Here is a 53,623-nt window from a genome sequence, read left to right on the forward strand (position 1 = left end):
CTGAGCGTCATTGCGTGCGGCAATCGGCGAGGTGTCGCGACTGTCGCGCGCCATGCCAATTGCTTCCACGCCACCACTCATTTGCACAAGCGAGGTGACCGATTCTTCTTCACGTTGTTTGTGGCTGCGTGAGTCACGTCTCAGCACACGTTTTGCTTCGCGATGAGCTTTGATCACTGCTTTTTGTCTTCCCATGGATAGCACCTTGAGTTGTAGGTTTACATCACACGCGCTGATATCAGCACGATTATGCGCACGAACGTCTGAGGTTTGGCTTCCTTGTAAGCCATAGCAACTGCCTGTCGAAATGACGAATACGCACGGCTACGCGCACCGCGCAATACGTCGGGAACAACGGGTTGAATTCGAATGGGGTGAAAAATTGGGGTGACGAAATCGCTGCCGGAGAGAGGGCCTCCGCGCTGGATGGTGCGGGTTAAGGTTCTGCTTAGTCCAGTCAAGGACGCTACCATTCGCGATCTCCATAGTGAAACGGAAACTACCGCTATATTTATTATTACATCTAAACCAATAAAAGATGCAACATAATTTTTACATAAACATAACGATAGCTTACAGAGATAGCATCTGACACTTATGTGACAGTTTTATATCAATCAGGGGGGGAAATGAAAAAAAAGGACTGATTTTTGGCGATATTCTGAAGTTTGGGGGAAATCCCGGGGTCGCTTGCGCTCGCCCGGGCTACAAATGGTCGCTGCCGGATGGCGGCGTAAACGCCTTATCCGGCCTACAAATGTGCACAGTACAATGTAGCCCTGCCAGGCAAAGCGCCGCCGGGACTGCACTCAGGCCTGCAACAGCGTGCTGCCCAAATAACTCTTATCCGATGCTACACCCGGCAGAACAAAGAAATACCCGCCGCCAATCGGCTTCACGTACTCCTCCAGCGCTTCCCCGTTCAGGCGCTTTTGCACCGTCAGGAACCCTTTTTCCAGGTCGTGCTGGTAGCAGACAAACAGCAGGCCCATATCCAGTTGGCCGGAGTTGGAAATGCCCAGCGAGTAGCTGTATCCCCGCCGCATCATCAGGCTCGACTCGGTCTCTTTAGTCCGCGGGTTGGCCAGACGAATATGGCTGTCCAGCGCAATCACGTCGCCGTTCGGGTCGCGGGTGTAGTCCGGCGCATCGTGCTCGTTCTTCATACCCAGCGGCGCACCGCTGTGCTTGTCACGCCCGAAAATCGTTTGCTGCTCCTTAAGCGGCGTACGGTCCCAGGACTCAACGTGGAACTGAATAATGCGCACGGCCTGATACGAACCGCCCTTCGCCCACGCAGGTTCTCCCTGATCGCCGGTCACCCACACCACCTCGTCCATCAGCGGTTTATCGCTGCCGTCCGGGTTGGCGGTGCCGTCTTTAAAGCCGAGCAGGTTGATTGGCGTCTCTTTGCCTTTGCTGCGCGCCGCGTGGTCAGAGATAAACCCTTCCCGCTTCCAGCGCACGCTGAGCAAGTCCGGCGTGTGCTTGATAATATCGCGCAGCGCGTGGATCACCGTATCCTGCGTGTTGGCGCAAATCTGCAGCAGCAGGTCGCCGTGGCACAGGGCCGCGTCCAGCGCATCGTTCGGGAAGCGCGTCATCTTCTGTAGCTTCTTCGGCGCTTTATCCGCAAGATCAAAGCGACTGTCGAACAGCGACTGGCCAACGGAGACCGTCATGGTCAGGTTATCCGGGGCGATAAACGCCCCCAGAATGCCGGAGTCCATCGGCGGCAGGCGGGGATTCGGCGTATCCGGTGCAGGGCCACCTTTAGTCAGAAAGGCGATACGGTCGGTCAGTAGACGGAACAGACGCTCAAGGTCTGATTTATCCGCCGCCAGCACGTCAAACGCCACCAGCATCATCGCGGCCTGCTGCGGTGTCAGTACGCCAGCCTGATGCTCGCCGTAAAACGGCTGGGTTTCCATCCGACTGTTCGCCGTCGGCGTCTCGCTGGCTTTCGCCGCGTGCGCCACCGGGCAACCGCCGGAAATTGCCAGCGCGCCTCCCAGCGCGCCGATCCCTTTTAATAAACGACGACGTGACGGTTCGTTCAGGTCGTCAGAGTGCTGCTTTGCCATCTTGCTTAGTCCAGACCCAGGATCCCACGAAGCTGCGCCAGATCTTCCGCCAGAGTGGTGATCGGCCCTTTCAACGCATTACGGTCCGCATCGGTCAGCTTGTCATAGGTTTCAAAGCCGTCTTTGGTGCGGTATTTGCTGAGAATGGTGTCCACTTTCTTGAAGTTAGCGTCAACCTTCGCCAGCAGCGCGCTGTTCTCTTTCTGTAACTGAGGACGCAGCAGGTCAACAATCTTCTGCGCGCCGTCGATGTTAGCCTGGAAGTCCCACAGGTCAGTGTGGCTGTAACGATCTTCTTCGCCGCTGATTTTGCTCGCCGCCACTTCTTCAATCAGACCCGCCGCGCCGCCTACCACTTTAGACGGTGGGAAGGCCAGCTCGGAGATACGTTTTTGCAGTTCCAGCACGTCGGTATTCAGCTGGTCAGCATAGTGCTCCATGCCTTTGACGCTGTTGTCGCCAAACAGCGCTTTTTCCAGACGGTGGAAGCCGGTGAATTTCGGGTCCGCCGCTTTTTGTTCGTAGTCGTCTTCACGAGCATCAATGCTACCGTCGAGGTCAGAGAACAGCTCGGCAATCGGTTCGATACGCTCGTAGTGCTGACGGGTAGAGGCGTACAGGGATTTCGCCTTAGCGATATCGCCCGCTTTCACCGCGTCGGTAAAGGCTTTGGTGCCTTTCACCAGCTCTGCCGTTTCGGCGGTGACGTAGGCTTTATAGGCGGTAATCGCGTCGTTCAGGCTCAGCACAGCGTTGGCTTTCGCCGCGTCTTTGGTCGCTTCGCCTGTCACAATCAGCTTGCCTTTCGGGTTGGTCAGCAGGCCGCAGGTCATGTCGTATTCGCCCGGCTGCAGGTTAGCGGTCATCTTCTGGGTGAAGCCCGGCGCGATGTTTTCACGCTCTTCCACCACCATCACCCCTTTGAGGATCTCCCACTCCAGCGCCTTCTGGCTGTGGTTCTGAATGATAAACTGGGTTTTACCGGCTTTCACCGTGATGGACATCGGTTCACACTGTTTGTCGTTTACCGTCACTTTAACCTGCGGAATATCGGCAGCCTGTGCCATAAACGCCGTAGAGAAGAGTGCTGCGATGCCCGTCTGCAACGCGCTGCGGCGGAAGTTCTTGGTCATGGTCCATCCCTTTCAATAAGTAGTTGTCACTAAACAGCCGTTATCTGCCTTATGGGGCGATACGTGATGTTGATGTAGCAGCGCGCGGCGGCCAGAAGAACAGCGCCAGTGCGGGAATCAGATACAGGAAATAGACCGCCACTTCGCTCACGCTCGGCGCTTCCTGATAACCAAAGATGCCTTCCAGCAGCGTGCCGAAAAGCGAGTGCGTGGTCAGCGTACCGCTGAGGTCGAAGGCCACGTCCTGGAATGCGTTCCACAGACCCGCTTCGTGGAAGGCGCGAATCGCCCCAGCCGCAAGGCCAGCCGCCACCAGCAGAATAAACAGGCTCGTCCAGCGGAAGAACACGCCGAGGTTGAGGCGAATACCGCCCCAATAAAGCAGGAAGCCCAGCACGATAGCCGTTGCCAGACCCAGCATCGCACCCAGCGGAGGCCAGATACCGAGATCTTGCTGGAATGCCGCCAGCAGGAAGAAGACCGACTCCAGCCCTTCACGCGCCACGGCGAAAAAGACCATCATAATGAGCGCCCAGCCGTGGTTATTGCCCTTTTGCAGCGCGTTATCCACCGCCTGCTCCAGCTGCTGTTTGACGTTGCGGGATACTTTACGCATCCAGAACACCATCCACGTCAGGATAACCACCGCCACCACGGCCACCAGCCCTTCAAACAGCTCCTGCTCTTTTTGCGGGAACTCACCGGTGGTTTCATTGATAAAGATGCCTAAACCTAAGCACAGCGCGGCGGCCAGAATTACGCCAATCCACATCACTCCAATCCAGCGACCGCGCTGCGTGCGCTTCAGATAGCTGGCAATCAGGCTGACAATCAGCGCTGCTTCCAGCCCTTCGCGCAGCATAATGAGAAAAGGAACAAACATGCGGACATCCTTAAATGTGTAACGCCGTCAACTTTTGCAAAGACAGGTAAATGTGAGTGATAGTGATTATCATTAAGCAAAAAATAAACACAAGTGAAATGTGAGGGAAATAATGACGAGATGTAAAAGAATAGCGACGATATAGTTGCGTTGATTATCACTAACGCGCGATGGCAATGCGCATAAAAAAACCCGCGAAGCCGCGGGTTTACGTAGGCCTGATAAGCATAGCGCCATCAGGCAGTTCGGCGCCTATTGCCGGATGGCGGCATAAACGCCTTATCCGGCCTACCGCGCCTCGTCCGGGCCACTTAAGCGGGACGGCGGTGCAGAGTGATAATGCGCGTCCGCTTTGGCAAAGCGTTCCTGCATGCTGGCCGACGGCGCTTTATCCAACAGGCTGAACAGGACGATACCCGCGCTGCCAAAGATAAAGCCTGGGATGATTTCGTATAGCCCCAGCCAGCCAAACTGTTTCCAGACGATCACGGTGACCGCACCGATAATCATCCCCGCCAGCGCGCCGTTACGAGTCATACGTGACCACATCACCGAGAACAGCACCACCGGGCCAAACGCCGCGCCAAAGCCAGCCCACGCGTAGCTCACCAGACCCAGCACACGGTTTTCCGGGTTTGCCGCCAGCGCGATAGCCACCAGCGCCACCACCAGCACCATAAAGCGCCCTACCCACACCAACTCTTTCTGGCTGGCGTTTTTGCGCAGAAACGCTTTGTAGAGGTCTTCAGTAATCGCACTTGAACACACCAGCAGCTGACAGCTCAGCGTTGACATCACCGCCGCCAGAATCGCCGACAGCAGAATCCCGGCAATCCATGGGTTAAACAGAATCTGCGCCAGTTCGATAAACACACGCTCGGCGTTCTGGCTCACCGGCCCGGCCACCGACGGGTTGTTCTGGAAGTAGGCAATCCCGAAGAAGCCCACGGCAACCGCGCCTGCCAGACACAGGATCATCCAGGTCATGCTGATACGGCGAGCGTGCACAATGCTGTGGTGGGAGTCTGCGGCCATAAAGCGCGCCAGAATGTGCGGCTGACCGAAGTAGCCCAGGCCCCAGCCCATCAGCGATACGATAGCAACGAAGTTCAGCCCTTTGAGCATATCAACGTTCTCAATGCTCTTCTGTTTGATAACTTCCAGCGAATCACCGAGGCCACCCACCGCGAAAATCACGATAACCGGCGTGAGGATCAGCGCGAAGATCATCAGGCTGGCCTGCACGGTATCGGTCCAGCTGACCGCAAGGAAACCACCGATAAAGGTGTAGAGGATGGTCGCCGCCGCCCCCGCCCACAGAGCGGTTTCGTAGCTCATGCCGAAAGTGCTTTCGAACAGACGCGCACCGGCAACAATCCCGGACGCACAGTAGATGGTGAAGAACAGCAGGATAACCAGCGCGGAGATAATACGCAGCACGCGGCTATTATCTTCAAAGCGCCCGGTAAAGTAGTCCGGCAGCGTTAAAGCGTTGTTGTTGGCTTCGGTGTGCACGCGCAGACGCCCGGCCACCAGCTTCCAGTTGATCCACGCGCCAACGGTCAGACCGATGGCGATCCAGCTTTCTGAAATGCCGGCGATGAATATCGCGCCCGGCAGACCCATCAGCAACCAGCCGCTCATATCCGACGCACCGGCAGAAAGCGCGGTCACGAAGGGCCCAAGGCTACGGCCACCAAGAATATAGTCATCGAAATTTTTGGTGTTGCGCCATGCAATAAAGCCAATGAGGATCATGCCAAAAATATAGATAAGAAAGGTCACCAGCATCGGTGTACTTATAGTCATTAGAATCTCCAGAATTATGCGTCGGCAACATCCCCATTTGCCGTTTTTATCATTGCCGGAACGAGGCAATTTTTTTGAAGCGACCGTATCCTGACGGAAGCGGAATTTTTTCACAAACGATTTAACACTGCATTTACATCGATTGCATTACCCCGGTGATAGCATTTTTCTATAGGTTGCACTCCCTCACGCTTTTTACGGTTGCACCCTGAATAACTGTTAAGTAGCGCATAAAATCAGCTCGCAATACCCATTTACCAGGCTGCTTGCCATAAGTTTTACCATTAACAATTAATTCATTTTTAAGCCTGCAACGGACATCACATTTAACACGGTTGCACAAAGTTGCAACATGATGGATATTCCTGTTACGCAATAATGACGATAACCAAGCAACAGGAGTAATTGGCATGGGCACCACCACCATGGGGGTTAAGCTGGATGACGCAACCCGTGAGCGCATTAAGAGTGCAGCGACACGTATCGACCGCACCCCTCACTGGCTCATAAAGCAGGCGATTTTTAACTATCTGGAAAAGCTGGAAAACGATGAAGTCCTGCCTGAGCTGCCTGCGCTGCTGGCGGGTGCCGCTAACGAGAGCGATGAATCAGCCCAGCCGACGGAAGAAATCCACCAGCCGTTCCTCGAGTTCGCCGAGCAGATCCTGCCGCAGTCGGTGACCCGTGCGGCGATTACCGCCGCCTGGCGCCGCAGCGAAACCGACGCCGTGCCGATGCTGATGGAGCAGGCCCGTCTGCCGCAGCCGATTGCCGAACAGGCGCACCAATTGGCCTGGAAACTGGCGGAAAAGCTGCGTAACCAGAAAACCGCCAGCGGCCGTGCCGGTATGGTGCAGAGCCTGTTACAAGAGTTCTCCCTCTCTTCTCAGGAAGGCGTGGCGCTGATGTGCCTCGCAGAAGCGCTGCTGCGTATCCCTGATAAAGCCACCCGCGATGCCCTTATCCGCGACAAAATCAGCAACGGTAACTGGCAGTCGCACATTGGCCGTAGCCCGTCGCTGTTCGTCAACGCCGCCACCTGGGGGCTGCTGTTTACCGGCAAACTGGTCTCTACCCACAACGAAACCAGCCTGTCGCGCTCGCTGAACCGCATTATCGGCAAGAGCGGCGAGCCGCTGGTGCGTAAAGGCGTAGACATGGCGATGCGCCTGATGGGCGAGCAGTTCGTCACCGGCGAAACCATCGCCGAAGCGCTGGCAAACGCCCGTAAGCTCGAAGAAAAAGGCTTCCGCTACTCCTACGACATGCTCGGCGAAGCCGCGCTGACCGCCGCCGATGCGCAGGCCTATATGGTCTCCTACCAGCAGGCGATCCACGCCATTGGTAAAGCCTCCAACGGCCGTGGCATTTATGAAGGCCCGGGGATCTCCATCAAGCTCTCCGCCCTGCACCCGCGCTATAGCCGTGCGCAGTACGACCGCGTGATGGATGAACTTTACCCGCGCCTGAAATCGCTGACCCTGCTGGCGCGTCAGTACGACATCGGCATTAACATCGACGCCGAAGAGGCCGATCGTTTAGAGATCTCCCTCGATCTGCTGGAAAAACTGTGCTTCGAGCCAGAGCTGGCGGGCTGGAACGGCATTGGCTTCGTGATTCAGGCCTATCAGAAACGCTGCCCGTTCGTGATTGACTACCTGATTGACCTCGCCACCCGCAGCCGTCGCCGCCTGATGATCCGTCTGGTGAAAGGTGCCTACTGGGATAGCGAAATCAAACGCGCACAGATGGACGGTCTCGAGGGCTATCCGGTCTACACCCGCAAGGTGTATACCGACGTCTCTTACCTCGCCTGCGCGAAAAAACTGCTCGGCGTGCCGAACCTGATTTATCCGCAGTTTGCCACCCACAACGCCCACACCCTGGCGGCGATTTATCAGTTGGCGGGCAATAACTACTACCCGGGTCAGTATGAGTTCCAGTGCCTGCACGGCATGGGCGAACCGCTGTATGAGCAGGTGGTCGGCAAAGTGGCGGAAGGCAAACTGAACCGTCCTTGCCGTATTTATGCGCCGGTGGGCACCCACGAAACGCTGCTGGCCTATCTGGTGCGTCGTCTGCTGGAAAACGGTGCCAACACCTCGTTCGTTAACCGTATTGCCGACAACAGCCTGCCGCTGGACGAGCTGGTTGCCGATCCGGTGCTGGCGGTTGAGAAGATGGCGCTGCAGGAAGGCGCGTCCGGCCTGCCGCATCCGAAGATCCCGCTGCCGCGTGACCTCTACGGTAAAGGCCGCGTCAACTCCGCGGGTCTGGATATCGCCAACGAACACCGTCTGGCCTCCCTCTCCTCATCGCTGCTCAACAGCGCACTGCACAAGTGGACGGCGACGCCGATGCTGGAGCATCCGGTTGCCGACGGCGATATGGTGTCGGTGATTAACCCGGCTGAACCAAAAGACGTCGTGGGCTATGTCCGCGAGGCGACCACCAGCGAAGTGGAACAGGCGCTGGAAAGCGCGGTGAATAACGCGCCAATCTGGTTCGCCACCCCGCCACAGGAGCGTGCCGCGATTCTGGAACGCGCCGCGGTGCTGATGGAAGATCAGATGCAGTCGTTGATGGGTATTCTGGTGCGCGAAGCCGGGAAAACCTTCAGCAACGCCATTGCCGAAGTGCGTGAAGCAGTCGACTTCCTGCACTACTACGCCGGTCAGGTTCGCGACGACTTTGATAATGAAACCCACCGCCCGCTGGGCCCGGTGGTCTGTATCAGCCCGTGGAACTTCCCGCTGGCTATCTTTATGGGTCAGGTTGCCGCCGCCCTTGCCGCCGGTAACAGCGTGCTGGCCAAACCGGCCGAGCAAACCCCGCTGATTGCCGCACAGGGTATCGCCCTGCTGCTGGAAGCGGGCGTACCGGCAGGCGTGGTGCAGTTGCTGCCGGGCCGTGGTGAAACCGTCGGCGCACAGTTGACCGGTGATGCCCGCGTGCGCGGCGTGATGTTTACCGGTTCTACCGATGTTGCCACCCTGCTGCAACGCAATATCGCCACCCGTCTCGATGCTCAGGGCCGCCCAACGCCGCTGGTCGCGGAAACCGGTGGCATGAACGCAATGATCGTCGACTCCTCCGCGCTCACCGAGCAGGTGGTGGTCGATGTGGTGGCTTCGGCCTTCGATAGCGCGGGCCAGCGCTGCTCGGCGCTGCGTGTGCTCTGCCTGCAGGACGATATCGCCGACCACACGCTGACCATGCTGCGCGGTGCGATGGCGGAGTGCCGGATGGGCAACCCGGGCCGTCTGACTACCGATATCGGGCCGGTGATCGATGCTGAAGCGAAAGCCGGTATCGAGCAGCATATCCAGACGATGCGCGCCAAAGGCCGCACCGTGTTCCAGGCCGCACGGGAAAACGCCGAAGACAGCCGTGAATGGCAGAGTGGGACCTTTATTCCGCCAACCCTGATTGAGCTCGACAGCTTTGACGAGCTGAAAAAAGAGGTCTTCGGCCCGGTGCTGCACGTGGTGCGCTACAGCCGTAATCAACTGGATTCACTGGTTGAACAGATCAACGCCTCCGGCTACGGTCTGACCCTCGGCGTGCACACCCGTATTGATGAAACCATCGCTCAGGTGACCGGTAGTGCGAAGGTCGGCAACCTGTACGTCAACCGTAATATGGTCGGCGCAGTGGTCGGCGTACAGCCGTTCGGCGGTGAAGGTCTTTCCGGCACCGGCCCGAAAGCAGGCGGCCCGATGTATCTGTACCGCCTGCTGGCAAGCCGCCCGGAAACGGCGCTGGCGAAAACGCTGGCGCGTCAGGATGCGGGTCAGGTGGTTGATACTCAGTTGAAAACGCTGCTGGAAAAACCGCTCACCGAACTGCAAAGCTGGATGGCCGGTCGTCCTGAACAGCTGGCGCAGAGCAAGCTGTTCAGCGAACTGGCGCAGGCCGGTACCCAGCGCGTGCTGCCGGGGCCAACCGGCGAGCGCAACACCTGGACGCTGGTGCCGCGTGAACGCGTGCTGTGCGTGGCAGATAACGAGTCGGATCTGCTGACGCAACTGTCGGCGGTGATGGCGGTCGGCAGCGAAGTGCTGTGGCAGGATGCGCCGCTGCAGCGCGAGCTGGTGAAATCGCTGCCAAAAGCAGTGAGCGAGCGTATCCACTTCGCGAAAGCGGAAACGCTGATGAACGCCTTCTTCGATGCGGTGATTTACCACGGTGATTCCGACCAGCTGCGCGAGCTCTGCGAGCAGGTGGCGGCGCGCGACGGGGCGATTGTTTCGGTGCAGGGCTTTGCCCGCGGCGAAACCAATCTGCTGCTGGAGCGTTTGTACCATGAGCGCTCGCTCAGCGTGAACACCGCCGCGGCGGGCGGAAACGCTAGCCTGATGACGATTGGTTAAGAGATTCAAACCCGGCGATTGCCGGGTTTTTTATTGGTAGGCCGGATAAGGCGTTTATGCCGCAATCCGGCAATGTACGCACATTTCGCCTGATGGCGCTTCGCTTATCAGGCCTACCCGTCCTGCGTGACCATTAAAAAACAGATTTCGTCGTCCACACCCGACTGCGCCAGCGCCGGTACATCAACAGCGCCCGCAGCCCTTCATCAATAATGTAGGCTATCCACACCCCCACCAGCCCCCAGCCGATATACACGCCCAGCAGGTACGAAAATGGCAGGCTGACAATCCACATCACGATAATCCCGCAGATAAACGGGAAGCGAACATCGCCGGTCGCGTTCAGGCTGCTGATAACGATGATATTGGTCGCGCGCCCCAGTTCGAGCAAAATCGACAGCATAAACAGCTTTTTGGTCAGGGCGATGATTTCCTGGTTCGGAGTAAAGAGCTGCATAATCGGCTCGGCAAGCAGGTAGATAATCACGCTGATGGAAAAGGCCACCATCAGCCCCAGCCGCCAGCTTTTAATCCCCTGCCGGTACGCCGTGTCTATCTCCCGCGCCCCCACCGCTCGCCCGATAATAATCTGCGAAGCCTGGCCGATAGACATGGCAAACAGCGCGACAAACTGGCTGATCGTTGAGGCGTAGACCTTAGTGGTCAGCGCCTCGGTGCCGAGAAAGGCGATAATTGCCGTCACCACCAGCTGCGACCCCGCATAGGAGAGGTTCTCCCCCGCTGACGGCAGGCCGTAGCGTAAAATGGCCCCCAGCATTTTTCGCGAGCACTGCTGCAGCTTTTGCCAGCGGAACACGTAGCCGATGTATTTTTTCAGCATCCACGCCGACATCAGCATGCCGATAACGTTGGCAATACACACCGCAATCCCCACGCCGGTGACCCCAAGGCCGAGAAAGCTCAGCTTGCCGTAGAGGAAGAGATAGTTGAACACCACGTTAATCACGCTAACCGTGATCGGCACCAGCATCGCCTGGCGGACATAACCGTGGGTGCGTAAAATCGGCAAAATAGATGAATAGAGGGCGATAACCACCGAAATACCGCCAATAATGCGGATAAACGGCGACCCAACCACCACCAGCGCCTCGCTGAGCCCCAGCATGCGCAGAAACGCATCGCCGAACAGAATAAAGATAAGGCTCATTGCCACGCCAATGAGAAAAGCCACCACCAGCCCGTTGGTGATCACCCGTTCAACGCGCTTAAACCGCTTCGCGCCAATCAATTGCGCCACCACAATCTGCACACCGACGGTCAAAAACCCGTAAAAGATGACCGAAATTGCCAGTATCTGGTTGGCAACACCGGTAGCGGCGACGGCTTCATCGGAATAGTGCCCCAGCATAAAAACGCTGACGTACCCGAGCATCAGTCGCAGCAGTTGCTCCACAAAAATCGGCCACGCCAGCGTGAAAAGCTTTAATTGAGGCTGAACGTTAGTGCCGGACATCACTGTCATCTCTCTTCCCTCTCCCATGTGAGTGCGCGATCATCAACCTTCTATACCAAAGGCGTCCAGACGAACGTTGCGCCACCTGTCAAATTCGGAAAATCGCACGGTGGTTGGAGGAGATTCGAGGTTAAAATCGTGTTATATCCTGAGCCTAAGCGCCGTATGAATATTCTGGAGTGTCAACCGATGAAACGTCTCTTACCCGCCTTCGCCCTGCTGCTGACCAGCGGTTATGCCCTGGCGGACGAATGTGCCGATGCCACCACGCAGGCGGATTTGAATACCTGCTCCGCCGCGCAGTATCAGGCGGCCGATAAAAAGCTCAATCAAACCTGGCAGGATGTACTAAAGCGCGCGGAGCCCGCGCAGCGAGATTTATTGAAGAAAGCCCAGTCAGCGTGGATTGCGCTGCGGGACGCAGACTGCGCGTTTATCAGCTCAAGCAGCCACGGCGGCACCGCGCAACCGATGGTGAACAGCCAGTGCCTGGCCGACAAAACCAACGAGCGCGAAGCATTTCTCTCATCGCTGCTACAGTGTGAAGAGGGCGACCTGAGCTGCCCTCTGCCGCCTGCCAGTTAACGTACGCGAATACCGTCGATGATGATCCGCTGGACGTTATCGACGGTCTGCTGAAAGAAGGTTTCATCACGCAGGTTTTTTCCGGTCACCGCTTCCACCTGGGTGGCGAAATCGGCGTAGTGCTGGGTCGTCGCCCAGATCATAAAGATCAGATGGTGCGGGTCGATAGCTGCAAGCTTTCCAGCCTGAACCCAGGCGGCAATAATCGCCGACTTATCCGCGACCAGCGCTTTCAGGTCACCGGTCAACTCATCCATCACCAACGGCGCACCCTGCAGCATCTCCAGACAGAACAGCTTAGAGGCCTGCGGGTAGTCGCGCGAGACTTCAAGCTTGAGGCGGATGTACTCTTTAATCGCCACTAGCGGTGCCAGATCTTCACGAAATGCCTTCAGCGGTGCCAGCCAGATATCGAGGATCTGCTGCATCACGGCCACGTAGAGCGCCTCTTTTGACGGGAAGTAATAGAGCAAATTGGTTTTCGACACCCCGGCCAGTTCCGCCACCTGTTCAAGGCGCGTGCCGTGGATCCCGTATTGTGAAAAGGTATTCAGCGCGGCGGTAAGGATGGCCTGCTTTTTCGCACTCACGGCCTGCGAACGTTTGCCACCTTTTTTTACTGCATCCTGAGCCATGCGCCCTCTCCTTGTTATTTACGGCATCAATACCTATTTTGCGGGTTATGGCCAGAAAAAGAAACCGCCGGGTTATCCGGCGGTTAGGAGAGAGGCAGACAATTCACGCACCGCTAGCTGTTGCGGTGGCTGCCATGGCTGTTTTTCCCGCCTTTTTTGCCCGCTTCCGAGGCGCGTTGGGGATCGTTCTTGAAGTTCCCGCCGCTGTGTTGGCCGCCCTTACGACCTGCTTCTGATGCTCTTTCACGGTCTTCGGCAAAATTGCCGGAACCGCCACGATGGTTTGCCATTACTGACCTCCAGTTGAGAGAACGACATAGTGCATTACGTAATTCAAAGCGCGTTCACCCGCCGTACTGCACGGGTAGTAATAAGGTTAGTCGTCGCAGCGGCAGCACAGGCGAATTGGTCACATTTTGTCATATCTGCCCGCCGTTTTTGCCGTACGAGAGTCTGACAGGTGCGTAATTGACTCTTATGGTGGAGGAAAGCGGGTCAGATAAAAGTGTGTCAGCGTACGTCAAAGCGCGCAGCGGCGGCAAAAAATCATGCCACAACGTCGTGGATAAATTGCCGAATCGTTGCAGCGAATCCGTCATTAGCGACTATGCTTAAACATGCTTGTTAGAAACCGACGAATTTGACACAGGAGAGTTAAGATGAGTGGAAATGCAAGTGTTCTGGTGCTCTATTATTCTATGTACGGACACATCGAAACGATGGCTAAAGCGGTAGCCGAAGGCGCTAATAAGGTCGACGGCGTTGACGTCACCATCAAGCGCGTACCAGAAACCATGCAAGCAGAAGCCTTTGCCAAAGCAGGCGGCAAAGCGCAGGCGGTTCCCGTCGCCACCCCACAAGAACTGGCTGATTACGACGCCATTATCTTCGGTACCCCTACCCGATTCGGCAATATGGCCGGGCAAATGCGCACCTTCCTCGACCAGACCGGCGGCCTGTGGGCGTCCGGCGCGCTGTACGGCAAACTGGCCAGCGTCTTTAGCTCAACCGGCACCGGCGGCGGGCAAGAGCAGACCATTACCTCAACGTGGACGACCCTCGCCCACCACGGCATGGTTATTGTGCCTATTGGTTACGCAGCCCAGGAGCTGTTTGATGTTTCTCAGGTTCGCGGCGGCACGCCATACGGCGCGACCACAATCGCTGGCGGAGACGGTTCACGCCAGCCAAGCCAGGAAGAGCTGTCCATCGCCCGCTATCAGGGTGAATACGTGGCAGGCCTGGCCGTCAAAATGAAAGGCTAATGATTTAAGGGAGAAGCGATATGCCGACACAAGAAGGCAAGGCTCATCATATTGGTGAATGGGCCAGTCTGCGCAACACGTCGCCCGAAATCGCCGAAGCGATTTTTGAGCTGGCGAAATATGATGAAAAGACGGCAGAAAAAATCTGGGAAGAAGGCAGCGATGCCGTTCTCGAACTGGCCTTCAGCAAAACCGACAAAGACGCGCTCTTCTGGGGCGAGCAAACCATCGAACGTAAAAACGTGTGATGGGCAAAACCCGGCGTTGGCGTAAACGCCTCGGCCGGGTTTGTTTTTTGTAGGCCGAATAAGGCAACGCCGCCATCAGGCAATCTGCATCAGATTGCCTGATGGCGCTACGCTTATCAGGCCTACACCGCCACCCGCCGCTGCCAGCGTTTCGCCACCCTTTCCAGCCCAAAGCACAGCAGATAATAGACCACGCCGATAAAGACAAAGATCGCCGTCGGGTAGATCTGCACGCGGTTGTTCACCTGCCCCGCCACCGTGGTCAATTCCGGTACATTGACGATAAACGCCAGCGAGGTGTCCTTCAGCAGGCTGATAAAAATCCCCACCAGCGAAGGTAGCACGTTGCGCAGCGTCTGCGGCAGCAGAATCAATCGCAGACTCTGTCCAGCGCTAAAGCCCTGGGTCAGCGCCGCTTCATACTGCCCGGTAGGCAGTGCGCGCAGCCCCGCCAGCACCGAATGCATCACCGAGGCGGCGGTAAACCACGCCAGCGCCAGCGTCACCGTTACCGCGCCCGGTAGGTCGCTCCCGGTCAGCATCGGCAGCAGATACCACAGCCAGAAGATAACGAAGATCAGCGGAATACCGCGTATCACCTCCGCCCACAGGTACAGCAAGCGCCGGGTTAAACCGGAGAATCGCCACGCCGCGCAGGCCAGCAGAATTCCGCCCGGCAGCGCCAATGCTCCAGCGCCTATCGCCATCATCAGCGTCAACGCTACGCCACCCGGCTCACCGTCGGCCAGCCGCCCCCACAGCAGGTAGTCGAGGTTGTCGTAAATTACCGCCAGATTAGCGTTCATTTGCTACCCCTCTCGCCACGCTCGCCGCCGCTTTTCGTACACGCTTCGGTTGCCCTACCGGTTTTGGCCCCAGGCGGCTCAACAGTAGCCCCAGCGCCACGCCGGTCAGCAGATAGAGCACGGTGCCCACCGCAAAAGCCTCCAGCGCATGAGCGTTATAGCTTTCGATTTGCCGCACCTGGTAGGTCAGCTCGGCAAAGCCAATACCGCTCGCCAGCGACGAGAGTTTCATCAGATTCAGATACTGCCCCACCACCGGTTGCCAGGCGTTAGCCAGCCCCTGCGGCAATAAAATATGCCGCAACAGCCCATAGGTCGAAAACCCCTGCGCCAGCGCAGCTTCCCGCTGGCCGTTCGGTACGCTTTGCAGCCCCGCCGCCACTTCCTCAATCAAAAACGCCGAGGTAAAGACGCCAAGGCCCCAGGCAGAGCACAGAAACTCCGGCGTTAGCCACCAGACGTTGCCGGGCAAAATCGACCAGTCGTGCGGGTCATTAACAAAATCCCGCAGCCCTTGCGGCAAGAAGTTCCACGCCGCAAAGTACCAGAACAATAGCTGGACCAGCAGCGGCGTATTGCGAAACAGCGACACCCAGCAGGCGGTGATGCCCTGCCCCAACCGCCCACCAGCAAGACGCAGCAATAAGAACAGCGCCGCCAGCGCGCTTGCCAGCGCAATCCCGGCAAGCGAGACCCACAGCGTGGTGAGAAAACCCGAGATAATCCATTGCAGAGGCTGCCCGCTGAGCACCCCCTGCCAGTCGAAATTGACCATCACGCCGTCTGCTCCTGGTGCAGCGGGTCCAGCACCTTTTGCAGAAAACGCCGCGCGCGCGGATGCTGTGGATTGGCGAAGAACGCCGCCGGAGGCGCGACCTCCAGCACATCGCCGCCGTCGATAAACACCACCCGATCGGCAATTTCCCGCGCAAACTGCATTTCGTGGGTCACCACAATCATGGTGATCCCGCTGTGGGCCAGCGACTGCATCACGTGCAGCACTTCGCCGATCATTTCCGGGTCCAGCGCCGAGGTGGGTTCGTCAAACAGGATGATTTGTGGCGAGGAGGCCAGCGCTCGGGCAATCGCCACGCGCTGCTGCTGGCCGCCGGAGAGCTGCGACGGCATCGCATCGGCCTTTTCCGCAAGCCCGACCTTTTTCAGCAGCTCCCGCGCACGCTGCTCGGCATCGCTGCGCTTCCAGCCGTGAACCGACTCCAGCGCCAGCATGATGTTCTGCGCCGCGGTTAAATGGGCATAGAGGTTGAACTGCTGGAAGACGAAGCCGATTCGGCTGCGCAGCTGGCGCAGCGCCCGGCCACTCAGCTGGCTGGTTGGCTTGTCGTCAATCAGGATTTCACCGCCGCTAAGGCTTTCAAGCTGGTTTATCAGGCGAATCAGCGTCGATTTCCCTGACCCAGAAGGCCCGAGGATCGCCACCACTTCGCCGGGATTAATTGTCAAATCGATGCCGTTAAGCACCCGATGACTGCCATATTCTTTCACTGCCTGTCGGAACGTCACGCTGGCATTGCGCAGATGTGAAAAATCCGCGGACTTCGCCGCGGAACGAGAAAGTAAAGCCGACAACATATTATTTTGCTTCTATGGTGAAGGAACGCGGCTGCGGCGCTTTGGTTGTAGGGCCAAACCAGGTGTCGTAGATTTTTGCCGCGTCGCCTGATTTCTCCAGCGCCACCAGCTCATCGTTCACCGCTTTCAGCAGCGCCGGTTCACCTTTTTTCACACCCACGCCGATCTCTTCTTTACTGAGCAAGTCCGGCAGAATTTTGAATTTGGCTTTATCCGGCGCTTCGCCCAGCAGGCCTGCCAGAATGGTGCTGTCCTGGGTAATCGCCTGCACGTTGCCGTTACGCAATGCGGTCAGCGCCAGCGGGATGTCGTCATAGGAGAGCACGCGCGCCTGCGGGAAGCGCTGATGCAGCGTCTGCTCACCGGTGGTGCCCTTCACAGCGCCAATGCGCGCTTTGCTGTAATCGTCGAGTTTATCGCCGCCGGTCGCCGGCACCAGGAACTGCTGGCCGGTCACGAAGTACGGGGTGGAGAAGTCGATAACCTGCGCGCGTTCTGGGGTAATGGTGATGTCGGCGACAATCAGATCCGCCTTGCCGGATTGCAGCAGCGGGATACGGTTAGCCGGATTGGTCGCCACCAGTTCCAGCTTCACGCCCAGCGATTTTGCCAGCGCTTTGGCGAAATCAACGTCGTAGCCCACCAGTTCATGAGTTTTCGCGTCCACGGAACCAAACGGCGGGTTGGCATCAAAGGTGGCCACTTTGACCACGCCTTTCGCTTTGATATCCGCTAGCTGATCGGCCTGCGCGGCGAAGGTGGTCAGGCCGGTAGCAACCAGGCCAGTGATAAGTGCGAGCTGTGCAACGGTCTGTTTTGTCTTTGCCATAATCTTTCTGGATACCCCTGTTTTTGTATTGTCTTTTTACGCTCCCACACCGCCCTCAGCGGAACAAATAACGATTCGCTATGCTTTATAACCAAATATCATTTGGCGAAAGTAATTGTTATCTAAAGGTAAAATTTCATGAGCAACGCCAGATATCGCAAATGCTTTGCACAATTTCGTCTTTCCATTGGCGTGGACTTACTGCTGAAATGGTCGAAAAGAAAACCGTAACATTAAGAAGGTCTTAATACGTAAAAAGTTATGATTTCGTGAGGTCATTGTTTCCCATCGTTACCAACAGACACAACAATCCGCGAGCATCAAGACTGACCGGCAACCTATCATTACACCGACAAAAATCAGGGGTTATTTCCTCTGTTGCCTGACGCTTCGGCGTCTATTTGAATGCTTTATGGATGACTACAATGAAAAAATTTACCCGCGCCGCTTTACTGGTTGCCACCCTTGCTGGTGCGACTTTCGCCGCTCAGGCTGCTGATACCACCGCTGCCCCAGCGCCGGCTCAGGACCCTATCGTTCAGCATCTGAAGCTGACCGATGCTCAGGTGTCCAAAATGAAAACCCTGCACCAGCAGCTGGAAAAAAACGTTCAGGCTATCTCCATGAAGGATGTTAAAGACGGCATGATCATCGACATGATCCAGTCCGGCAAATGGGATGAAGCGGGCGTGAACAAACAGCTGGCGGCGTTTAGCAAAGTTGACCAACAGGTTCGCTACTACAAAGTGAAATACTACTTTGACTTAAGCCAGGTGCTGACCGCTGAACAGCGTAAGCAGGTACAGAACGATCTGGCTCAGGCTGCGGCGGAATAATTAACATGAAAAAAATCGCGATGATGTTAGGCGCTTGCGCGCTGCTGGCAATGGGTGCGGCGAATGCGGCCAACGGTCAGGCTGTAGCGAACGCGAAAACCGCCTGCCAGAATAATCCAAGCCAGTGCGCTCAGGCGAAGAGCACGGCAAAAGCGAACGCGCAGAAAGAAGCTAAAGCCGCAAAAGACGCCTGTGCGAAAAACCAGACGGCCTGTGATAACGCGAAAGCGAAAGCCAAAAGCGCTGTGCAGAAGTAAGTTACGGTCGTGAAGTAAAAAACGCGGAGGGGCGGCTCACCGCGTTTTTTTACGCTCCTCATCGGAAAACCACGTGATAAAAGTCTGATTTATACGACAAATTGTGAGCTCTCACGCATTACCCATAATCTCTATACGGACTTCCCCCTCGCTTTGATCGCTGTCAAAAATAATCATACCGTCTGGTCGGTATGATTCGGGCCATGAACACGGAAACCCAACACCGCAAAAAAGATCCGGTCCGTTTATATCAGCTGCTGCTGGAGTCGGCGGCAATGATTGCCGGACGAGACGGCATCGCCGCGCTGTCGCTGAACGCTGTCGCTCGTGAAGCAGGCGTTAGTAAAGGCGGGCTGATTCACCACTTTCCCAATAAACAGGCGCTGATTTACGCGCTGTTTACCCGCCTGCTGGCGATTATGGAAGACGCGATCGTCGCGTTGATGCAGCAGGATGGCGTCAGCTATGGCCGCTTTACCCGCGCCTATCTGAACTACCTTGCCGACCTGACGGATACGCACGAAAGCCGCCAGTTGATGGTGCTGTCGCTGGCCATGCCGGATGAACCGGTGCTGCGAAAATGTTGGCGCGACTGGATGCTGGATCACCTGGCGCGTGGCGACGCGCTGGATAATAGCTCCACCGGTACGCTGGTGCGCTATGCGGCAGACGGCATCTGGTTATCTGAACTCACGGAAGGGATCACCATGTCCGCCGAGCACCGACGAACGTTGGTCGAATCTCTTAATAAGATGACGCTTCCCGCGTGAAGCACATAGGCTGAGGCCGCGATGCGCTACAACATCAATGCCCGTTTTATTTATGACGCAACGGATGGCACGATAACGCTGCCGCAAAGCGATGAGCCGGACAGCCAGCTGTCTATCACCGCCAGCGCCCTGCTGTTCTTCTTTTTGCATAACACCGGAATCGTCAGCCGGGAAGAGGTGCTCAAAAAGGTCTGGGATGACAACGGGTTAACCTCGTCGAACAGCAACCTGAATCAGTATCTGAGCATGCTGCGCAAAACCTTCCGCCACTATGGTGTCGATAACATTATCGTCACCGTGTCGCGCGGCTACTTGCAGCTTAACCCGGACGTGGTGATTGAGGCGCTGGACGCCCCCCCACAGCCCGCACCGATGCAGGAACCGCCGATCATAGTCGACGAAACCGAGCCAGAGACGCCGCTGGAAACCCCACCCGCTACGGCGCATGCGCGCGGTACCTGCTGGTATATCGCTGGTGCCTGCCTGCTGACCATTGCGCTGCTGCTACTTATTCTGAGCCTGGTAGGCGTGCGAGAGTCGCGTCCCATCACCCTGAGCCAAATCACCCACAGCCAGTGCGAACTGCTGGCCAGCGATGAGATGCTGCGCTCGGTCAGCCCCAGCGGTTACGTGAAAAATTTCGATGAGGTGCGTGAGCGGCTGAAGGTCGAGTGCAAACCCGGCGAGCGCTTCCTCTTTTTCTACGGCGACAGGCTGGAGACCAACGGCCTGGGGCGCGTATTTCTCGCCCACTGCGCGATGCATGAAGATAACCCGTTTAGCTACTGCGACAACTACTTTTACTACTCCTGGAAGCCGTAATGAAACTCGCGCCGCGTACGTTCTTTGCCCTTTCTCTGCTCATCTTTATCGTGGTCGCCGGGTTTAGCGCCTGGCGCCTGCTGCCCGATGAAAACGCCGGGGTGATGAGCTGCTCCACCAAAGGGATCATGCGTTTTGAAAATATGGATAAAGAGAACGTGAACGGCAACATTCACTTCAACTTTGGCAGCCACGGCAAAGGCTCAATGGTGGTCGAGGGCTATACCGATTCGGCCGCCGGCTGGCTCTACCTGCAGCGCTACGTCAAATTCAGCTACAGCAGCAAACGCATTTCCGCAACAGAACGCCACTATCGTATCAACCAGTGGGAGTCGAGCGCCTCGTCCATCGATGAATCCCCGGACGTGATTTTCGCCTACTTTATGCGCGAAATGTCCGACAGCCACGACGGGCTGTTTCTCAACGCCCAGAAGCTTAACGACAAGGCCATTCTGCTGAGTTCCATCAACTCACCGCTGTGGATCTGTACGCTGAAATCCGGTAGCGCGCTGAACTAGCGCGCCCCGGGAATTATTCGCCCATTAAGCCGTACCAGAAGTCATTTATACAGATTTCAATATCTGTTGAACGCGCACTTCCAGACTGACGGACAATAGCATCGATCAGCTTCTCATGATCCAGTTGCTGTAAGGCGGCAAGGCTTTGCGCCGTAGCCATATTTGCCACATCCTTTCCTGCTAACCGAGCACCAATACGTTCCGGCACCCAATCAACGCTCTCAGCTAATACATCATCGTCATACAGGCGAGAGTCTTCAATAGCATCGTATTCAAGTAGAATTTTATAAATATCAATGGCGTCTTTACTATTTCTGTCACCGCGGTCACGCCAGGCAAATAATTTTAGTAACAATAAACCAGGCAATGAACAAAACCGAATATCGCCGCAATTTGGGATCGTGACGAGAACAGCGTGTTTCCAGGCATCGGCAAAGCCATCAACGGACATAATGATGTCGCGATCCGGTGGCCATGCCACCTGATTATCAGCGGCGATAGAGCCAAAAGGAATAATGTCTAACTCTACACCGCCCCAATATAGCCGATGAGCATTATCCTTTGCTGACTCTGCTCCCTGTTCAAGCATAATGCCTTTTAAGCGAGAAAATGCGTCCCAATCATCAATAAAAACGGCAATATCAATGTCCCGGGTGCGTCGTCCCGTATCTCGATTATGTACATGGGTAAGCATAATTTCTCTCGCGGTGGCTCCCGCAATAAAGAATGGATACCCTGCCAGGGTACAGGCATTGGTGATTTTCATCAGCGCCTGTTGGATTTCATCAGATAATGGACGTGTTAATGTGTAAGGTGTTTTCATTGATTATTTTCGCCATTTCAATATTACGTTCGTCCTGAGAGGCAACTAGTTCCGCTATCGTTAGCAATGCGTAGCCAGCGTGACTCATCTGGAATGACGCACCCCAGAATGTCTCCATAAACTCAACATCACCGTTGGGATCCGGGCGTAACCCAAGATCTTTTCGTCGTTCATGAAAAGATAAAGGGGTGAAAATTTTTATCATCTCAGGCTGCAGGTATCCTTTGCTAAGTTCATAAGCCGCAACTTCTCCTGCCCAATACTCTCCAGGCAGGAGCTTGATGTCTTTCCAGAGTATATTCCCAGACAGTCTCATTTTGACTATTTTGGGTCGCAGCACCGAATCATATGACTGAATCCACGATCGATATAATTCAGGTATATCGGTAAATCGGCGAACATTATTTCCTTCTCGATATAATTTATTATTTTCAAGATAATCGAAGCCTTTCTTTACCATGCCAAGCGAAATACCCGCCTGTTCAGCAATCTCACGGTAGGTATAATTAATAATTTGTTCATCCGCTAACATAACAAAAAGTAGCTTCATAATACCAATGGACATCCCATTAGTATTTTTTACCACGCTCTCATTTTTATTACCTGTAACATTTAAGTAATAATTAGGCGTTAAAATAAACATATTCCCTGCACTATCGATAAAGTTAACTTTATTTTCCATGCAATACCTCTGTAATGCAGGACTTAGATAGTGACACAATAATAATGGATATCCATTTTTATCTTTTTTTATGAAATCCGATTTCCAGTACATTAACCACTCTTTGCGTGGTTGCGCTTTCACTTCAAAATGAAAAGCATGGCTAGTTCCATCAGGCATCTGTAGATACAAAGCACTATCATTATAGATCTTTCCCTGAAGTGGCTTAGGCAGTCGCTCCAGTATTTCATTCACGATGCTTTCTTCATCACGCATTTGTTCACGCTCCAATCCTTGTTCACGATACATGAACATGACCCATAGTATGAACAAAATTGGCTATCATGCAACCCATCCTTTACTATCAAATCCTGATGCCAGACGAGGTTTGAAGACGATGATCGTTACACTTTTGCCCAATGATGTTGGCAGGGATTTTATTCTTGGTGACCTGCATGGCGCGTACGATTCTCTACAGGGGTTACTTGAATTCGTTAACTTTAAGCCGGAAAAAGACCGCCTTATTGCCGTCGGCGACCTCTTCGATAGAGGTCTTTATCCTCACCAGTGTATATCTCTGCTCGATTGCGCATGGTTCCACTCTGTGCTGGGGAACCACGAAGAAAGTTTACTGGCATGGTTTTTATCGCAGGATAAAACGGAAAGAGAGCATCATGAGTTGAAAATCAGAGCACAAGGCGGCGACTGGTTTTTCACCTTAACCGATGAGAAAAAAACCTTACTCTGCCAAAAACTATCCCAACTCCCACTCGTTATATTGTTTACCATCCAACATCAAACCTACTGTGTCCTGCATGCTGAGATCCCGCCAGAAACGCACTGCATTGAATCTTTTCTTCAGTCGCTGATGGTACAAGATGTTTTTGCGCTCAACGGCTGCCTTAAGGGCAGAAGGCGCCATGCAGTCCGAAGTTCATCTCCCATAAAGGGAGTCGATTTTGTCGCCGCTGGGCATACTCCTGTTCTTCCTACATTGCGCTATAAAGGAAACAGCCTGAATCTGGACTTTGGCCTCCCCTTAACACACCCATCCTCTGCATTAGGTATGCTGGATGCGGGTTCCCATCAACTATACCTCTGCAACCCGCAGCATGAAGTTTGTCTATTTCAGGGCAACTGAGATCAGATTTGTTCACGAATTTCATTTGTTCATGATTCGTGAACAAATGAAATTGATGAACAAGATGAACTTTACGAACCATCAGCCACAAGCCATACCGCTTTCCATCGGCTCAAAACAGGCGATCGAATTCATATGACTTTTCATTAATCTTCCCCCTCGCCTAAAAGCGCATCTTTTGCGTTTAGCTTCGCTGCCAGAATTTGAACCTCGCCACAGTTGTTCCTGCGCCATGTTACCCGACTTTTGTATAAATTTAGCAATTTCACAACATTTCCAGCTAGCGCCGAGCACACGGAAAAAACCGCCTTATGCCCGTCAAAATCCCGCCCCTCCTCGCAGCATAAAGAGATAAATCAACGGCCAGAAAAGGCTAAATAGCAGAGTTTTTATCTAAATCAGAGAATCAACCAGATTTAAATTCCACCAGAAAAGCTAATCCCTATAGTGAATCCCGAACGCCGCTGCCGTGGGTTAACGCCGTGACACGGACGGTTTTCCTGAAATCACACAACCTGTTTTGAGGAGTGAAGCAATGGGTGATGCATTAGGGCTTATCGAAACCAAAGGTCTGGTGGCCTGCATTGAAGCCGCGGATGCGATGTGCAAAGCCGCCAACGTTGAGCTTATCGGCTATGAAAACGTCGGCTCTGGCCTGGTCACCGCGATGGTGAAGGGCGACGTCGGCGCGGTGAAAGCGGCGGTGGATTCCGGCGTGGAATCGGCGCAGCGCATTGGGGAAGTGGTGACGTCGCTGGTGATTGCACGTCCGCATAACGACATCAACAAAATTGTCATTAAACACAAGGCTTAAGGCCAGGAGAACGCAAATGGGTGATGCATTAGGTCTGATTGAAACCAAAGGTCTGGTGGCCTGTATCGAAGCGGCAGATGCGATGTGTAAAGCCGCCAACGTCGAGCTTATCGGCTACGAAAACGTCGGCTCTGGCCTCGTCACCGCGATGGTGAAAGGCGACGTCGGCGCGGTGAAAGCGGCGGTGGATTCCGGCGTGGAGTCAGCGCAGCGCATTGGTGAAGTGGTGACATCGCTGGTTATCGCGCGTCCGCATAACGACATCAACAAGATTGTCTCGCACTACAAAATTAGCGAATAACCGGAGAGAAAATGATGAAAGAAGCGCTTGGTCTGATTGAAACCAAAGGTCTGGTGGCCTGTATCGAAGCCGCAGACGCCATGTGTAAAGCCGCCAACGTCGAGCTTATCGGCTATGAAAACGTCGGTTCGGGTCTGGTCACCGCGATGGTGAAAGGCGACGTCGGCGCGGTCAACGCGGCGGTGGACTCCGGCGTTGAAGCGGCAAAACGCATCGGTGAAGTGGTCACTTCCCGCGTCATTGCGCGCCCGCATAACGACATCGAAAAAATCGCATCGCAGCATAAAGCATGACCTGACCGGGCACGCCCCGTCTGCACTCTTTTCGTCTGATGAAGGATAGACTCATGATTGAACTGGATACCGATTTGCTCTCTCGCCAGAACGCGCGGGAACTGGTGCGCAGCGCCAAAAAAGCGCAAGCGGTAATGGCCACTTTTTCGCAGCAGCAAATCGACGCTATCGTGAAAAACGTGGCCCAGGAAGCGGCGCACCACGCCGAAACGCTCGCGAAAATGGCCGCAGAAGAGACCGGCTTCGGCAACTGGCAGGATAAAGTCCTGAAGAACCGTTTTGCCTCGCTGCGCGTTTACGACGCCATCAAAGATATGAAGACCGTCGGCATCATTCATGACGATCAACAAAAGAAAGTGATGGACGTGGGCGTGCCGCTGGGCGTTATCTGCGCGCTGGTTCCCTCAACCAACCCGACCTCCACGGTTATCTACAAAACGCTGATTGCCCTCAAAGCCGGTAACGCGATTATTTTCTCGCCGCATCCGGGCGCACGTCAGTGTAGCTGGAAAGCGATTGAGATTGTCAAACGCGCGGCAGAAGCGGCGGGCGCACCGGCCGGCATCGTTGACGGCGTGACCGAACTGACGCTGGAAGCTACCTCTGAACTGATGCACAGCAAAGACGTGTCGCTTATCCTGGCGACCGGCGGCGAAGGCATGGTGCGCGCGGCCTACGCTTCCGGTACGCCAACCATCAGCGGCGGCCCGGGTAACGGCCCGGCGTTTATCGAGCGCAGCGCCGATATTCCTCACGCGGTGAAAGATATCATCACCAGCAAAACCTTCGACAACGGCGTTATCTGCGCCTCTGAGCAGTCGATCATCGTCGAAGGCTGCATTTACGACGAAGTGCATCGCGAGCTGGAAGCCCAGGGCGCGTACTTTATGAACGAAAGCGAAGCGGCGAAAATGGCGGCCCTGCTGCTGCGACCTAACGGCACCATCAACCCAAAAGTGGTGGGCAAAACGGCGCTCTATTTAAGCCAGATGGCAGGCTTCTGCGTACCGGCCAGCACCCGCGTACTGATTGCCGAGCAGACCACCGTCTCAGCGAAAAACCCCTACTCGCGTGAAAAACTGTGTCCGGTACTCGGCCTGTACGTGGAAGAGGACTGGAAAGCCGCCTGCCATCGCGTGGTGGAACTGCTGACCAACGAAGGCCTTGGCCATACGCTGGTGATCCACACCCGCAACCAGGACGTTATCCGTCAGTTCTGCCTCGAAAAACCGGTTAACCGCATTCTGATTAACACCCCCGCGGCGCTCGGCGGCATCGGCGCCACCACCAACATCACCCCAGCGCTGACCTTAGGCTGCGGCGCGGTAGGCGGCGGCTCCAGCTCCGATAACGTCGGCCCGATGAACCTGCTCAATATCCGCAAAGTGGGCTATGGCGTGCGCTCTATCGACGAGCTACGCGCACCGAGCAGCCGCGTGGAACCGCAGCCGACTATCACCAGCCAGCCGGTTGACCCGCGCCGCAGCATCGTGGACGACGCGCGCTTCACCTCCCCTGCCCCAGCCGCCACCCTCAGCAGCCACGGCGACAACCGTTTTGCGACGGCGGCTACGGCAGAGGCCGAAGGTGAAATCAGCGAGCAGAACGTGGAGCGCGTGATCCGTCAGGTGCTTGAGCGTTTAGGCAAGTAACGCATTGATATAAGGCGATAAAAACAATGATTCTCGCAAAGGTTACCGGACATGTCGTGGCCACACAAAAGAGCGATGAGCTACGGGGCAGCAACCTGCTACTCATCACTCAACTGGATGACAACCAGCAGCCGATGAAAGACCGCACCTGGGTTGCCGTCGATAGCGTCGGCGCGGGGATGCACGACATCGTGTTGGCCGAGGAGTACTTCGCGCTCAACAAAGACCGCTACAAAGCGATGGCGGTGGTAGCCATTGTCGAGAACGTGTTTCGGGACGCCTAAGGAGTGAATAACCCAATGAGTGAATTTTTGCTGAAACCCCGGATCTGCTTCGGTCAGGACGCGCTGTCGGCGCTGGCCGATGTGTCCGCCCACAGCGTGCTGCTGGTCACCGACCAGGCGATGGTCAAGTTCGGCCTCGCCTCACGAGTGACCGTTATCCTGCGCGATCGCGGCATCGCATTCCAGATTTGGGACGACGTGGTGGCAGATCCAGACATCGCTACCGTGGTTCGCGGCATGAAGCTGATGGACAGCCGCTACCCGGATCTGGTGATTGCCCTGGGCGGCGGTTCGGTGATTGACGCCGCCAAAGCGGTTATTTTCGCCCTGGCGCAAACCCGCCCGGATGCAGGACGCGAGCGCCCTTGCTTCGTGGCCATCCCCACCACCAGCGGCACCGGCTCGGAAGTCACCAGCTTTTCGGTGGTGAAGGCGAACGCCGAGAAACTGGTGCTGGTCGACCCGTCGCTGCTGCCGGATATCGCCATTCTTGACCCAACGCTTGTGGCCTCGGTGCCGCCGTCCATCACCGCCGATACCGGGATGGACGTGCTGTGTCACGCGCTGGAGGCCTACGTCTCTCGCGCCGCCAGCGATTTTTCCGATGCGCTGGCTGAGAAGGTAGTGCAGCAGGTCTTCCGCTACCTGCCAACCTGCTGGCGCAACGGCCAGGATTTGCAGGCGCGAGAAAAAATGCACAACGCTTCCTGCATGGCGGGCATGGCCTTTACCAACGCCTCGCTCGGCATCACCCATAGCCTGGCCCACGCGCTCGGCGGCGTCTTTCGCGTGCCGCACGGTCGCGCCAACGCCCTGCTGATGGCGCACGTCGTGGCGTGGAACGCCGATTATCAGGGGCAGTGCGATACCGAGGCGGCGCACAAATATGCGCGTCTGGCCCATCTGCTGGACCTGCCTGCCAACACCACCCGCGAAGGCGTCACCAGCCTGCTGGTCGCCATTGAAGCACTGAAAGATGAAATGACCCTGCCCACCGGTATTCACGGCACCGGCGTGGACGGCGAGGCGTTTGAGCGTCGCGTAGCGGAGATGGTCGGCCAGGCGCTGCGCGACAGCTGCACCCCAACCAACCCGCGCACGCCTGACGCGCAGGCATTAACCGAACTTTATCGCCAGGCATGGCGCGGCGCTCCGCTTGCGTAGGCCGGGTAAGCGAAGCGCCACCCGGCAACATACGGGCACCCAATAAGAACATCTGGAGAATACGACATGGCACTCTACAGCTTAACGCCGCGCGTCAAAGTGTTGGCAGAACGTTTACTTTCACAAAAAAGCACCCTGTGCACCGAACACGCGACCGTGCTGAACGGACTGGACGGCGATATCGCCGGCGTTCCCGCCGCCGTCAAACCGGCGCGCCGCTTTTATGAACTGATGCGTCAGCTGCCGCTCACCATCAGCGCCGATGAGCTTATCGTCGGCAATCAGACCCGCAAACCACACGGCGCGATTTTCCATGATGAAACCGCCGCTCACCGCCCATCGGTGTTCCAGTTCCTTAATCTGAACAGCGACCTCGACTCCCCGGACTACAAGCTGGTGGTCGAGAAAGGCGTGCTGGCGATTAAACACCAGCTGGAAGAGAAAACCCGTACGCTCGGCAGCGCGGTCAGCCGCAGCGGCATGGATGAAGTCAACGGCTGCCGCGCCGCGATTTACGCCTGCGACGCCCTGATGGCGCTGGCGCAAAATCTTGCCCACAGCGCCGAGCAGTTAGCCGCCGCTGAAACCAACGCCTATCGCAAAGCCGAGCTGTTAGACAGCGTCGCGATTCTGCATCATGTTCCGGCCCACCCGGCGCGCAGCTTTAAAGAGGCCTGCCAGGCGTTCTATCTGTTCCAGCTGGCACTGCAGCTTGATAACGGCAGCTACGCGGTGAACCCGGAAGGTGCTGACAAAGCCCTGCTGCCGTACTACCAGCACGATATCGCCAACGGCGCGCTGACCGAAGCCCAGGCGTATGAAATCGTTGAGTGCCTGTGGTTTAAGCTCGCAGAATTAAGCGAAGTTCGCGCCGCCAGCGCGATTGACGGCTACCCGATGTTTGATGCCCTGCTCCACGGCGCAAGCCTTGAAAAGGCGAACATCAATGCCCTTTCTGAGATGTTCCAGAGCGCCCAGCACAACCTCAGCGCGCTGCATCTGCCGGTACGTCTGTTCAGCGGCAAACAATCCGTTTCCGCCGCGCCGTTCGCCAACTGTGATGAAACCACCACAGCGGAAGGGCTGACCCCGCGCATGCAGCGCCTGCGTAACCACTATCTGACCGTGCGCCCAAGCGTCTCCATCTACCGCGCGCTGGCCTTTACCGAAGTGGTGAAAGCCAACCCAGGCATGCCGACCATTCTGCTGCGCGCCAAAGCGTTCCGCCACGCCTGCGAAACCGCGCCGATTCTGATTCAGGACGATGAGCTGATCGTCGGCCATCCGTGCGGCAAACCGCGCGCCGGGGCCTTCTCGCCGGACATCGCCTGGCGCTGGGTACGCGACGAACTCGACACCATGAGCACCCGCCCGCAGGACCCGTTTGAGATCAGCGAAGAAGACAAAAAGACCATCCGCGAAGAGATCGTGCCGTTCTGGGAAGGCCGTTCGCTGGATGAAATCTGCGAAGCGCAGTACCGCGAGGCGGGCGTCTGGTCCTTCAGCGGCGAGACCTTCGTCAGCGACCTCTCCTACCACCAGATCAACGGCGGCGGCGATACCTGCCCGGGCTACGACGTGCTGCTGTTCACCAAAGGCATGAACGGCATTAAAGCCGATGCCGAGGCGCATCTGGCGACGCTGAGCATGGAGAACCCGGAAGATATCGACCGTATTTACTACTACAAAGCGGCGATTGAAACCTGCGAAGGGGTGATTAACTATTCGCACCGCATCGCCGCACGCGCCCGTGAACTGGCTGCCGTTGAGCAGAACGCCCAGCGCCGTGCCGAACTGCTGACCATCGCTGAGGTGAACCAGAACGTCCCGGCGAACCCGCCGAAAACCCTGCAGGAAGCGCTGCAAAGTATCTGGACCGTCGAGTCGCTGTTTGAAATCGAAGAGAACCAGACCGGGCTGTCGCTGGGCCGCGTTGACCAGTACTGCTACCCAATGTTTGAAGCCGATATCCGCGAAGGCCGTCTGACCCATGACGCCGCGCTGGAACTGTTGCAGGCATTTATCATCAAATGCGCCGAACTGATGTGGATGTCCAGCGAACTGGGGGCGAAGTACTTCGCAGGCTACCAGCCGTTTATCAACCTGACCGTTGGCGGCCAGAAGCGTTCCGGCGGCGATGCCTGTAACGATCTGACCTATCTGATCATGGACGCCGTGCGCTTTGTGAAGGTTTACCAGCCGTCGCTGGCCTGCCGTATTCACAACCAGTCACCGCAGAAGTACATGGAAAAAATCGTCGACGTGGTAAAAGCGGGGATGGGCTTCCCGGCCTGTCACTTCGATGACTCCCACATCAAGATGATGCTGCGCAAAGGCTTCGACTTTGAAGACGCGCGCGACTACTGCCTGATGGGCTGCGTCGAACCGCAGAAATCCGGCCGCATCTACCAGTGGACCTCCACCGGCTACACCCAGTGGCCAATTGCCATCGAGTTCGTGTTGAACCGTGGCCGCATGGTGCTGTTTGACAGCTATCAGGGGCTGGACACCGGCGACCTGCGTGGCCTGCACACCTTCGAGGAGTTCGACGCGGCGGTGAAACAGCAGATTGCCCACATTGTGCGCCTGTCGGCGATTGGTACGGTTATCAGCCAGCGCGTACACCGCGACGTGGCGCCGAAGCCGCTGATGTCGCTGCTGGTGGAAGGGTGCATGGAAAAAGGTAAAGACGTGGCCGCCGGTGGCGCGATGGTCAACCACGGTCCGGGGCTGATTTTCTCCGGTCTGGCGACCTACGTCGACTCAATGGCCGCTATCCGCAAGCTGGTGTTCGAAGATAAGAAATACACCCTTGAGCAGATGCGCGACGCGATGCTGGCTAACTTTGAAGGCTTTGAAGGGCTGCGCCGCGACTGCCTGAACGCACCGAAGTACGGCAACGACGATAACTACGTTGACCAGTACGCGCTGGACATCACCGAGTGGACCGAGCGCGAGTGCCGCAAGTACAAAATGCTCTACTCCACCCTGAGCCACGGCACGCTCTCCATCTCCAATAACACGCCAATCGGTGAGCTGACCAACGCCACGCCGAACGGTCGTCTGGCGTGGATGCCGCTCTCCGACGGCATCAGCCCGACCCAGGGCGCGGATAAACATGGCCCAACCGCCATCATCAAGTCGGTCAGCAAGATGAACGTGGAAACCATGAACATCGGCATGGTGCATAACTTCAAGTTCCTTAAAGGGCTGCTCGATACCCCAGAAGGCCGCCACGGGCTTATCACCCTGCTGCGCACCGCGTCGATTCTCGGCAACGGCCAGATGCAGTTCAGCTACGTCGATAACGAAGTGCTGAAGAAAGCCCAGCAGGAGCCGGAAAAATATCGCGACCTGATCGTGCGCGTGGCGGGCTACAGCGCCTACTTCGTTGAGCTGTGCAAAGAGGTCCAGGACGAGATCATCAGCCGTACGGTGATTGAGAAGTTCTGATCTAACGGAATGCAGCAGGACAAGGACGTCCAGAATTTTCAGGAGGCAAGCGTGATGGGCAATACGCAGGAATTAACGGGTCGAATTTTTAATATTCAGAAGTATTCGATCTACGACGGAGACGGCATTCGCACGCTGGTGTTTTTTAAGGGCTGCAACATTCGCTGCCCGTGGTGCGCCAACCCGGAAGGGTTAAGCAGCCAGTTTCAGGTGATGTTCTCCCAGGACAAATGCATTAACTGCGGCGACTGCGTGAACGTCTGCCCGGCGGGCATTCACTACCGCGCGGAAGAAAACGGCGAAATGAAGCACTTCGTCAACCGCAATAAAGACTGTATCGGCTGCCGCAAATGCGAAGAGATTTGCACCCAGAACGCGCTGGATATCATGGGTAAAGACGTCACCGTTAGCGAGCTGATGGAGGTCATCATGCAGGACTACGACTTCTATATCTCCTCCGGCGGCGGCGTGACCATCGGCGGAGGCGAGATGAGCCTGCAGACCGATTTTGCCGTCGCCCTGTTTAGCGAATGCAAAAAGATGATGCTTAACACCGCCGTCGAAACCCAGGGCACCACCCCGCTGGCAAACTACCAGAAGCTGGCGCCGGTCACCGATACCTTCTTATTCGACATCAAACAGATCGACAGCGATCACCACAAAACGCTGTTCGGTATCGGTAACGAAGGGGTGCGCCGCAACCTCGAGTGGCTGGTCGACTCCGGCGCGAACGTGATTATCCGCATGCCGCTGGTGCGCGGCTACAACGACTCGTGGGAAGCCATTACCGGCGCTATCGACTACGTACAGAAACTGGCGAAGCGCGGCAACATCCGCCGCATCGACATGCTGCCTTACCACCAGTTGGGGCGCAAAAAATACGAACGTCTGGAGATGCCCTACCCGATTCTGCAGGACCCGTCCTACAGCGTGGAAGAGCTGAACCAGCTGGAGGCGTTCTTCGCCGGATTTGATTTTGATATTCGCTTAGTACGTCACTAAAGGAGCCGAGAATGAAAAGTTTAGGCGTTATTGAAACACGAGGATGGGTCGCCGCCATCCAGGCGGTCGATGCCGCCTGTAAAGCCGCAGGCGTCACCTGTATCGGCTATCGCAAGGTGGGTTCGGGGCTGGTGAGCGTCTGCTTTGAAGGGGAGATCAGCGCCATTCACACCGCCATCGAACGCGGCGTGGCGGTGGTTCAGGCGAGTAACCTGCCGGTCAATTCGCTGGTGATTGCGCGCCCGGAACGCTGCATTGTTGAAGCGCTGAGCACCCTCAAGGGGCATCCACCGAGGGTGCAGGCCGAGCCAACTGCGCCGATGAAGCCGATTGAGCCCGTTAAACCGGTTATCGAACCGCCGATGGACGCCGCTGAACCGGAAGCGCCCGCTGCGCCGGCCCCGGTTGTGGAAGAGAAAAACGCCGCGCATAAGAAAGGGAAAAAGGCATGATTGACGCCCTGCTACAGGAAAAAATCAGCGCCCGACTGCACGAGACTGCGCCCGCCATCCCGGTAGGCGTCTCTAACCGCCACGTTCATCTGTCGCAACAGGACGTCGAGGCGCTGTTCGGCAAAGGCTATGCGCTAACGCCGTTTAAACCGTTGCGACAGCCGGGGCAGTTCGCCGCCGAAGAGTGCGTCACCGTGGTCGGGCCGAAAGGATCGCTGACTCAGGTTCGCGTACTCGGCCCTACCCGCCCGACCACGCAGCTGGAAGTCTCCCGCGCCGACTGTTTCGCGCTGGGAATCAAAGCCCCGGTGCGGGAATCCGGCCAGTTGGAGAACGCGGGTGATGCACTGCTGGTGGGGCCGAAAGGCCACGTCGAACTGCACTCTCAGGTGATCTGCGCCTGGCGGCATATTCATATGTCGCCACAGGATGCCCGCACGCTTAACGTCCACAACGGCCAGAAGGTCAGCGTTCGTAGCCATGGCGAACGACAGCTCACCTTCGATGAAGTGGTGGTACGCGTGCGCGACGATTTCGCCCTTGAGTTCCACATCGATACCGAAGAGGCCAACGCCGCCGGGCTGAAGAACGGCGCGTCGGTCACGCTGGTAGGCTAAAGGAGCGACCGATGAGCGAGCAACAGACTGACCGTCTGGTGGCGCAGATCCTCCAGCGTTTACGGCCGCCGGTGCTGGTGATGGTCACCGCCGCCGACGGCTACCGTCAGGCTATCCGCCAACGGCTGGCAGGCTGCGGGCAGCGGCTGGTGCTGGCAATGGACAACACCCTCGAGGATGCCGCGGCATGGCATCAACTTGGGGAAGTTCTGCCGCTAGCGGGCGAGCCGCCGGTAGGCTATAAAGCGCTGCTGCTGCCGTTTCTCGACTATCCCCAGGCGGCGGATCTGGTCAACGGCACGCTGCAAAGCCCGGTGGCGCGTCGCCTGCACGATGCGCTGCTGGCGGGGATTCCGGTGCTGGCATTGCGCTACCACTGCTGCCCACACAGCGAGTTAAACCAGCTGCGCGGCGCAGTCGACAGCGCCTATACCGCGCATATCGACGCAACTCTCGCTCGCCTGGAAGCGTGCGGCGTGACGCTGTGCACGATGAATGAATTGCTGGAGAAGCTGGAAACGGGCGCAACGACAGCCGCACCCGCACCATTGGCGGCAACCCGTCGTTATCTGACTGTCACAGATATCGTCAATAATCCGTCGCTGGCCGCAAGACCTGACGCCGTGCTGACCGATGCCGCCGTCGACTATGTCAAAACGAAGAAAAAATAACCTTACCTCGATAATAAAACCTGGAGTGTAGAAGATGTCTTCAAAAACAAAATGCTGGCTATGGATGCTGCTGGTTATCGTGTCAGAAACCTCGGCCACCTCAACCCTGAAAATGTTCGGTAGCAGCGAAGGCACCACCAAAATGCTGCTGCTCGCCCTGCTGGTGGTGCTGTATTGCACCTGCTACTACTCGCTCTCCCGCGCGGTGAAAGATATTCCCGTGGGCCTGGCCTACGCCACGTGGTCCGGTACCGGCATTCTGGTGGTATCTACGCTGGGTATGGCCTTTTACGGCCAGCATCCGGACACCGCCGCCATTATCGGTATGGTGATCATCGCCAGCGGCATCGTCATCATGAACCTGTTTTCCAAAATGGGCAGTGAGGAGAGCGAAGAGACGCCCGCCAAGCCTGCCGCCTCTACCCTGGACAAAAACGTCGCCAACTAACGCAAAAGGAATTCACTATGTTTAATCTCGGATTTTTATGGCTGGCGCTGTCTATCGGCTCCGAAATCACCGGTACGTCGATGATCAAAAAAACCAACGGCTTCAGCAAGCTGGGGCCATCGGTGCTGGTCGTTTGCGCCTATAGCCTGTGCTACTTCGCGCTGACCCGCGCCATGAGCACCATTCCGGTTGGCGTCGCCTATTCGCTGTGGTGCGGCTTTGGCATCGTCGGCGTGACCATCTTCTCGATGATCCTCTATAAGCAGAAGCCGGATCTGCCCGCAATTCTGGCGATGGTGCTGATCATCTCCGGCGGCGTGATCATGAACGTCTTCTCTAACATGTAAACGTAAAAACGCCTTCCATTAGGGAAGGCGTTGAAACTGCTGACCATGGTTTTCTCCCTCTCCCTTTCAGGGAGAGGGGATCGTCCGCGCGCTTTTTTACGCAAGCTACCGGCTAAATGCTTTCAGAGGATGGCTCAATGCATGATTATGCACCGTGGAAATCTCGGCGATAATCACCTGATACCCCGCGAGCCAGCGCTCGCTTTTACCTTTGGCTTCAACGTGGTGGGCGTTATGAATGCTCGCCTCCATCCCCGCTTTATCTGACCAGTAATAATTATTGATCAACCGAAGGCCGTCGGCACTCTGGTAGCTTTCCATCCCCAGGTAGCCGCTTGAAGCCAGCGTCGCCTGTTCGATGATATCGTTCAGCGCATGAAACTCAGCGTCATACTCTTTCTTTTCAAAAATAAAGGTCGCTTGCCACAGAGACATCGCCTTCTCCCGATTATGCTGCGTTTTTCAGTTCAAATTTCGGTGAAATAAAGCCGTACAGGGTCCAGCCAATAAAGGTCACGATGGCGCCGTACATCATCGCTTCGTCGCCGGAAGAGTACAGCGCATAGAAGCTATACAGCGCGCCGACAAAAGCAATCAGGTTGGCGATACGCGCTTTGCCCGGTTCGACTTTCGCCACTTTCTGGATAATCACCAGCGCCGCCATCGACAGGATATAAGGGATGATGTTGGTGACAACCGCCAGGTCCACCAGCACGTTGAACTGTTTGTTCAGCGATGGGCTAATGGTCATCAGCGACAGCACGGTCTGGATAACGACAATCACCAACATCCCTTTCACCGGCGCTTCGGATTTGGTCACTTTAGAGAACACTTTCGGGAAGTAACCGGTGTCAGCGGAAGACTTGAACACCTGGGCAATAGTGAACTGCCAGCCGAGCAGCGAACCGCAGCAGGACATCACCATCAGCGCCATGATCACTTTACCCACCGTTGGGTTAAACATCTGCGCAAACGCCAGGCCAAACGGCGCGGTAGAGTTCGCCAGATCCATATTCGGCACGATACCGGCAATGACGTTGGTGGAGATAATGTAGATAACCGCCGCGCCCAGCGTCCCGCCCAGCACAGCGATCGGCACGTTACGTTCCGGGTTTTCCACCACCTCGGTATTGGCACAGGCTGATTCCAGCCCCAGGAATGCCCACAGGGTCATGGCAATTGAGGAACCGATAGCCGAGAAGGTTGGCGTGTTATGCGGGTTCCACGAGGCCGCATACAGATGCGGGCTGAACCAGTACCAACCAATAATCGACAGGCCGACCACCGGAATAATAACGCCCCAGACGGTCACGCCGCTGATCTGGCCAGTAATTTTCGCCCCGCCAAAGTTAGCGACGGTACAGATCCACAGCACCGCAATGGTGGCCAGACAGATGGCAAACGGCGACAGATTCACCCCCATCAGTTCGGTACCGTAGCCCACCGCGGAAATCGCGATGGCGACGTTGGCAATCAGCAGCGATACGCCGTAGGTGTAGTTCGCCATAAAGTTGCCGGATTTACCGAAGGCATATTCAGCATAGCCGCCCATTCCGCCCGCTTTACGACTGAACATCCCGCATTTAGCGAAGGCGTAGGCCAGCGCCATTGAACCCACGGCGGTAACCAGCCAGGAAACAATAGAAATGGTGCCGACTTCCGCCAGCTTGGTCGGCAGCATAATAATTCCCGACCCCATCATATTGACGGCAGTTAAAATGGTGAGTTGAACCACCCCCATTTTATTTTTTGATGTACTCATGACCTATCCTCTTATTAAATCGGTGTCATTGTTAGCGTTATTAATGCGTAGGTTTCCCTGGCCGCACGATGATTCATCGTGCGGCAGTGGTTAAAATTGAAAAATAGAAATAACATTAAATAGATTGGCTATTAACGTTTGATCACATGCCCATAGGCACGCTTACAGCCATCAGCATCTTCCTGAATATAAACACCTTGTAATTCCGGCGCGAAACCAGGCAGCAGGTTGATGCCCTCTTCCAGCGCGAGGAAATAACGCTGAACCGGGCCGCCCCAAATTTCACCTGGGACCACGCACAGCACGCCCGGTGGATAAGGCAGCGCGCCTTCGGCGGCAATCTGGCCTTCAATATCTTTCAGCGCGACTAATTCCACATTGCCACGAACAAATTCCATATTGGCCTGCTGCGGGTTCATGGCGACGCGTGGGAAATAATCCTTACGGAACATCTCTTTTTGCAGTTGTTTAACGTCGTAGCTGACGTACAGATCGTGCATCTCCTGGCACAGTTGACGCAGGGTGTAGCCGCGATAGCGCGCTTCATGGTTGGCATACAGCGCCGGTAAGACTTCAGACAGCGGCGCATCCTCTTCCAGCAGACGCTCGAAGCGGGCAATCTGCGCCACCAGATGGCGCATCTTCGCCATGTCTTCCGCCGGCGTCAGCAGGAACAGAATCGAGTTGAGGTCGCATTTTTCTGGGACGATGCCGTTTTCACGCAGGAAGTTCGCCAGAATGGTTGCCGGAACGCCAAACGCTTCATACTCACCGGTTTCCGCATTAATGCCCGGCGTGGTGAGCATCAGCTTGCACGGATCGACGAAATACTGATCCTGCGCGTAGCCTTCAAAGGCGTGCCAGCTCTGGCCTGGGATAAAGTTGAAGAAGCGCAGATCGCCGGCCATCTCTTCGGTGTCGTAATCCTGCCATTTCTTGCCGTCCACCATTGGCGGGACGAACGGGCGGATATGCTGGCACAGTTCCATAATCAGCTTGCGCGCTTCGATGCCGAACTTCACGCAGTCCAGCCACAGGCGCTTGCCGCTTTCACCGGCGTGCATTTTGGCGTTCACGTCGAGCGCCGCAAACAGCGGGTAGAACGGGCTGGTAGAGGCATGCATCATAAAGGCGTTGTTCATGCGCTTATGGCTGACGTAGCGCTGCTGGCCCTTGATATGGCTGTCTTTTTTGTGGATCTGCGAGGTCTGAGAGAAGCCAGCCTGCTGTTTGTGTACCGACTGGGTTACCAGAATGCCCGGATCGTTTTCGTTCAGATCCAGCAGCAGCGGCGAGCAGTCCTTCATCATCGGAATAAACTGTTCATAGCCGACCCACGCGGAGTCAAACAGAATGTAATCGCACAGGTGGCCAATCTTATCCACCACCTGACGGGCGTTATAGATGGTACCGTCGTAGGTGCCGAGCTGGATAATCGCCAGGCGGAACGGGCGCTGCTGGTGTTTACGTTCCGGCGCGACCTCGTCCACCAGCTTACGCAGATAGTTTTCATCGAAGCAGTGGGCGTCGATACCGCCGATAAAGCCAAACGGGTTACGCGCCGTTTCCAGATACACCGGGGTCGCCCCGGCCTGCAGCAGCGCGCCGTGGTGGTTCGACTTGTGGTTGTTGCGGTCAAACAGCACCAGGTCGCCCTGTGCCAGCAGCGCGTTCAGCACCACTTTGTTCGAGGACGATGTCCCGTTCAGCACGAAGTAGGTTTTGTCAGCGTTGAACACTTTCGCCGCGTGCTGCTGCGCCGCACAGGCCGCGCCTTCATGGATCAGCAGATCCCCCAGAGCCACGTCGGCGTTGCACAGGTCAGAACGGAACAGGGTTTCGCCGAACCAGTCAAAGAACTGGCGGCCTGCCGGGTGACGGCGGTAGAACTGTCCGCCCTGGTGCCCCGGGCAGTCGAAGGCCGCGTAGCCTTTGCCCACGTAATCCACCATGCGACTGAAGAACGGCGGCAGCATTTCGCTTTCGTAGCGGTCAGCGGCGGCGTCCAGTTGTTTACCGTAGTAGTCGGCGTTATCGTCACACAGTTCAAAGACCCCGGTCACGCGCAGCAGCACGTCAGCCGGCAGCGTGTCTTCACAGCAGACGGCGACAAATACTGGCAGGCCAAAACCGGTGGCTTCGATGGTTTTCAGAATGCCGTTAGTGGCGTCAGCCACTGACAGCACCACGGCGGAAACGTCGGTGAAGTCGGTGCTGCGCACGTCGCAATTTTCACGGCGGCTGGTAAAGCAGGAAGTAATGGTCTGGCTAACCGCAATTTTGTTATTAAATTGGTTCATCATATTCTCGATACATAACAATAAATAAGGGGAGACCCTCCGACATCATTTATTTGTCGGATAATCAGAAATAGGTTTTAATGGGTTGTTTGCTTTATTTAATTACGCGTGACGATTCCTCACCTTGCGGTGAAAAAGAGAAAGCCACAAACCAGAAATAAATAGCAGGTACGGCGCGGCGTTATGCTGATGCGCAATACACGATAGGTTCTGGTGCTTACGGGCGTAATAGTGATAAAACAGACATGACGTGGCGGAATAGTGTTCCGGCCCACACCATTGAAGGGAGGCTATTTAGAGTTGAAGATATGAAAATCGAAGCAGCTACGTTGGCTTACCATCATGATATGGGTAATGCGTCTAATATGCGGCCAGGAATGGTTATTGTTTTCCATGTTCGTCTACTCATTGGAATTTGAGCTTATTCTGATTAAATCGTATGAGACGTTTCTTGATTTTAATCAACTAAAATGACATGCAGCCTGCGCCACTCTTTTTTCCTGGGAATAAAAAATGAATGAAAATCTATTTTGTAGGCAGAAATAGATTGTCATATTTCCACATATTAGCCATTACTTTTACCATTCCCCCTACGAAAGGCCTGAAGGAACAGGCTTATTCATCATACAAATACCCTTTTCTTTGACACGACCGACGCAACGACAGAAGCGGTGATGCGCAGACAACGTCATTAATAACGAATATAAATGCAATAAAGTGAATTTGTATTCACCACAACATTCAATGAATAATGTGATGTTTAGCACGATAAAATCAGTACCCATACTGCTGGTGTGTTTATTTGTCACGTAACCATACGCAAAATGACTGATAATCGATATCATCTAGCCTTTGCGCTAGCCTGAACCGCTTCAGCACAGGTAAAATTAGCCAGCAAACTTTTTCACTCACTTCGGAAAACCCAGGGAAGATAATGACAACGCAACGTCTGGTGAGCCTGATCACAGGCGTGCTGATTATCGCTATTTTTCTGCCAATTGCCCTCAGCCTCTGGCTAGCCCAGCGTCAGGCCAACGAACAGTTCGATCAGGAGATGAGCAGCTACGCCGAGCGCGTGCTGGCGCGAACCCAGCGCGTGAAGCTGCAGGCCAAAACCGCGCTTGAGGAAGTGAACCGTTTTCAGGGCAAGCCCTGCACCCTGGCTCACCTGCGCGAGATACAGAAAATCTCCTATATCCATCAATACATTCAGAGCGTGTTCTATCTTGAGCACCATAACGGCGCGTGCGATCTACTGAGCAATACGCTGTCTGAAAAGGTCCCCGGCACCGAATTCACCACCCCTGCAGGCTATACGGTCTTTCTCACCTCACGCCACGACCTGCAGACCGATGCCCCGATGCTAGCGGTAAGCCACGGTAAATATATGGTGATGGTTGACCCGGACTCATTGATTGACGTGCTGCCCAACCCGGCCTATCCGATTTATGCCGCGCTTATCAACACCCAAAGCCACCGCATTGTCGCCAGCAACCATCCGCTCGACCCGGATATCTGGGAACACCATTTGCAGGCCTATCTGCCGGTCATGGAGTATGACCAGATGGTGTACCACCAGCGCGTGCTGCCGGACGTTGGCGCGATACTGCTCACCTGGTCCTCGGTAAAACCGCTATCAACCAACTGGCATCGACAGCTGATGCTTTGGCTGCCGCTGGGGCTGTTGATTAGCGGGCTGGCCACCTTTTTAATCGTGCGCATTTTGCGCCGTCTTCAGTCTTCCCACTACCGTGTACTGGCGGCGATTAAAGCCAAAGAGATCACCGTACACTACCAGCCGGTGGTGTCGCTCAAGGATAGAAGATTGGTTGGCGCTGAAGCGTTAGCCCGCTGGCAGCAGGCCGATGGTCGCTGGCTGCCGCCGGATCTTTTTATTGCCGTGGCGGAACAAACCGGCGTAATTTGCCAGCTAACCGAGCATATCGTGCGCTGTGTGTTTGACGATCTGGGCCACTGGCTCTCGCAGCATCCTGAGGTCACCATCTCGATTAATATCACCGCCGCCGATCTGAGTTCGCCCACCCTGCCCGAGCTGCTGCGCCAGCAAATCCAGCAGTGGAACGTGGCGCCGACGCAGATTGCGCTGGAGCTGACCGAACGCGACCTGATCGCGCCGCAGACCGCGCGCCCGGTACTACAGGCCTACCGGGAAATGGGTCACAAGGTCTACATCGATGATTTTGGCGTCGGCTACTCCAGCCTCAGCTATCTTCAGGAGCTGGAGGTCGATACGCTAAAAATCGACAAAGCCTTTGTTGATGCACTGGAGCACAAAGTGGTTACCGGCCATATCATTGAAATCGCTAAGTCGCTGAATTTGAGCATGATTGCAGAAGGGATTGAGACCGAACATCAGCGCGACTGGCTACGCGCACACGGCGTCCCGGCCGGACAGGGCTGGCTTTACAGCAAAGCGCTGCCGAAAAAAGCGTTTCTTCAGTGGGCGCAGAACAACATCTCGCAAAACCACAGCGAAGAGAACATCTCCCTGCAGACAGCGAGTCAATAGTCGACTCGCTTTATCTGGCACAGGGTGGGCCTCAGCGCTCTCCTCGCTTTGCCAGCCACACGGTATGCCCACCGCACTCCGGGTCTTCCATTTTCATCTCTAGCACCGCAAAACCATGCTCCGCTAATAGTTCCCGATACGCTTCTGGCGCCAGGCTCGCGTGGAACAACGGTTCCCCTTCAAATTCCCCCATGGCGATACCGTGACCCGTGCCGCTGGTAAACATCAAGGCGCTGCCGGGATGACTATGACGGGCAAAGACGGAAAACATGCGACGCTGGTCATCCTGGGCGAGGTGGAAAAAACTGTCCCAGGCGATCAGGCCGTCGAAGGTTTCAGCAAGATTCAGCGTCCGCATATCGTGGTGCAGCCAGCGCTGTTCAGGAAAACGCGCACGGGCGCGGGTCAGCATCGCCGGTGCGCCATCTACCCCGGTCAATGCGCAGCCCTGCTGGATAAAATAATCGGCAATCGGCTGGCCGTTACCACAGCCAAGATCGAGCATTTTCCCGGTCGTCCCCATCGCCGCCAGCAGCTTATCCAGCCAGCGTTGTTCAAACAGCGTTCGTGAGCGTTGTTGGTAAAACGCTTCGGCATGACGCTGATACAGGTCGAGAATAGTACGCGCGGCTGGATGGTCCATTGTGGGCCTCATGGTGGCGGAGTGACGTGCTGGGTTCACAGATTAGCCCATCTTATCGCGTTGGCAAGATTCATGGTGCCCTGGTCAGGATGGGGAGAGGTTTTCCCCCTCACCCTGGCCCCTCCGGGGCGAAGGGATCGATTGGCGCTGTTGGTGAGCCCGACACGGGTTTTCTCCCTCCCCCTTTTTGGGTGAGGGTATTAGTTAAACAAATAATCAATGGAACGCTAATTATTTTCATATTGAATTGATAAGCATTATCAATTCAATATATTGTCACCAGCTCTCTCCAGGATATTGGATATCCTGCATTTTTCGCCTCGGGACAGGCGGGAGGTTCACTGAATTTACCCTGTTCCATAAGGTTATCCGATGAATTCCAGCCTTGCCACCAGCGCCGACTCCCCCGCGCTGGCGATTGCCGCCCGCTACCGTCGGGTGGTTATGCAGCGTTACCTGCTTGCCGGCGTGGTACTGCTCTGCATCCTCTGCTCCCTGCTGCTTGATTTTACTCTCGGCCCCTCGGGCATCTCCGTTTCGACGCTGTGGCAGACACTATTCCATGCCGACGCCGCCGATGCAGGTACCCGCGTGATTGTCTGGGAGTTGCGTTTACCGTTCGCGCTGATGGCGATTCTGGTTGGTATGGGCTTAGGGCTTGCCGGGGCGGAGATGCAGACCATCCTCAACAACCCGCTGGCCAGCCCGTTTACCCTCGGCGTCTCCTCCGCCGCCTCGTTCGGCGCGGCATTGGCGATTATTCTGGGGCTAGGCATTCCGGGCATTCCCGACCAGTGGTTTATCTCAGTGAACGCCTTTGTTTTTGCGCTGATGGCCTGCTTTATCCTCGACGGCATCAGCCGCTGGACGCGGGTTGCCACCTCCGGCGTGGTGCTGTTTGGTATCGCGCTGGTCTTCACTTTTAACGCGCTGATCTCCATTTTGCAGTTCGTCGCCAGCGAAGACACCTTGCAGGGTCTGGTGTTCTGGACGATGGGCAGCCTGGCGCGCGCCTCGTGGGACAAGCTGGCAATTCTGGCGGTGGCGCTGCTGATTATCACCCCGCTGTCATTGAAAAACGCCTGGAAGCTGACCGCGCTGCGCCTTGGCGAAGACCGCGCCGTCAGCTTTGGCATTAACGTGCGTAAACTGCGTCTGGCGACGCTGCTGCGCATCAGCATTATCTCGGCACTGACCGTGGCCTTCGTCGGCCCCATCGGCTTTATCGGCCTGGTCGCGCCGCACATTTCCCGCATGATGTTCGGCGAAGACCACCGCTTCTACTTACCCGGTAGCATGCTGATTGGCGCGCTGGTGCTGTCGCTGGCGTCGGTGGTATCTAAAAATATCGTCACCGGGGTCATTATTCCGGTCGGCATCGTCACCTCGCTGGTCGGCGTGCCTTTCTTCCTGAGCATTATTATTCGCCACCGAGGAACGCTGTAATGGATGGCCTCTCTATTCGCGACCTGCACACGGGGTATGGCAAAAAGAAAATTATTGATGGGCTGACCACGCCGCTGTTGCCGCGCGGCAAGATTACCGCCCTGCTCGGCCCCAACGGCTCCGGCAAATCAACGCTGCTGCGCGCGCTGGCGGATCTCAACCCGGCACAGGGCGTGCTGTCGCTGAACGGCGAAGATCTGATGACGCTGATGCCTGCCAAACGAGCCCAGAAGGTGGTTTATTTGCCGCAGTCGCTGCCTGCCGGTGTGCATCTGCACGCGCTGGAGTCGGTTATCGTGGCGCGTCGCGCCAGCGGTTATCACCAGGGTAACGCTGAGCAGGAAGCCTACGCCATTCTGGAAAAACTCGGCGTTGCCCATCTGGCGATGCACTACCTCGACCAGCTCTCCGGCGGCCAAAAACAGCTGATTGGCCTGGCACAGTCCCTGATTCGTCAGCCGGATCTGCTGCTGCTCGACGAACCGCTGAGCGCGCTCGACCTCAACTTCCAGTTTCACGTGATGGATATCGTCGCCAGAGAGACGCGGCTGCGCAATATCGTCACGGTGGTGGTGATCCACGATATCAACATTGCCCTGCGTCACGCTGAATATGCCGTGATGCTGAAAAACGGTGCGCTGGTGGCAAGCGGCGTACCGGATGAGGTGGTGATCCCACAAAATCTGGCGACCGTATACGGGGTGCGTGGCCGGGTTGAACACTGTTCACAAGGGCTGCCGCACGTGGTAGTCGATGGATTAACGACATAACAATAATCGTAAGACGGGGAAATCATGACGATGAAGAAGGCACTATTAGGCGCAGCGCTGCTGCTTTCACCGCTGCTGGCGATGGCAGGTAACTGGCCGGTCACGGTCAAAGATATGGACAACCGGACGGTCACGGTAACGCAGGAGCCGCAGCGCATTATTCTGCAGGATGGCCGCGATATTCTGACGCTGGCGGTGCTGGAGCGCGACAATCCGTTCGCCAAAGTGGTGGCGTGGAACAACCTGCCGAAAAAACAGGATACCGAAACCTGGAACGTGCTGAAGCGTAAATGGCCCGAGGCGGATAAGATCCTCGATATGAAATTCTCCGACCAGGGCAACGTTGACCTGGAGACGGTTATCTCTCGCCACCCGGACCTGATGATTGCCCAGCTGCGCGCTAAGCCATCGCTGGTGCAAAGCGGCGTGCTGGCGAAGCTCGAGGCGCTCCACGTGCCGGTTGTTTTCGTTGACTACGAACTGCATCCGGTAGAGAACACCATGCCAAGCATCGCGATGCTCGGCAAAGTGCTCGGCCAGAGCGACCGCGCGCAGGCCTACATCAACTTCTATCAGCAACGTCTGGACACCATTCACCAGCGTCTGGCGAAAGTGGAGAAGAAACCATTAGTGTTTATTGAGCCGATCGCGGGCGTAGCCGGGCTGGATAACGGCTGCTGCTTCACCCATGCGCGCAATGGCTGGGGTGGCCTGGTCGAAGCCGCTGGCGGCGTGAATATTGGTTCGCAGCTGCTGCCGGGCGCCACCGGCAATATCTCGGTGGAGAAAATCATCTCCATGAACCCAGACTACTACCTGATGACCGGCTCTAAACGCCCGGGCAAAGGCACGGCGATTATTCCGTTCGGCTACAACGTGCCGCAAAGCGATGTGGTCAGCGCCTTTAACGCGCTGCTGGCGCGTCAGGGCGTGAGCAGCATTCCGGCGGTTGTCGCGGGGCATACCGGGGCGCTGTATCACCACTTCTATAACAACCCGTACAACATTATCGCCATCGAGACGCTGAGTAAGATTTTCTATCCAACGCAGTTTAAAGATGTCGATCCCCTGGCAGATTACCATCAGCTGATTACCCAATTCACCCATATTCCGGATGATAAGGTGATTCTGAGCTATACGCCTGGGAAATAACACTCCTCAGTCAGCTAAGAGGAACGTTGTAGGCCGGATAAGCGAAGCGCCATCCGGCAATGTACTCAGGTTTTGCCGGATGGCGCTTCGCTTATCCGGCCTACCTTTTAATTTTAGCGATCAACGATCGCTATTATGAAATCGCTATTAACGCCGGTTATATTCAGCTAGAATAATAATAAAGGCAGTGACTATCAGTCGATAAACAGTAGTAGCAAACCCTATACCAAATAGGTAATTAAATTAAATAATCGTTAAAAAATAAAACACTGCCGCTCCCCACTTTATCTTTATATATCATGATGATTTGCAGGTTTTAATGTTTTTAAAACAACCATAAATTCACGGCATATAGCGTAAATTGATATATATCAGTTTCAGATTAATTCCCTATAGAAACCATCAACCTTGATTTTGGTCAACTCCCTGCCATTTTATAAAATGCATTTTATAGCGCTCTTTAATTGGCCGGGTGAATGATTAATTGGTTTTAAGACTTGAACAGATGTTTAGCAGGCCATCAAGCCTGTGGGGTTGGTTGATGTGTAATGCCCTGAACGGGATTGCGATCGTTATCTGCTTTGCCTCCATTAGCGCCGTTATCGGTATCAGAGAAGGTGTCTGGCATATTGTCATCACCGTCGCCATTATTATTTCCACATTTTATAGCGCTAACTATTTCTCCGCCCTGGAATCACGTAATGATTCCCGCCGTTATTATTTACTGGTGTGGGTAATTATTACTATCGCAACTCACTTTATTCGCATTTGGGGCTAATTCCCACAGCGGTATAAGACACCACGAGCAACAATAAGGATTCACGCCTTGACTCTGGCAATGATTTTTATCCTCATCAATGACCATAAAGGGCTGTCGGCGCTGCTGCTACTGCTAGTTATCGTGCTATTTTGGGTACTGGGCCCACGGCTGAGAGGGGTAAGATGAGAAGAGCAGTGCCGCTCTCTCCCTCGAAGGGAGAGAGCAATCGCGTTGCTATCAGGGTTTCGGCCCAAACATCGCCTCAAGCTGTTTCTCATCAGGCATCCCCACCACCTGCTGCAGCTCGTTCTTGTCGTTCATATAGTAAATTGCCGGCGTGGCGTTCGCGCCTAAGTCATCCATCAGCTTCTGATGCTGTTGCAGCAGATTGAAAGTTTCGCGCGGCGTGACGCCATCAAAACGCGGCAATTTCTTACCGTTGGACAATTCGTAGTCCCGCCAGGCCGCTACCGGGTCCAGGGCGTTAAGAATGGCCGTTGCGTTGCGCCCGCTTTTTGGGTTCAGGAACGCTACCAGTAGCGTGTTGAGCTGGACGTGCCCCGCCTCAACCCACGGCTGCGCCGCCGCCCAGAAGGTTTTGCAGTAAGGGCAGAACGGATCGGCAAACACAAACACTTTTCTCGGTGCGGTATCTGCCCCCTCTTTCAGCGCGTGGGCGCTATTGAGCGTTTTCCACATCTCCTGGCCCATCGGCACGTAAATCGCTTCGGTAAAGTAGCCTTCACTCAGGTTTTTGCCTTTGTCGTCATAAAGGTAACCGGATACCACATGCTTGCCGTCGGGAGTCAAAAACAGGTTCACCCCCATATCCTGATACTTCCCAACCCAGCTTTTCAGCCCGCCGGGGGCTTCCACCTCTTTAATGATGGTGATGTTCTGCTGTTCGCTAAAGCGCTTCACGACATCGGGAAGCGGCGCGCTGGCATAGGCGAACGCCGGGAGCACCGCCAGCGACGTTAGGATAATCGATTTCATCATCGTCCCTCTCTGAACGGGGGATATATCCCCCGGAAGTGAATTTACTGTTTTTTCAGCGCGTCGCTGACCATAGCATCAAACTGCTCGTAAGGAACCCAGCCGGAGAGCATTTCATCGCCAATCAGCGTGGCGGGCGTGCCCTGAATACCCAACTGCTGCGCCAGCGCGAGGCTTTTCTTCACCGTCTCGAAGCTCACGCTGTCCGGCTCATCCACCACCACGCCCGCTTTCTGTTTGGCCTGGGCAATGCTTGCGTCGTCGTGATAGCCCTTTTTCGCCATCAGCAGGTCGTTAAACTTCATAAATTGCTCCGGATGAGCACGCCAGACGGTGAGCGCATCCCGGGCCGAGGTCACCGAGCTTTCCGAGCGGTAAGGCAGGAATTTGAACACCACGGCAACGTCCGGGTATTTGGCCACGATCTTCTCCAGATAAGGATCAAACTTCTTGCAGTATGGGCAGTTATAGTCGGTAAAGACCACCAGCGTCAGACGGGGTTTCGCTGCCCCGATACGCGGGGAGTTGGGGTCACGGTAGAGAAAATCGCTGTTTTGCGCGATAACCGATTTCAGCTGTTGCTGGCTGGCCTCGGCGCTTTGCTGATCCAGTTTTTCCGCCGCCGCAGCCAGAATTTCCGGGTGTTTGAGCAGCGTTTCCTGCACTAATTCCTGCACGCGCGCCTCCTGGGCTGGCGTGAGGGCGGGCGCAGCGAAAGCCTGCAGTGAGGCGGTCATTAAAAGCGTAAACAGAAGCGTGTATTTCATGATTCATTAACCTTTGGCATGTTTCAGGGCAGCGAGCAGCGTTTGTTGATCCAGCAGTGGAGAGAGGATCTCTCCCTCGTGCTGGCCCGGCCCGTAGACTTCATTGAAGGGGATGGCGTAGCGGTTGCGCTGTTGCAGGAAGGCGGCTATCGATGCTGAAGGCTTGCTCCAGTCACCACGCAGCGCGACGACATCAGGGGCGTTTAGCGCCGCGACGATCTCCGGCTGGTTCAGCACGCGCATTTCATTCACTTTGCAGGTCACGCACCAGTCGGCGGTGATATCCACGAAAACGCGTTTGCCCTGTGCCAGCGCCTGATCGATCGCCGCTTCGCTGAGGGGCTGCCAGCGAATGTCCGCGCTGGCCTCAGGGGACGAGAGTGACGGCGACTGAATCAGCCCGCGCAGCTGGTAGCCGCCAAGGCCGGTGAGCAGAATCACCGCCAGATAGAACGCCGCGCCGCTGCGCGGGCCGGTGAACAGAACGGCCAGCAGCGCCACGATGGCCAGCAGCAGAATCACCATATCGCTGACCCGGTCACCCAAATGCTGGCTCAGCAGCGACGCCAGCCATAGGCTTGAAGCCAGCATCATCAGCGCCAAAATGGTTTTCAGCATCGCCATCCAGCGTCCCGGGCGCGGCAAGAGCGCTGCGGTTTTGGGCAGCAGCGCCACCAGCAGCCAGGGTATCGCCATCCCGATGCCAAGCGCGATAAAGATAAGCCAGAGATCCTGAAGCGGCGCACCCAGCGCAAAGGCCACGGCGGTGCCGAGGAACGGTGCCGAACACGGCGTAGCCAGCAGCGTGGCAAACATCCCCTCAAAGAAACTCCCCAGCATTCCGTTGCCACCGGCGGTGGCCATCCTGCCGACCATGGATGACGGCAGCAGCACGGCAAAGGTGCCGAACAGGTTCAGCGCGAAGATAAAGGTAACGGCGACCATCAGGCCGATAAACCACGGATTCTGGAACTGGATCCCCCAGCCCAGCGCTGCGCCGGTCACCTTCAACGCCGTGACCATGGTCGCCAGCAGCGCAAAGGAGACAAGGATCCCGGCGCTGGTTGCGAGGAATCGCAGGCGAATGCTGCGCGTATCCGACCCGGCGTGGAGCACCGCGCTTAGCTTCATCCCCATCACCGGCAGGACGCAGGGCATCAGGTTGAGGATAAACCCACCGAGCAGCGCAAACAGCAGCATCTGCACGATACTGGCGCTCGCCGCATTGGGCGCATTGGCGGTTTGATCGGCTCCTACCGTCAGGGTGGTTTGCTGGGCTTTGCCGTCGCTGGTAAGGACAAAGGAGAGCGTTTTCCCCGCGAGCGTTGCCGGTTTTTCGCCCCACTCATCCGTCACCGGCGCGTTCACGACCAGCTCCGCACCGTGCATTTCGATGCTCGGGTCGCCGGGAATAATGCCGCCGTCCATTGGGTCAAAATAGATTTCTGGGGAACGCCACGTCCCTGCGGTGGTGCCGGTGATCACCAGACGATCGCCCTCAAGGTGCGCCGCGAGATCGTCCGAAATGCCATTTTCCGCCGGGATAGTACGCATCGCCTGCTCGAACGCGGCCTGGAACTGGCCGTCGACCGGTTGATTAAAATCGAGGCGCAGCGGGTAGTCCGTCAAGATACAGACGTTGCTGCAGGTTGAGAGCGTCAGCGTCCCCTCCAGCACATCACCCGCATTGCCGGTGATGATCATCGGGATAACGACCTTGTTGTGATACCCCTGGGTTGTCAGCCCGGAAATATCAAAGCGAGTGGGAACCGGCCAGTACCACTGCGCCTTTTCACCGTTCTTCCAGTGGATTTCAGGCGCAACGCCCCCTTCTCCCGGCGATCGCCAGTAGGTTTTCCAGCCGGATTGCAGTTCAACGGTCAGGAGGCCATACAGGCGGTCATGCCCCTGCTCCGCCTGAAAGCGGACCCGGGCGTGGTCATTTTGCGGGGACGTGAGCCACCCGGTATCGGCAGCGTGAGCGGTACTCACGCAGGTCAGCAACAGGAGGAGTAATCCCCTGAAGATATTCAACATGTTTTTTCTCCGTGAATTAAATAATCAATCGTCGTCAGGACGATGATTCATTCACGGAAAACGCAGTTTTTGAGGTGTATTCGAAGCGTGGGCGGCCGTCTGGGCACGTCGCGGAAGACAAACGTGCGCACTTCAGCGAATAGCTGAATCAGGGCCAGGAAGATGATAACGGCAGGCAGCGCGCCGTCGAAGAAAATGGGCTGGGCGCAAAACAGCGAGTTGGCGCTAAGCTGGCACGGTGAAGGCCCCACCTGGGATTCGTCCGTTGCCGGCGTAGAAAGGGTCTGAACCGGGTTGCCCACCTGCTCGAGAAAATGGTGCAGATAGACCGCCCGCTGCACCAGGCAAAGTGCCATGGCGAGGCAGGTCACTATCAAGAACCCTTTCGCAAGAAGCGGACGATTACGCATAAATTACCAGACGTTTCAGAACAACCGAATCATAAACAATCCCAATCAATTCGCAAGGCCGCGAGTGTAAGGTTTTGTCTTACTATGGTTTTCCCGCCGCTTGTCTCCGAGGGGGAAATCCTGCTCTATAGTTAATCCATCATCACCCGATTGAGGCTACACCGACCATGATCGCGGTATTTCCCTGCATGTTCATGCTTCTGCTGACGTCACTCACCTTCAGTGCCACGCTACAGGCAGCGGACGGCCAGCGCATTAAACAGCGGGCCGATGCGGTGCTGACATTGATGAGCTATATGATTGTGCCGGATATTACCGCCAGCGACCTCAATATCGGCTCGGGATCCGACGATAAAACCGAGCTATCGATCACCCAGTTTGGCGGTGGCGCAACGATGGGCGACACCTTTCCGCTTTATCTCGAAGGGGCGATGGGCTACAGCCGCTACGATCCGCAGTTCGTCATCAGCGATGGCGACCAAAGCCGACGTATTCCGACCAAATGGAACAGCCTGACGGCCACCGGCGGTATCGGCTGGGATTTCAACCTGCACCGCGACCGTTGGGGTGGCAACCTGGTACTGCGTCCGATTGCCAACGTGATGCTCGGCACTATGGCGAGCGATCTGCGGGTCGGCAAATGGGCGCTGGAGCAGCATCGCAACGCCGAATATGACTTTCTCGACGGCGGCCGACTCAACGCCTATGGCCTGGGCGGTTCGTTAATGCTCGATTATGAACTGGTCTCCCCGGCGCAGGATATTGACGTTGAGCTACGCTATACGGGCATGGATTTGCAAACCTTCGGCAACACGTCCAGCGCCGTCGAGGGCAGCGCCACGGCACAAAACCTCGGCCTTTATCTGCGCCGCCGTGCCCCGCTTTTTGACTGGACGCTGCTGAAAAGCCCGGTGCGCTACGTGCTGGAAGGGGCGCATACCGAGTATCTCGGCGAACAACGCGGCACGTTAGGGTTTGATAGTTTAAGCTCGGTCGGGATAGGGATTGAGATGGACAGCAGTAAATACCCAGTCTTTATTACCCGCACGCGGCTGGTGGCGCGCTATATGTTTGGCAACGGCACCAGCGGCTATGGCGTGGGGCTAGCCATGAGCTTTTAATTGGGTAGGCCGGATAAGCAAAGCGCCATCCGGCAGCATAAAGCAGAGTGCCGGATGGCGGCGTAAATGCCTTATCCGGCCTACCGTGGATTACGGTGCGGTACTGTGAATTTCTGCCACGCGTTTACGAACGCCAAACCATCCGGCCACCAGCAGAATAGCAATCAGCGGCAGCGAGGCGATGGTGTAGGTGCCGTTCGGGTAGTCGAACGCCATCAGGACCAGCACGCTCAGCAGGAACAGCAGCGTCAGCCATGAGGTAAACGGTGCGCCCGGCAGCTTGAAGTTCACGTCCGCGGCCTTGCCTTCTTTGATGGCCTTGCGCAGGCGCAACTGGCACACCATGATAAACGCCCACGAGGCGATAATACCCAGCGAAGCGAAGTTCAGCACGATTTCAAAGACCTGAGACGGCACCAGATAGTTCAGGAACACGCCCACCACATAGACGACCAGCGTCGCCATAATACCTGCGTACGGCACGTGCTGGCGGCTCATCTTGCTCATAAACTTCGGTGCGGAACCACCCATTGCCATCGAGCGTAAGATACGTCCGGTGCAGTAGAGGCCCGAGTTGAGGCTGGAGAGCGCCGCCGTCAGTACCACGATGTTCATGATGCTGCCGATATAAGGCACGCCAAGCTTCGAGAAGAAGGTGACAAACGGGCTCTGCCCCGCCTGGTAGGCCGTCCACGGCAGCAGCAGCACCAGCAGCACCACCGAACCCACGTAGAACAGGCCGATACGCCAGATAACGCTGTTGATAGCGCGCGGCACCATGGTCTGCGGGTCTTTACACTCGCCCGCCGCGGTACCGACCAGTTCAATGGAGGCAAAGGCAAATACCACGCCCTGCACCAACACCAGCGCAGGCAGCAGGCCGTGCGGGAAGAAGCCGCCGTTGTCGGTTATCAAATGGAAGCCGGTGGCATTACCGTCCAGCGGCTTGCCGCTGCCCAGATACACGGTCCCGACGACGAGGAACACCACAATCGCCAGCACTTTAACCAGCGCAAACCAGAACTCCATCTCGGCGAACCACTTCACGCCAATCATGTTCATGGTGCCGACAATCGCCAGCGCGCCCAGCGCAAACACCCACTGCGGCACGTCGCCAAACGCGCCCCAGTAGTGCATATAGAGTGCGACGGCGGTGATATCAACAATGCCGGTCATCGCCCAGTTAACGAAGTACATCCAGCCCGCCACGTAGGCGGCCTTTTCGCCGAGAAACTCACGGGCGTAAGAGACGAAGCTACCGCTCGACGGACGGTGCAGTACCAGTTCGCCCAGCGCGCGAAGAATAAAGAACGAGAAGATGCCGCAAACCAGGTAAACCAGCGCCAGCGCCGGGCCTGCCATTTGCAAACGCGCCCCCGCGCCGAGGAACAAGCCGGTACCGATAGCGCCGCCGATGGCGATCATCTGTACCTGTCGGTTACCCATCGCCTTGTGATAACCCTCTTCGTGGGCGTTCAGCCAGCGTCGTTTTGCCGCGCGTTGCGCCGCAGCCTGTGAGTGTTGTGTTTCCATTATTACCCTGTACCTGTCTGATGTATGGAATGCATAAGGTTATCGAATGAATATGGAACGCCTATCCACGACAACCCGCGCGGTTTTTCCCGTCATTCTGCGTAGGGATAAAACTGCCGCGAAGCATCCTACCTGCAATTATTAAGCGGCGCAAAACATACGCTTACTCTTCAGACCTCTTTCGCGCATAAAACGGCGCCCTCTGCGAAAACGTCGGTCACTTACTCTGGGCTAGTGCTTTCGCCCGGCGACGGGTACAAATAAATATCCTCCGGCATAGCCGGAGGTTTTTCTGATGCGCCTATAAGGCTCTCTTACCAGCCGCGCCCTAACAGGCGCATACGATCTGACAT

The 53,623-nt window shown here is 56.1% G+C and carries 53 protein-coding genes (1 of these 53 only partly in view); 29 read left to right on the plus strand and 24 right to left on the minus strand.

Annotated features, from left to right (window positions below):
• From phoH to putP, 5 genes are all read right to left on the minus strand, one after another.
• Positions 1-195 carry the 5' end (the start) of a phosphate starvation-inducible protein PhoH gene (gene phoH, locus ACLGE8_RS14620; RefSeq protein WP_035896196.1) on the minus strand. 597 nt of this gene lie to the left of the window's left edge, so 195 of the gene's 792 nt are visible here — the first part of the coding sequence; the start codon lies at positions 193-195; its stop codon lies beyond the left edge, outside the window.
• 614 nt (positions 196-809) lie between these two features.
• Positions 810-2,084, minus strand: coding sequence for an iron uptake transporter deferrochelatase/peroxidase subunit (gene efeB, locus ACLGE8_RS14625; protein ID WP_410999479.1), 1,275 nt, complete (start codon positions 2,082-2,084; stop codon positions 810-812).
• 5 nt (positions 2,085-2,089) lie between these two features.
• Positions 2,090-3,217: an iron uptake system protein EfeO gene (gene efeO, locus ACLGE8_RS14630; protein ID WP_410999481.1), complete on the minus strand. Its 1,128-nt coding sequence runs from the start codon at positions 3,215-3,217 to the stop codon at positions 2,090-2,092.
• A gap of 49 nt (positions 3,218-3,266) precedes the next feature.
• The gene (gene efeU / locus ACLGE8_RS14635; protein WP_410999483.1) at positions 3,267-4,100 is read right to left on the minus strand and encodes an iron uptake transporter permease EfeU; all 834 of its coding nucleotides are present in this window, start codon (positions 4,098-4,100) and stop codon (positions 3,267-3,269) included.
• A 288-nt stretch (positions 4,101-4,388) separates the two neighbouring features.
• A complete protein-coding gene (gene putP / locus ACLGE8_RS14640) occupies positions 4,389-5,909 on the minus strand; it encodes a sodium/proline symporter PutP (protein ID WP_410999485.1) in 1,521 nt (506 codons plus the stop codon).
• A gap of 410 nt (positions 5,910-6,319) precedes the next feature.
• Here putP and putA point away from each other — a divergent pair, with 410 nt between their 5' ends.
• Positions 6,320-10,282, plus strand: a complete 3,963-nt coding sequence (gene putA / locus ACLGE8_RS14645) for a trifunctional transcriptional regulator/proline dehydrogenase/L-glutamate gamma-semialdehyde dehydrogenase (protein ID WP_410999487.1) — start codon at positions 6,320-6,322, stop codon at positions 10,280-10,282.
• 133 nt (positions 10,283-10,415) lie between these two features.
• Here putA and ACLGE8_RS14650 read toward each other — a convergent pair whose 3' ends face one another.
• The gene (locus tag ACLGE8_RS14650) at positions 10,416-11,765 is read right to left on the minus strand and encodes an MATE family efflux transporter (RefSeq protein WP_410999489.1); all 1,350 of its coding nucleotides are present in this window, start codon (positions 11,763-11,765) and stop codon (positions 10,416-10,418) included.
• Between the two features lie 180 nt (positions 11,766-11,945).
• Between ACLGE8_RS14650 and ACLGE8_RS14655 the strand changes: the two genes are divergently transcribed.
• Entirely contained in the window at positions 11,946-12,341 is a 396-nt protein-coding gene (locus ACLGE8_RS14655) for a lysozyme inhibitor LprI family protein (RefSeq protein ID WP_410999491.1), read from the plus strand.
• On the opposite strand, the gene rutR is transcribed toward ACLGE8_RS14655, so the two are convergent.
• Together rutR and ACLGE8_RS14665 are read right to left on the minus strand one after the other, a co-directional pair.
• Entirely contained in the window at positions 12,338-12,976 is a 639-nt protein-coding gene (rutR, locus tag ACLGE8_RS14660; RefSeq protein WP_410999493.1) for an HTH-type transcriptional regulator RutR, read from the minus strand. The genes ACLGE8_RS14655 and rutR overlap by 4 nt on opposite strands.
• A gap of 113 nt (positions 12,977-13,089) precedes the next feature.
• Positions 13,090-13,266, minus strand: coding sequence for a general stress protein (locus tag ACLGE8_RS14665; RefSeq protein WP_185666466.1), 177 nt, complete (start codon positions 13,264-13,266; stop codon positions 13,090-13,092).
• Between the two features lie 369 nt (positions 13,267-13,635).
• Between ACLGE8_RS14665 and wrbA the strand changes: the two genes are divergently transcribed.
• Both wrbA and ACLGE8_RS14675 read left to right on the plus strand, forming a co-directional pair.
• Positions 13,636-14,241, plus strand: a complete 606-nt coding sequence (gene wrbA / locus ACLGE8_RS14670) for an NAD(P)H:quinone oxidoreductase (RefSeq protein WP_035896674.1) — start codon at positions 13,636-13,638, stop codon at positions 14,239-14,241.
• 20 nt (positions 14,242-14,261) lie between these two features.
• Entirely contained in the window at positions 14,262-14,489 is a 228-nt protein-coding gene (locus tag ACLGE8_RS14675) for a YccJ family protein (protein WP_185666467.1), read from the plus strand.
• A 122-nt stretch (positions 14,490-14,611) separates the two neighbouring features.
• Here ACLGE8_RS14675 and ACLGE8_RS14680 read toward each other — a convergent pair whose 3' ends face one another.
• The 4 genes from ACLGE8_RS14680 to ACLGE8_RS14695 are packed head-to-tail and all read right to left on the minus strand — an operon-like array spanning position 14,612 to position 17,717.
• Positions 14,612-15,295, minus strand: a complete 684-nt coding sequence (locus ACLGE8_RS14680; protein ID WP_322262754.1) for an amino acid ABC transporter permease — start codon at positions 15,293-15,295, stop codon at positions 14,612-14,614.
• Positions 15,285-16,070, minus strand: a complete 786-nt coding sequence (locus tag ACLGE8_RS14685) for an amino acid ABC transporter permease (RefSeq protein ID WP_410999572.1) — start codon at positions 16,068-16,070, stop codon at positions 15,285-15,287. The genes ACLGE8_RS14680 and ACLGE8_RS14685 overlap by 11 nt, the downstream gene beginning before the upstream one ends.
• Positions 16,070-16,888 carry an amino acid ABC transporter ATP-binding protein gene (locus ACLGE8_RS14690; RefSeq protein ID WP_410999496.1) on the minus strand — a complete coding sequence of 273 codons (819 nt, stop codon included), beginning with the start codon at positions 16,886-16,888 and terminating at the stop codon, positions 16,070-16,072. Before ACLGE8_RS14690 ends, ACLGE8_RS14685 begins: the two co-directional genes overlap by 1 nt.
• A gap of 1 nt (position 16,889) precedes the next feature.
• Positions 16,890-17,717 (minus strand): ABC transporter substrate-binding protein, encoded by an 828-nt coding sequence (locus tag ACLGE8_RS14695; protein WP_410999498.1) that lies wholly within the window; start codon positions 17,715-17,717, stop codon positions 16,890-16,892.
• A 425-nt stretch (positions 17,718-18,142) separates the two neighbouring features.
• Here ACLGE8_RS14695 and ACLGE8_RS14700 point away from each other — a divergent pair, with 425 nt between their 5' ends.
• The 5 genes from ACLGE8_RS14700 to ACLGE8_RS14720 all read left to right on the plus strand — a co-directional run bounded on the left by ACLGE8_RS14700 (position 18,143) and on the right by ACLGE8_RS14720 (position 20,920).
• Positions 18,143-18,553: a Spy/CpxP family protein refolding chaperone gene (locus ACLGE8_RS14700; protein ID WP_410999500.1), complete on the plus strand. Its 411-nt coding sequence runs from the start codon at positions 18,143-18,145 to the stop codon at positions 18,551-18,553.
• Positions 18,554-18,558: 5 nt separating this feature from the next.
• On the plus strand, positions 18,559-18,810 hold the full coding sequence (locus ACLGE8_RS14705) for a late histone H1 (RefSeq protein ID WP_333012546.1): 252 nt from the start codon (positions 18,559-18,561) through the stop codon (positions 18,808-18,810).
• A 191-nt stretch (positions 18,811-19,001) separates the two neighbouring features.
• Positions 19,002-19,580, plus strand: coding sequence for a TetR/AcrR family transcriptional regulator (locus tag ACLGE8_RS14710; protein ID WP_410999502.1), 579 nt, complete (start codon positions 19,002-19,004; stop codon positions 19,578-19,580).
• Between the two features lie 21 nt (positions 19,581-19,601).
• Complete coding sequence (locus tag ACLGE8_RS14715) at positions 19,602-20,402, plus strand: winged helix-turn-helix domain-containing protein (RefSeq protein WP_410999504.1); 801 nt, start codon at positions 19,602-19,604, stop codon at positions 20,400-20,402.
• Positions 20,402-20,920, plus strand: a complete 519-nt coding sequence (locus ACLGE8_RS14720) for a FidL-like protein (protein ID WP_410999506.1) — start codon at positions 20,402-20,404, stop codon at positions 20,918-20,920. The genes ACLGE8_RS14715 and ACLGE8_RS14720 overlap by 1 nt, the downstream gene beginning before the upstream one ends.
• Before the next feature lie 13 nt (positions 20,921-20,933).
• Here the strand turns inward: ACLGE8_RS14720 and ACLGE8_RS14725 are convergent, their stop codons facing one another.
• Both ACLGE8_RS14725 and ACLGE8_RS14730 read right to left on the minus strand, forming a co-directional pair.
• The gene (locus tag ACLGE8_RS14725; RefSeq protein ID WP_410999508.1) at positions 20,934-21,743 is read right to left on the minus strand and encodes a hypothetical protein; all 810 of its coding nucleotides are present in this window, start codon (positions 21,741-21,743) and stop codon (positions 20,934-20,936) included.
• Positions 21,706-22,713, minus strand: a complete 1,008-nt coding sequence (locus tag ACLGE8_RS14730; RefSeq protein ID WP_410999510.1) for a type IV toxin-antitoxin system AbiEi family antitoxin — start codon at positions 22,711-22,713, stop codon at positions 21,706-21,708. The genes ACLGE8_RS14725 and ACLGE8_RS14730 overlap by 38 nt, the downstream gene beginning before the upstream one ends.
• 16 nt (positions 22,714-22,729) lie before the next feature.
• Between ACLGE8_RS14730 and ACLGE8_RS14735 the strand changes: the two genes are divergently transcribed.
• The 14 genes from ACLGE8_RS14735 to ACLGE8_RS14800 all read left to right on the plus strand — a co-directional run bounded on the left by ACLGE8_RS14735 (position 22,730) and on the right by ACLGE8_RS14800 (position 35,043).
• Entirely contained in the window at positions 22,730-23,545 is an 816-nt protein-coding gene (locus tag ACLGE8_RS14735) for a metallophosphoesterase (protein WP_410999512.1), read from the plus strand.
• A gap of 535 nt (positions 23,546-24,080) precedes the next feature.
• Positions 24,081-24,359, plus strand: coding sequence for a BMC domain-containing protein (locus ACLGE8_RS14740; protein ID WP_001540796.1), 279 nt, complete (start codon positions 24,081-24,083; stop codon positions 24,357-24,359).
• A gap of 16 nt (positions 24,360-24,375) precedes the next feature.
• Positions 24,376-24,660, plus strand: a complete 285-nt coding sequence (locus tag ACLGE8_RS14745; RefSeq protein ID WP_115074640.1) for a BMC domain-containing protein — start codon at positions 24,376-24,378, stop codon at positions 24,658-24,660.
• 14 nt (positions 24,661-24,674) lie between these two features.
• Complete coding sequence (locus ACLGE8_RS14750) at positions 24,675-24,953, plus strand: BMC domain-containing protein (RefSeq protein ID WP_015585230.1); 279 nt, start codon at positions 24,675-24,677, stop codon at positions 24,951-24,953.
• Between the two features lie 53 nt (positions 24,954-25,006).
• Positions 25,007-26,605 (plus strand): acetaldehyde dehydrogenase (acetylating), encoded by a 1,599-nt coding sequence (locus ACLGE8_RS14755; protein WP_410999514.1) that lies wholly within the window; start codon positions 25,007-25,009, stop codon positions 26,603-26,605.
• Positions 26,606-26,631: 26 nt separating this feature from the next.
• Positions 26,632-26,889 (plus strand): EutN/CcmL family microcompartment protein, encoded by a 258-nt coding sequence (locus ACLGE8_RS14760; protein WP_333499451.1) that lies wholly within the window; start codon positions 26,632-26,634, stop codon positions 26,887-26,889.
• Between the two features lie 15 nt (positions 26,890-26,904).
• Complete coding sequence (locus tag ACLGE8_RS14765; protein WP_410999516.1) at positions 26,905-28,053, plus strand: 1-propanol dehydrogenase PduQ; 1,149 nt, start codon at positions 26,905-26,907, stop codon at positions 28,051-28,053.
• Between the two features lie 66 nt (positions 28,054-28,119).
• Entirely contained in the window at positions 28,120-31,506 is a 3,387-nt protein-coding gene (cutC, locus tag ACLGE8_RS14770; protein ID WP_410999518.1) for a choline trimethylamine-lyase, read from the plus strand.
• Between the two features lie 54 nt (positions 31,507-31,560).
• Positions 31,561-32,508 (plus strand): choline TMA-lyase-activating enzyme, encoded by a 948-nt coding sequence (gene cutD / locus ACLGE8_RS14775; RefSeq protein ID WP_220439895.1) that lies wholly within the window; start codon positions 31,561-31,563, stop codon positions 32,506-32,508.
• 11 nt (positions 32,509-32,519) lie between these two features.
• On the plus strand, positions 32,520-32,960 hold the full coding sequence (locus tag ACLGE8_RS14780; protein WP_410999520.1) for a BMC domain-containing protein: 441 nt from the start codon (positions 32,520-32,522) through the stop codon (positions 32,958-32,960).
• Positions 32,957-33,577 (plus strand): phosphate propanoyltransferase, encoded by a 621-nt coding sequence (locus tag ACLGE8_RS14785; RefSeq protein WP_410999522.1) that lies wholly within the window; start codon positions 32,957-32,959, stop codon positions 33,575-33,577. Before ACLGE8_RS14780 ends, ACLGE8_RS14785 begins: the two co-directional genes overlap by 4 nt.
• An 11-nt stretch (positions 33,578-33,588) precedes the next feature.
• Positions 33,589-34,248 carry a hypothetical protein gene (locus ACLGE8_RS14790; RefSeq protein WP_410999524.1) on the plus strand — a complete coding sequence of 220 codons (660 nt, stop codon included), beginning with the start codon at positions 33,589-33,591 and terminating at the stop codon, positions 34,246-34,248.
• 34 nt (positions 34,249-34,282) lie between these two features.
• Positions 34,283-34,696: a DMT family transporter gene (locus ACLGE8_RS14795; protein ID WP_220439849.1), complete on the plus strand. Its 414-nt coding sequence runs from the start codon at positions 34,283-34,285 to the stop codon at positions 34,694-34,696.
• Between the two features lie 17 nt (positions 34,697-34,713).
• The gene (locus tag ACLGE8_RS14800; RefSeq protein ID WP_410999526.1) at positions 34,714-35,043 is read left to right on the plus strand and encodes a DMT family transporter; all 330 of its coding nucleotides are present in this window, start codon (positions 34,714-34,716) and stop codon (positions 35,041-35,043) included.
• Between the two features lie 105 nt (positions 35,044-35,148).
• Here ACLGE8_RS14800 and ACLGE8_RS14805 read toward each other — a convergent pair whose 3' ends face one another.
• From ACLGE8_RS14805 to speFL, 4 genes are all read right to left on the minus strand, one after another.
• Positions 35,149-35,478, minus strand: a complete 330-nt coding sequence (locus tag ACLGE8_RS14805; RefSeq protein WP_410999528.1) for a hypothetical protein — start codon at positions 35,476-35,478, stop codon at positions 35,149-35,151.
• A 13-nt stretch (positions 35,479-35,491) separates the two neighbouring features.
• The gene (potE, locus tag ACLGE8_RS14810; RefSeq protein ID WP_410999530.1) at positions 35,492-36,805 is read right to left on the minus strand and encodes a putrescine-ornithine antiporter; all 1,314 of its coding nucleotides are present in this window, start codon (positions 36,803-36,805) and stop codon (positions 35,492-35,494) included.
• 131 nt (positions 36,806-36,936) lie between these two features.
• Positions 36,937-39,108: an ornithine decarboxylase SpeF gene (speF, locus tag ACLGE8_RS14815; RefSeq protein ID WP_410999532.1), complete on the minus strand. Its 2,172-nt coding sequence runs from the start codon at positions 39,106-39,108 to the stop codon at positions 36,937-36,939.
• A gap of 287 nt (positions 39,109-39,395) precedes the next feature.
• Positions 39,396-39,500, minus strand: a complete 105-nt coding sequence (gene speFL / locus ACLGE8_RS14820; RefSeq protein ID WP_410999534.1) for a leader peptide SpeFL — start codon at positions 39,498-39,500, stop codon at positions 39,396-39,398.
• Positions 39,501-40,039: 539 nt separating this feature from the next.
• On the opposite strand from speFL, the gene ACLGE8_RS14825 reads away from it, so the two are divergent.
• Positions 40,040-41,635 (plus strand): EAL domain-containing protein, encoded by a 1,596-nt coding sequence (locus tag ACLGE8_RS14825; protein WP_410999536.1) that lies wholly within the window; start codon positions 40,040-40,042, stop codon positions 41,633-41,635.
• A gap of 31 nt (positions 41,636-41,666) precedes the next feature.
• Here ACLGE8_RS14825 and ACLGE8_RS14830 read toward each other — a convergent pair whose 3' ends face one another.
• Complete coding sequence (locus ACLGE8_RS14830; protein WP_410999538.1) at positions 41,667-42,278, minus strand: class I SAM-dependent DNA methyltransferase; 612 nt, start codon at positions 42,276-42,278, stop codon at positions 41,667-41,669.
• A 444-nt stretch (positions 42,279-42,722) separates the two neighbouring features.
• Between ACLGE8_RS14830 and ACLGE8_RS14835 the strand changes: the two genes are divergently transcribed.
• From ACLGE8_RS14835 to ACLGE8_RS14850, 4 genes are all read left to right on the plus strand, one after another.
• Entirely contained in the window at positions 42,723-43,724 is a 1,002-nt protein-coding gene (locus ACLGE8_RS14835) for a FecCD family ABC transporter permease (RefSeq protein ID WP_370631761.1), read from the plus strand.
• The gene (locus ACLGE8_RS14840; protein ID WP_410999540.1) at positions 43,724-44,494 is read left to right on the plus strand and encodes an ABC transporter ATP-binding protein; all 771 of its coding nucleotides are present in this window, start codon (positions 43,724-43,726) and stop codon (positions 44,492-44,494) included. The genes ACLGE8_RS14835 and ACLGE8_RS14840 overlap by 1 nt, the downstream gene beginning before the upstream one ends.
• Before the next feature lie 24 nt (positions 44,495-44,518).
• On the plus strand, positions 44,519-45,646 hold the full coding sequence (locus tag ACLGE8_RS14845; RefSeq protein ID WP_410999542.1) for an ABC transporter substrate-binding protein: 1,128 nt from the start codon (positions 44,519-44,521) through the stop codon (positions 45,644-45,646).
• Between the two features lie 541 nt (positions 45,647-46,187).
• Entirely contained in the window at positions 46,188-46,424 is a 237-nt protein-coding gene (locus ACLGE8_RS14850) for a hypothetical protein (protein WP_410999544.1), read from the plus strand.
• Between the two features lie 219 nt (positions 46,425-46,643).
• On the opposite strand, the gene dsbG is transcribed toward ACLGE8_RS14850, so the two are convergent.
• From dsbG to ACLGE8_RS14870, 4 genes are read right to left on the minus strand one after another with little or no spacing between them, the layout of a single operon-like run.
• Positions 46,644-47,402, minus strand: a complete 759-nt coding sequence (gene dsbG / locus ACLGE8_RS14855) for a thiol:disulfide interchange protein DsbG (protein WP_410999576.1) — start codon at positions 47,400-47,402, stop codon at positions 46,644-46,646.
• Between the two features lie 44 nt (positions 47,403-47,446).
• A complete protein-coding gene (locus ACLGE8_RS14860) occupies positions 47,447-48,169 on the minus strand; it encodes a DsbA family protein (RefSeq protein ID WP_410999546.1) in 723 nt (240 codons plus the stop codon).
• Positions 48,170-48,175: 6 nt separating this feature from the next.
• On the minus strand, positions 48,176-50,206 hold the full coding sequence (locus ACLGE8_RS14865) for a protein-disulfide reductase DsbD family protein (RefSeq protein WP_410999548.1): 2,031 nt from the start codon (positions 50,204-50,206) through the stop codon (positions 48,176-48,178).
• Positions 50,207-50,253: 47 nt separating this feature from the next.
• Positions 50,254-50,616 carry a hypothetical protein gene (locus ACLGE8_RS14870; protein WP_410999550.1) on the minus strand — a complete coding sequence of 121 codons (363 nt, stop codon included), beginning with the start codon at positions 50,614-50,616 and terminating at the stop codon, positions 50,254-50,256.
• 188 nt (positions 50,617-50,804) lie between these two features.
• Here ACLGE8_RS14870 and ACLGE8_RS14875 point away from each other — a divergent pair, with 188 nt between their 5' ends.
• Positions 50,805-51,737, plus strand: a complete 933-nt coding sequence (locus tag ACLGE8_RS14875; RefSeq protein ID WP_410999552.1) for a hypothetical protein — start codon at positions 50,805-50,807, stop codon at positions 51,735-51,737.
• A gap of 90 nt (positions 51,738-51,827) precedes the next feature.
• Here the strand turns inward: ACLGE8_RS14875 and ansP are convergent, their stop codons facing one another.
• Positions 51,828-53,270: an L-asparagine permease gene (gene ansP / locus ACLGE8_RS14880; protein WP_410999554.1), complete on the minus strand. Its 1,443-nt coding sequence runs from the start codon at positions 53,268-53,270 to the stop codon at positions 51,828-51,830.
• Between the last annotated feature and the right edge of the window lie 353 nt (positions 53,271-53,623).

This window comes from Kluyvera sp. 142486, assembly GCF_046569695.1.
GTDB lineage: Bacteria > Pseudomonadota > Gammaproteobacteria > Enterobacterales > Enterobacteriaceae > Kluyvera.

Excerpts from the sequence above, each read along its gene's own strand:
- efeB (WP_410999479.1), bottom strand. The coding sequence starts at position 2,084 with ATGGCAAAGCAGCACTCTGACGACCTGAACGAACCGTCACGTCGTCGT.
- efeO (WP_410999481.1), bottom strand. The coding sequence starts at position 3,217 with ATGACCAAGAACTTCCGCCGCAGCGCGTTGCAGACGGGCATCGCAGCA.
- efeU (WP_410999483.1), bottom strand. The coding sequence starts at position 4,100 with ATGTTTGTTCCTTTTCTCATTATGCTGCGCGAAGGGCTGGAAGCAGCG.
- putP (WP_410999485.1), bottom strand. The coding sequence starts at position 5,909 with ATGACTATAAGTACACCGATGCTGGTGACCTTTCTTATCTATATTTTT.
- putA (WP_410999487.1), top strand. The coding sequence starts at position 6,320 with ATGGGCACCACCACCATGGGGGTTAAGCTGGATGACGCAACCCGTGAG.
- ACLGE8_RS14650 (WP_410999489.1), bottom strand. The coding sequence starts at position 11,765 with ATGACAGTGATGTCCGGCACTAACGTTCAGCCTCAATTAAAGCTTTTC.
- ACLGE8_RS14655 (WP_410999491.1), top strand. The coding sequence starts at position 11,946 with ATGAAACGTCTCTTACCCGCCTTCGCCCTGCTGCTGACCAGCGGTTAT.
- rutR (WP_410999493.1), bottom strand. The coding sequence starts at position 12,976 with ATGGCTCAGGATGCAGTAAAAAAAGGTGGCAAACGTTCGCAGGCCGTG.
- ACLGE8_RS14665 (WP_185666466.1), bottom strand. The coding sequence starts at position 13,266 with ATGGCAAACCATCGTGGCGGTTCCGGCAATTTTGCCGAAGACCGTGAA.
- wrbA (WP_035896674.1), top strand. The coding sequence starts at position 13,636 with ATGAGTGGAAATGCAAGTGTTCTGGTGCTCTATTATTCTATGTACGGA.
- ACLGE8_RS14675 (WP_185666467.1), top strand. The coding sequence starts at position 14,262 with ATGCCGACACAAGAAGGCAAGGCTCATCATATTGGTGAATGGGCCAGT.
- ACLGE8_RS14680 (WP_322262754.1), bottom strand. The coding sequence starts at position 15,295 with ATGAACGCTAATCTGGCGGTAATTTACGACAACCTCGACTACCTGCTG.
- ACLGE8_RS14685 (WP_410999572.1), bottom strand. The coding sequence starts at position 16,070 with ATGGTCAATTTCGACTGGCAGGGGGTGCTCAGCGGGCAGCCTCTGCAA.
- ACLGE8_RS14690 (WP_410999496.1), bottom strand. The coding sequence starts at position 16,888 with ATGTTGTCGGCTTTACTTTCTCGTTCCGCGGCGAAGTCCGCGGATTTT.
- ACLGE8_RS14695 (WP_410999498.1), bottom strand. The coding sequence starts at position 17,717 with ATGGCAAAGACAAAACAGACCGTTGCACAGCTCGCACTTATCACTGGC.
- ACLGE8_RS14700 (WP_410999500.1), top strand. The coding sequence starts at position 18,143 with ATGAAAAAATTTACCCGCGCCGCTTTACTGGTTGCCACCCTTGCTGGT.
- ACLGE8_RS14705 (WP_333012546.1), top strand. The coding sequence starts at position 18,559 with ATGAAAAAAATCGCGATGATGTTAGGCGCTTGCGCGCTGCTGGCAATG.
- ACLGE8_RS14710 (WP_410999502.1), top strand. The coding sequence starts at position 19,002 with ATGATTCGGGCCATGAACACGGAAACCCAACACCGCAAAAAAGATCCG.
- ACLGE8_RS14715 (WP_410999504.1), top strand. The coding sequence starts at position 19,602 with ATGCGCTACAACATCAATGCCCGTTTTATTTATGACGCAACGGATGGC.
- ACLGE8_RS14720 (WP_410999506.1), top strand. The coding sequence starts at position 20,402 with ATGAAACTCGCGCCGCGTACGTTCTTTGCCCTTTCTCTGCTCATCTTT.
- ACLGE8_RS14725 (WP_410999508.1), bottom strand. The coding sequence starts at position 21,743 with ATGAAAACACCTTACACATTAACACGTCCATTATCTGATGAAATCCAA.
- ACLGE8_RS14730 (WP_410999510.1), bottom strand. The coding sequence starts at position 22,713 with ATGTATCGTGAACAAGGATTGGAGCGTGAACAAATGCGTGATGAAGAA.
- ACLGE8_RS14735 (WP_410999512.1), top strand. The coding sequence starts at position 22,730 with ATGAACAAAATTGGCTATCATGCAACCCATCCTTTACTATCAAATCCT.
- ACLGE8_RS14740 (WP_001540796.1), top strand. The coding sequence starts at position 24,081 with ATGGGTGATGCATTAGGGCTTATCGAAACCAAAGGTCTGGTGGCCTGC.
- ACLGE8_RS14745 (WP_115074640.1), top strand. The coding sequence starts at position 24,376 with ATGGGTGATGCATTAGGTCTGATTGAAACCAAAGGTCTGGTGGCCTGT.
- ACLGE8_RS14750 (WP_015585230.1), top strand. The coding sequence starts at position 24,675 with ATGAAAGAAGCGCTTGGTCTGATTGAAACCAAAGGTCTGGTGGCCTGT.
- ACLGE8_RS14755 (WP_410999514.1), top strand. The coding sequence starts at position 25,007 with ATGATTGAACTGGATACCGATTTGCTCTCTCGCCAGAACGCGCGGGAA.
- ACLGE8_RS14760 (WP_333499451.1), top strand. The coding sequence starts at position 26,632 with ATGATTCTCGCAAAGGTTACCGGACATGTCGTGGCCACACAAAAGAGC.
- ACLGE8_RS14765 (WP_410999516.1), top strand. The coding sequence starts at position 26,905 with ATGAGTGAATTTTTGCTGAAACCCCGGATCTGCTTCGGTCAGGACGCG.
- cutC (WP_410999518.1), top strand. The coding sequence starts at position 28,120 with ATGGCACTCTACAGCTTAACGCCGCGCGTCAAAGTGTTGGCAGAACGT.
- cutD (WP_220439895.1), top strand. The coding sequence starts at position 31,561 with ATGGGCAATACGCAGGAATTAACGGGTCGAATTTTTAATATTCAGAAG.
- ACLGE8_RS14780 (WP_410999520.1), top strand. The coding sequence starts at position 32,520 with ATGAAAAGTTTAGGCGTTATTGAAACACGAGGATGGGTCGCCGCCATC.
- ACLGE8_RS14785 (WP_410999522.1), top strand. The coding sequence starts at position 32,957 with ATGATTGACGCCCTGCTACAGGAAAAAATCAGCGCCCGACTGCACGAG.
- ACLGE8_RS14790 (WP_410999524.1), top strand. The coding sequence starts at position 33,589 with ATGAGCGAGCAACAGACTGACCGTCTGGTGGCGCAGATCCTCCAGCGT.
- ACLGE8_RS14795 (WP_220439849.1), top strand. The coding sequence starts at position 34,283 with ATGTCTTCAAAAACAAAATGCTGGCTATGGATGCTGCTGGTTATCGTG.
- ACLGE8_RS14800 (WP_410999526.1), top strand. The coding sequence starts at position 34,714 with ATGTTTAATCTCGGATTTTTATGGCTGGCGCTGTCTATCGGCTCCGAA.
- ACLGE8_RS14805 (WP_410999528.1), bottom strand. The coding sequence starts at position 35,478 with ATGTCTCTGTGGCAAGCGACCTTTATTTTTGAAAAGAAAGAGTATGAC.
- potE (WP_410999530.1), bottom strand. The coding sequence starts at position 36,805 with ATGAGTACATCAAAAAATAAAATGGGGGTGGTTCAACTCACCATTTTA.
- speF (WP_410999532.1), bottom strand. The coding sequence starts at position 39,108 with ATGATGAACCAATTTAATAACAAAATTGCGGTTAGCCAGACCATTACT.
- speFL (WP_410999534.1), bottom strand. The coding sequence starts at position 39,500 with ATGGAAAACAATAACCATTCCTGGCCGCATATTAGACGCATTACCCAT.
- ACLGE8_RS14825 (WP_410999536.1), top strand. The coding sequence starts at position 40,040 with ATGACAACGCAACGTCTGGTGAGCCTGATCACAGGCGTGCTGATTATC.
- ACLGE8_RS14830 (WP_410999538.1), bottom strand. The coding sequence starts at position 42,278 with ATGGACCATCCAGCCGCGCGTACTATTCTCGACCTGTATCAGCGTCAT.
- ACLGE8_RS14835 (WP_370631761.1), top strand. The coding sequence starts at position 42,723 with ATGCAGCGTTACCTGCTTGCCGGCGTGGTACTGCTCTGCATCCTCTGC.
- ACLGE8_RS14840 (WP_410999540.1), top strand. The coding sequence starts at position 43,724 with ATGGATGGCCTCTCTATTCGCGACCTGCACACGGGGTATGGCAAAAAG.
- ACLGE8_RS14845 (WP_410999542.1), top strand. The coding sequence starts at position 44,519 with ATGACGATGAAGAAGGCACTATTAGGCGCAGCGCTGCTGCTTTCACCG.
- ACLGE8_RS14850 (WP_410999544.1), top strand. The coding sequence starts at position 46,188 with ATGTGTAATGCCCTGAACGGGATTGCGATCGTTATCTGCTTTGCCTCC.
- dsbG (WP_410999576.1), bottom strand. The coding sequence starts at position 47,402 with ATGAAATCGATTATCCTAACGTCGCTGGCGGTGCTCCCGGCGTTCGCC.
- ACLGE8_RS14860 (WP_410999546.1), bottom strand. The coding sequence starts at position 48,169 with ATGAAATACACGCTTCTGTTTACGCTTTTAATGACCGCCTCACTGCAG.
- ACLGE8_RS14865 (WP_410999548.1), bottom strand. The coding sequence starts at position 50,206 with ATGTTGAATATCTTCAGGGGATTACTCCTCCTGTTGCTGACCTGCGTG.
- ACLGE8_RS14870 (WP_410999550.1), bottom strand. The coding sequence starts at position 50,616 with ATGCGTAATCGTCCGCTTCTTGCGAAAGGGTTCTTGATAGTGACCTGC.
- ACLGE8_RS14875 (WP_410999552.1), top strand. The coding sequence starts at position 50,805 with ATGTTCATGCTTCTGCTGACGTCACTCACCTTCAGTGCCACGCTACAG.
- ansP (WP_410999554.1), bottom strand. The coding sequence starts at position 53,270 with ATGGAAACACAACACTCACAGGCTGCGGCGCAACGCGCGGCAAAACGA.